Annotated in this window: 51 protein-coding genes; 22 read left to right on the forward strand and 29 right to left on the reverse strand. The window is 60.2% G+C overall.

From position 1 onward, the window contains the following. Positions 1 to 2,710, reverse strand: a 2,710-nt coding sequence (locus tag XH88_RS00010) for a DUF5801 repeats-in-toxin domain-containing protein (protein WP_271613381.1), incomplete at its 3' end; no start/stop codon positions are given. 171 nt (positions 2,711 to 2,881) lie between these two features. Here XH88_RS00010 and XH88_RS00015 point away from each other — a divergent pair. Further along, positions 2,882 to 3,319, forward strand: coding sequence for a hypothetical protein (locus XH88_RS00015; protein ID WP_271613382.1), 438 nt, complete (start codon positions 2,882 to 2,884; stop codon positions 3,317 to 3,319). A 131-nt stretch (positions 3,320 to 3,450) separates the two neighbouring features. On the opposite strand, the gene XH88_RS00020 is transcribed toward XH88_RS00015, so the two are convergent. The 3 genes from XH88_RS00020 to XH88_RS00030 form a co-directional block, all read right to left on the reverse strand. Then, positions 3,451 to 3,819, reverse strand: a complete 369-nt coding sequence (locus XH88_RS00020) for a hypothetical protein (protein WP_271613383.1) — start codon at positions 3,817 to 3,819, stop codon at positions 3,451 to 3,453. Between the two features lie 139 nt (positions 3,820 to 3,958). Further along, positions 3,959 to 4,504: a DUF3617 domain-containing protein gene (locus XH88_RS00025; RefSeq protein WP_271613384.1), complete on the reverse strand. Its 546-nt coding sequence runs from the start codon at positions 4,502 to 4,504 to the stop codon at positions 3,959 to 3,961. Between the two features lie 418 nt (positions 4,505 to 4,922). After that, entirely contained in the window at positions 4,923 to 9,680 is a 4,758-nt protein-coding gene (locus tag XH88_RS00030) for a beta strand repeat-containing protein (protein ID WP_271613385.1), read from the reverse strand. Between the two features lie 540 nt (positions 9,681 to 10,220). Here XH88_RS00030 and XH88_RS00035 point away from each other — a divergent pair. Then, a complete protein-coding gene (locus tag XH88_RS00035; RefSeq protein ID WP_271613386.1) occupies positions 10,221 to 11,390 on the forward strand; it encodes a PAS domain-containing protein in 1,170 nt (389 codons plus the stop codon). Positions 11,391 to 11,753: 363 nt separating this feature from the next. Continuing rightward, complete coding sequence (locus XH88_RS00040; protein WP_271613387.1) at positions 11,754 to 12,029, forward strand: hypothetical protein; 276 nt, start codon at positions 11,754 to 11,756, stop codon at positions 12,027 to 12,029. Positions 12,030 to 12,066: 37 nt separating this feature from the next. Here XH88_RS00040 and XH88_RS00045 read toward each other — a convergent pair whose 3' ends face one another. Continuing rightward, positions 12,067 to 12,330: a hypothetical protein gene (locus XH88_RS00045; RefSeq protein ID WP_271613388.1), complete on the reverse strand. Its 264-nt coding sequence runs from the start codon at positions 12,328 to 12,330 to the stop codon at positions 12,067 to 12,069. A gap of 123 nt (positions 12,331 to 12,453) precedes the next feature. On the opposite strand from XH88_RS00045, the gene XH88_RS00050 reads away from it, so the two are divergent. Beyond that, positions 12,454 to 12,873: a hypothetical protein gene (locus XH88_RS00050; RefSeq protein ID WP_271613389.1), complete on the forward strand. Its 420-nt coding sequence runs from the start codon at positions 12,454 to 12,456 to the stop codon at positions 12,871 to 12,873. A gap of 194 nt (positions 12,874 to 13,067) precedes the next feature. Here XH88_RS00050 and XH88_RS00055 read toward each other — a convergent pair whose 3' ends face one another. From XH88_RS00055 to XH88_RS00095, 9 genes are all read right to left on the reverse strand, one after another. After that, a complete protein-coding gene (locus XH88_RS00055) occupies positions 13,068 to 13,205 on the reverse strand; it encodes a hypothetical protein (RefSeq protein ID WP_271613390.1) in 138 nt (45 codons plus the stop codon). 529 nt (positions 13,206 to 13,734) lie between these two features. Continuing rightward, complete coding sequence (locus XH88_RS00060) at positions 13,735 to 15,843, reverse strand: EAL domain-containing protein (protein ID WP_271613391.1); 2,109 nt, start codon at positions 15,841 to 15,843, stop codon at positions 13,735 to 13,737. A gap of 26 nt (positions 15,844 to 15,869) precedes the next feature. Next, on the reverse strand, positions 15,870 to 17,207 hold the full coding sequence (locus tag XH88_RS00065) for a globin-coupled sensor protein (protein ID WP_271613392.1): 1,338 nt from the start codon (positions 17,205 to 17,207) through the stop codon (positions 15,870 to 15,872). Between the two features lie 411 nt (positions 17,208 to 17,618). After that, positions 17,619 to 18,614: a PAS domain-containing protein gene (locus tag XH88_RS00070; RefSeq protein ID WP_271613393.1), complete on the reverse strand. Its 996-nt coding sequence runs from the start codon at positions 18,612 to 18,614 to the stop codon at positions 17,619 to 17,621. Between the two features lie 553 nt (positions 18,615 to 19,167). Next, positions 19,168 to 19,587, reverse strand: coding sequence for a hypothetical protein (locus tag XH88_RS00075; RefSeq protein ID WP_271613394.1), 420 nt, complete (start codon positions 19,585 to 19,587; stop codon positions 19,168 to 19,170). A 13-nt stretch (positions 19,588 to 19,600) separates the two neighbouring features. Beyond that, positions 19,601 to 22,750 carry an efflux RND transporter permease subunit gene (locus XH88_RS00080; protein ID WP_271613395.1) on the reverse strand — a complete coding sequence of 1,050 codons (3,150 nt, stop codon included), beginning with the start codon at positions 22,748 to 22,750 and terminating at the stop codon, positions 19,601 to 19,603. Then, positions 22,747 to 23,823 carry an efflux RND transporter periplasmic adaptor subunit gene (locus XH88_RS00085; protein WP_271613396.1) on the reverse strand — a complete coding sequence of 359 codons (1,077 nt, stop codon included), beginning with the start codon at positions 23,821 to 23,823 and terminating at the stop codon, positions 22,747 to 22,749. Before XH88_RS00085 ends, XH88_RS00080 begins: the two co-directional genes overlap by 4 nt. Continuing rightward, positions 23,820 to 24,935, reverse strand: a complete 1,116-nt coding sequence (locus tag XH88_RS00090; protein WP_271613397.1) for an efflux RND transporter periplasmic adaptor subunit — start codon at positions 24,933 to 24,935, stop codon at positions 23,820 to 23,822. Before XH88_RS00090 ends, XH88_RS00085 begins: the two co-directional genes overlap by 4 nt. Then, a complete protein-coding gene (locus tag XH88_RS00095; protein ID WP_271613398.1) occupies positions 24,932 to 25,771 on the reverse strand; it encodes an ATP-binding protein in 840 nt (279 codons plus the stop codon). Before XH88_RS00095 ends, XH88_RS00090 begins: the two co-directional genes overlap by 4 nt. A 236-nt stretch (positions 25,772 to 26,007) precedes the next feature. On the opposite strand from XH88_RS00095, the gene XH88_RS00100 reads away from it, so the two are divergent. After that, positions 26,008 to 26,661: a TetR/AcrR family transcriptional regulator gene (locus XH88_RS00100; protein WP_271613399.1), complete on the forward strand. Its 654-nt coding sequence runs from the start codon at positions 26,008 to 26,010 to the stop codon at positions 26,659 to 26,661. Between the two features lie 46 nt (positions 26,662 to 26,707). Here the strand turns inward: XH88_RS00100 and XH88_RS00105 are convergent, their stop codons facing one another. Beyond that, a complete protein-coding gene (locus XH88_RS00105) occupies positions 26,708 to 27,358 on the reverse strand; it encodes a TetR/AcrR family transcriptional regulator (RefSeq protein ID WP_271613400.1) in 651 nt (216 codons plus the stop codon). A gap of 5 nt (positions 27,359 to 27,363) precedes the next feature. After that, on the reverse strand, positions 27,364 to 27,801 hold the full coding sequence (locus XH88_RS00110) for a hypothetical protein (RefSeq protein WP_271613401.1): 438 nt from the start codon (positions 27,799 to 27,801) through the stop codon (positions 27,364 to 27,366). Positions 27,802 to 28,285: 484 nt separating this feature from the next. On the opposite strand from XH88_RS00110, the gene XH88_RS00120 reads away from it, so the two are divergent. The 9 genes from XH88_RS00120 (at position 28,286) to XH88_RS00160 (ending at position 32,933) form a co-directional block, all read left to right on the forward strand. Then, positions 28,286 to 28,486, forward strand: a complete 201-nt coding sequence (locus XH88_RS00120; protein ID WP_271613403.1) for a hypothetical protein — start codon at positions 28,286 to 28,288, stop codon at positions 28,484 to 28,486. Beyond that, entirely contained in the window at positions 28,483 to 28,638 is a 156-nt protein-coding gene (locus tag XH88_RS00125; RefSeq protein WP_271613404.1) for a hypothetical protein, read from the forward strand. The genes XH88_RS00120 and XH88_RS00125 overlap by 4 nt, the downstream gene beginning before the upstream one ends. A gap of 21 nt (positions 28,639 to 28,659) precedes the next feature. Next, positions 28,660 to 28,878, forward strand: a complete 219-nt coding sequence (locus XH88_RS00130) for a hypothetical protein (RefSeq protein WP_271613405.1) — start codon at positions 28,660 to 28,662, stop codon at positions 28,876 to 28,878. A gap of 40 nt (positions 28,879 to 28,918) precedes the next feature. After that, positions 28,919 to 29,212, forward strand: a complete 294-nt coding sequence (locus tag XH88_RS00135) for a hypothetical protein (RefSeq protein ID WP_271613406.1) — start codon at positions 28,919 to 28,921, stop codon at positions 29,210 to 29,212. A 24-nt stretch (positions 29,213 to 29,236) separates the two neighbouring features. Next, on the forward strand, positions 29,237 to 29,836 hold the full coding sequence (locus tag XH88_RS00140; protein ID WP_271613407.1) for a PepSY domain-containing protein: 600 nt from the start codon (positions 29,237 to 29,239) through the stop codon (positions 29,834 to 29,836). Positions 29,837 to 29,875: 39 nt separating this feature from the next. Next, a complete protein-coding gene (locus tag XH88_RS00145; protein ID WP_271613408.1) occupies positions 29,876 to 31,048 on the forward strand; it encodes a DUF3734 domain-containing protein in 1,173 nt (390 codons plus the stop codon). A 30-nt stretch (positions 31,049 to 31,078) separates the two neighbouring features. Further along, complete coding sequence (locus XH88_RS00150; protein ID WP_271613409.1) at positions 31,079 to 31,870, forward strand: acetoacetate decarboxylase; 792 nt, start codon at positions 31,079 to 31,081, stop codon at positions 31,868 to 31,870. Between the two features lie 66 nt (positions 31,871 to 31,936). Beyond that, complete coding sequence (locus tag XH88_RS00155; RefSeq protein WP_271613410.1) at positions 31,937 to 32,227, forward strand: hypothetical protein; 291 nt, start codon at positions 31,937 to 31,939, stop codon at positions 32,225 to 32,227. Between the two features lie 97 nt (positions 32,228 to 32,324). Beyond that, a complete protein-coding gene (locus XH88_RS00160; protein ID WP_271613411.1) occupies positions 32,325 to 32,933 on the forward strand; it encodes a hypothetical protein in 609 nt (202 codons plus the stop codon). A 444-nt stretch (positions 32,934 to 33,377) separates the two neighbouring features. On the opposite strand, the gene XH88_RS00165 is transcribed toward XH88_RS00160, so the two are convergent. Further along, positions 33,378 to 33,776, reverse strand: coding sequence for a Rap1a/Tai family immunity protein (locus XH88_RS00165; protein ID WP_271613412.1), 399 nt, complete (start codon positions 33,774 to 33,776; stop codon positions 33,378 to 33,380). An 81-nt stretch (positions 33,777 to 33,857) separates the two neighbouring features. On the opposite strand from XH88_RS00165, the gene XH88_RS00170 reads away from it, so the two are divergent. The 3 genes from XH88_RS00170 to XH88_RS00180 all read left to right on the forward strand — a co-directional run bounded on the left by XH88_RS00170 (position 33,858) and on the right by XH88_RS00180 (position 35,487). After that, the gene (locus XH88_RS00170; protein WP_271613413.1) at positions 33,858 to 34,070 is read left to right on the forward strand and encodes a hypothetical protein; all 213 of its coding nucleotides are present in this window, start codon (positions 33,858 to 33,860) and stop codon (positions 34,068 to 34,070) included. Between the two features lie 377 nt (positions 34,071 to 34,447). Further along, positions 34,448 to 34,900 (forward strand): mobile mystery protein A, encoded by a 453-nt coding sequence (locus XH88_RS00175; protein WP_271613414.1) that lies wholly within the window; start codon positions 34,448 to 34,450, stop codon positions 34,898 to 34,900. Continuing rightward, on the forward strand, positions 34,897 to 35,487 hold the full coding sequence (locus XH88_RS00180; protein WP_271613415.1) for a mobile mystery protein B: 591 nt from the start codon (positions 34,897 to 34,899) through the stop codon (positions 35,485 to 35,487). Before XH88_RS00175 ends, XH88_RS00180 begins: the two co-directional genes overlap by 4 nt. Before the next feature lie 13 nt (positions 35,488 to 35,500). Here the strand turns inward: XH88_RS00180 and XH88_RS00185 are convergent, their stop codons facing one another. The 6 genes from XH88_RS00185 to XH88_RS00210 all read right to left on the reverse strand — a co-directional run bounded on the left by XH88_RS00185 (position 35,501) and on the right by XH88_RS00210 (position 39,738). Continuing rightward, positions 35,501 to 36,070 carry a hypothetical protein gene (locus XH88_RS00185; protein ID WP_271613416.1) on the reverse strand — a complete coding sequence of 190 codons (570 nt, stop codon included), beginning with the start codon at positions 36,068 to 36,070 and terminating at the stop codon, positions 35,501 to 35,503. A 37-nt stretch (positions 36,071 to 36,107) separates the two neighbouring features. Continuing rightward, the gene (locus XH88_RS00190; protein WP_271613417.1) at positions 36,108 to 36,782 is read right to left on the reverse strand and encodes a hypothetical protein; all 675 of its coding nucleotides are present in this window, start codon (positions 36,780 to 36,782) and stop codon (positions 36,108 to 36,110) included. A 441-nt stretch (positions 36,783 to 37,223) separates the two neighbouring features. Further along, on the reverse strand, positions 37,224 to 37,577 hold the full coding sequence (locus XH88_RS00195; protein WP_271613418.1) for a DUF6527 family protein: 354 nt from the start codon (positions 37,575 to 37,577) through the stop codon (positions 37,224 to 37,226). Next, positions 37,574 to 38,989 (reverse strand): HesA/MoeB/ThiF family protein, encoded by a 1,416-nt coding sequence (locus tag XH88_RS00200; protein ID WP_271613419.1) that lies wholly within the window; start codon positions 38,987 to 38,989, stop codon positions 37,574 to 37,576. Before XH88_RS00200 ends, XH88_RS00195 begins: the two co-directional genes overlap by 4 nt. Position 38,990: 1 nt before the next feature. Beyond that, positions 38,991 to 39,392 carry an E2/UBC family protein gene (locus XH88_RS00205; protein WP_271613420.1) on the reverse strand — a complete coding sequence of 134 codons (402 nt, stop codon included), beginning with the start codon at positions 39,390 to 39,392 and terminating at the stop codon, positions 38,991 to 38,993. A gap of 4 nt (positions 39,393 to 39,396) precedes the next feature. Beyond that, a complete protein-coding gene (locus XH88_RS00210) occupies positions 39,397 to 39,738 on the reverse strand; it encodes a multiubiquitin domain-containing protein (RefSeq protein ID WP_271613421.1) in 342 nt (113 codons plus the stop codon). An 80-nt stretch (positions 39,739 to 39,818) separates the two neighbouring features. Here XH88_RS00210 and XH88_RS00215 point away from each other — a divergent pair, with 80 nt between their 5' ends. Next, positions 39,819 to 40,889, forward strand: a complete 1,071-nt coding sequence (locus XH88_RS00215; protein WP_271613422.1) for a helix-turn-helix domain-containing protein — start codon at positions 39,819 to 39,821, stop codon at positions 40,887 to 40,889. Continuing rightward, positions 40,886 to 41,416, forward strand: a complete 531-nt coding sequence (locus XH88_RS00220; protein WP_271613423.1) for a hypothetical protein — start codon at positions 40,886 to 40,888, stop codon at positions 41,414 to 41,416. The genes XH88_RS00215 and XH88_RS00220 overlap by 4 nt, the downstream gene beginning before the upstream one ends. Here the strand turns inward: XH88_RS00220 and XH88_RS00225 are convergent. The 5 genes from XH88_RS00225 to XH88_RS00245 all read right to left on the reverse strand — a co-directional run bounded on the left by XH88_RS00225 (position 41,397) and on the right by XH88_RS00245 (position 46,233). Continuing rightward, on the reverse strand, positions 41,397 to 41,594 hold the full coding sequence (locus XH88_RS00225; protein ID WP_271613424.1) for a hypothetical protein: 198 nt from the start codon (positions 41,592 to 41,594) through the stop codon (positions 41,397 to 41,399). The two genes, XH88_RS00220 and XH88_RS00225, sit on opposite strands and share 20 nt — an antisense overlap. Positions 41,595 to 41,945: 351 nt before the next feature. Next, positions 41,946 to 43,100: an alpha/beta hydrolase gene (locus tag XH88_RS00230; protein WP_271613425.1), complete on the reverse strand. Its 1,155-nt coding sequence runs from the start codon at positions 43,098 to 43,100 to the stop codon at positions 41,946 to 41,948. Positions 43,101 to 43,299: 199 nt separating this feature from the next. Continuing rightward, positions 43,300 to 44,454: a S1 family peptidase gene (locus tag XH88_RS00235; RefSeq protein ID WP_271613426.1), complete on the reverse strand. Its 1,155-nt coding sequence runs from the start codon at positions 44,452 to 44,454 to the stop codon at positions 43,300 to 43,302. A 20-nt stretch (positions 44,455 to 44,474) separates the two neighbouring features. Continuing rightward, positions 44,475 to 45,116 carry a M12 family metallopeptidase gene (locus tag XH88_RS00240; RefSeq protein ID WP_271613427.1) on the reverse strand — a complete coding sequence of 214 codons (642 nt, stop codon included), beginning with the start codon at positions 45,114 to 45,116 and terminating at the stop codon, positions 44,475 to 44,477. A gap of 37 nt (positions 45,117 to 45,153) precedes the next feature. After that, positions 45,154 to 46,233 carry a hypothetical protein gene (locus tag XH88_RS00245; protein WP_271613428.1) on the reverse strand — a complete coding sequence of 360 codons (1,080 nt, stop codon included), beginning with the start codon at positions 46,231 to 46,233 and terminating at the stop codon, positions 45,154 to 45,156. Between the two features lie 303 nt (positions 46,234 to 46,536). On the opposite strand from XH88_RS00245, the gene XH88_RS00250 reads away from it, so the two are divergent. The 3 genes from XH88_RS00250 (at position 46,537) to XH88_RS00260 (ending at position 49,326) form a co-directional block, all read left to right on the forward strand. Continuing rightward, positions 46,537 to 47,856, forward strand: coding sequence for a hypothetical protein (locus XH88_RS00250; RefSeq protein WP_271613429.1), 1,320 nt, complete (start codon positions 46,537 to 46,539; stop codon positions 47,854 to 47,856). 68 nt (positions 47,857 to 47,924) lie between these two features. Then, complete coding sequence (locus XH88_RS00255; RefSeq protein WP_271613430.1) at positions 47,925 to 48,893, forward strand: helix-turn-helix domain-containing protein; 969 nt, start codon at positions 47,925 to 47,927, stop codon at positions 48,891 to 48,893. After that, a complete protein-coding gene (locus XH88_RS00260; protein ID WP_271613431.1) occupies positions 48,883 to 49,326 on the forward strand; it encodes a hypothetical protein in 444 nt (147 codons plus the stop codon). The genes XH88_RS00255 and XH88_RS00260 overlap by 11 nt, the downstream gene beginning before the upstream one ends. A gap of 161 nt (positions 49,327 to 49,487) precedes the next feature. On the opposite strand, the gene XH88_RS00265 is transcribed toward XH88_RS00260, so the two are convergent. Then, complete coding sequence (locus tag XH88_RS00265) at positions 49,488 to 50,396, reverse strand: tyrosine-type recombinase/integrase (RefSeq protein WP_271613432.1); 909 nt, start codon at positions 50,394 to 50,396, stop codon at positions 49,488 to 49,490. Positions 50,397 to 50,527: the final 131 nt, after the last annotated feature.

The raw sequence follows: 50,527 nt of genomic DNA on the forward strand, positions 1-50,527 counted from the left end.
GGTCCAGCGTCGCCGTCTCGGTGTCGCCGTCGACGTCGGTGATGGTCGCCGTCAGCTGCACCAGGTTGCTGACGTAATTGTCCAGCGTGATCGCCTCGTTGCTGTCCGCAACGCCCGGCGAGGTGCCGGTATCCCCGGTGTTCTCGTGGATCGCGCGCAGCTGCGTCAGCGTGACGTCGCCGGCATTGGCCCCCGAGGTCACCACCGACAGCGTGAACACGATGTCGCCGCTCGCCGCGCTGGTCGCATCCGTGCCCTGCCGGCCGACAATTTCGCCGTTCTGCAGGACCAGGAACACGTCGTGCCCCGTCGCCGAGTCGATCAGCTTGGAATCGACGCCGACGGTGTCCGTCGCACCTGACGCCGCCAGCGCGTAAGTGATGGTCGCGCCGTCAGCGCCGGCAACCGAGCTGAACGCGCCGGCAAAATGCTGCGTGTCGGTCGTCTGCGCCGGATGGGCAGAGTCCGAACCCGTTGGCAGGCCGCTCTCGTCGACGTTCAGCGATGCCGCCTTCCCGCTCAGCTTGATGCTCGGACCGTCGTCGTGGAAGCGCACGAGATTGGTCAGGTCGAACGTCGCCGAGTCGCTGTCGCCGTCCTTGTCCGTGATCGTCGCCGTCAGCTGCACCAGGTTGCCGACGTAGTTGTCCAGCGCGATCGATTCGTTGCTGTCCGCGATGCCCGGCGAGGTACCGGTGTCCGCGGTGTTCTCGTGGATCGCGCGCAGTTGCGTCAGCGTCACGTCGCCGGCATTGGCACCGGAGGCAACCACCGAGATCGTGAACACGATGTCGCCGCTCGCCGCGCTGGTCGCATCCGTGCCCTGCCGGCCGACGACTTCGCCGTTCTGCAGGAACAGGAACACATCGTGCCCCGTCGCCGAGTCGATCAGCTTGGAATCGACGCCGACGGTGTCCGTCGCGGTCGAAGCCGCTATCGCGTAGGTGATCGTCGCGCCATCGGCGCCAGAAACCGACGTAAACGCTCCGGCGAGATTGACCGTGTCGTGCGTCAGCGCTGGATTCGCAGAATCCGAGCCCGTCGGCAAGCCGCTTTCGTCGACCGACAGGAACGGGAATTCCCGTTCGCTCGTGACGCTGATGCTCGGGCCGTCATCATGGAACGTGACATGCGTACTGAGATCGATGCTCTGGGTCGCCGTGTCGCCGTCGTTGTCCGTGACCGCCACCGTCAGCGTCACAAGCCCGGATGTCAGACTGGTGCCCTCGCCGAGCTCGGTACCCTTCTCGCCGGTGCCTTCGTGCACTGCGCGGTCCTGGGTCAGCGTCACGTCGCCGGTCGACGGATTCACCGTTAGCGTAAAGACCAGAAATGCCGAATCGCCCTCGTGCCCGGTCACATAGCCGGACACGGTGTCGCCCGTATGGTCCAGCACAACAGCAAGGCCGGTGCCGCTGTCGATCAAATTGGTCGAGGTGCCATTCGCCGTGATGGCAAGCGCATAGGTCGTGCTGGCCGCGCCGTCTGCGCCCGCAACCAGAGTGAACGCGCCGGCGAAATTCTCGGTGTCCAGCGCATGTCCTTGCGTCGGAGTCGTATCGGGCGTCGTTCCGTCGACGCCATTGGTCACGGCGGAAAGATAGGCCTCGCTGACGTTGAGGGCTCCGACCGTGCCGGACAGGGTGATGCTCGGACCATCGTCGTGGATGGTGATGTTGTGGCCGAGATCAAGGCTGGCGGTCGCGGTGAGATTATTGTTGTCGGTGACCGTCGCGCTCAGCGACACCAGACCGCTGGGCAGAGTCGTCCCTTCGCTCACGTCACCCTTCTCACCGGTGCCTTCGTGAACACCACGCAATTCGGTGAAGGTGACGTGGCCGGTCGCATCGACCGTCAGCGTGAAGACCGTCGTCTGCACACCCTTGATCGTGACGATGCCGTCGACCTCGGCCGTGCCCTTCGACACCAAATTGACTGTCAGCCCGCTGATCGAATCGATCAGGGCAGTGACGGGGTTGTCGATCGTCAGCGCATAGGCGATCGACTTGACGCCGGCGGCCGCATCGATCGTGAAAGAAGTATCGAAGGCCTGGCTGGCGATATTGCTCGTCGGCGATCCCGCCACGGTGACGAACGAGCCCATGCCCGGAATGAAGCTTTCATCGACCTGGAGCGCGACGCCCGTCCCCGCCGTGATCGTCGGGCCAGCGACCGTCGAGGTCGTCGTAGGAACGAAGCCAGTCGGCGGCGCCGGAGGTTGCGAAGGGGGCAGCTCCTCCGGGGGCAGCAGATCCAGAGGATTCCCAACCGTCAGCGGATCGACCGTGGGATTGGAGAAATTCGCGCCACTGCCCTGAGCACTCGTTCCTTCCGGACCGGCGGCAGGCAAAATCGACTGATCGTTGACGATCGGGAAGGCGCTTGCAAATTCGCTGACCGAAAGATCGCGCCCGGGCGCAACCTCGATCGTCAGATTTCCGGATTGGTCATGCCTGGAATCGAAGAACGGCTCGATCGTCACCGTCGACTGGTTATCGAACAGAATGATCAGCTTTTCGCCGACGTGAACAAGCGTGATCTTCTCGTTTGCGATCGATGAAAAATCGACCTGGACCTTCTGGTCATAGCCCAGATTAATCACGACCGCCTGGTCGGTGTACGGCTTTGTCAGTTTGAAAATACGAGCCTGGGAGGCCTGGCTGGAATTCCCCGCACCGGCTGCTTCAGCAATCCGAAACTGCTGGTTCATCAAATCTCTCCACAAACCGACGAATTAAGATTTCAGCAAAATTAGCTGCAAATTTTCGCGGTAAGCTATTGTTAACCCCAAAGGGGGTCAAGGAAAGTATTTGGTTAATCAGTATTTTGTCGGCTTTTGTGGTAAAAGCCGCACGCTATGAAACGCCGAAGGAGCCGGAAAATGAGGGGGGTATTTTGGTTGGCCGTGGCCGCTCTCGTAGTCGCGGGCGATGTGAATGCCGGTGCACAAGATCAGGCCCCGGCCTCCCCCCAGGTGGTCGAACGCGCGGTCAAAGCCTTGCCAAACCGGGACACCCAGATCGGGCTTTACGTCAACGTCCGGCCCGACTGCACGTCAGGTCCGCTTCCGACCATCCGCCTTGCCAGCCCCCCGGGCTCCGGGACGGTGGTCGTCAAATCCGCGAAGGTGAAGGCGACGAACTACAAGGCGTGCCTGGCCCTGGAGATACCTGGCTATGTCGCCTTCTATAGGTCCAAACCCGAGTTCTTGGGCGAGGACGTCCTGACGATCGAGGTCAAATACCCGCAGGGCCGTACCGAAATCCAGAAGATCACCGTGAATGTCACGGGGGCGGGCCCGGCCCAGCAAAAGATCTGACCGCCAGATCGGGCCGGCTGTCCCGGGCGCCGCCAAAGGCCGAGCCCAACCGGCTGACGCTCAGGTGAACTGAAATGGCGAAAACAACCCCATGCACAGTAGCTGGCGCCCCCTGACGCATCGCGCGCGGGCTACTCCACGCGGGCCACTTCACAGGTCGAGCGGGCATCCCCAGTGGCCCGTCCGATATTGACGTTCGAAAACTCCTGGGAGCCATGCGCGCGAATGGCACCCTGCTTCGGCCAGATCAACACCGTGGTACCGTGCGCGCGATCGTCGTCGAGCCAGCACATCAGCTCGATCGAATTCACCGACTTGTCGGTGTCGTTCGAGATCGCAAAGCTGGCAATGCCATAGCCGTCCGAACGCTTGTGCGACTCGAACGCTTCGATCCGTACCCCGTCGCTTAAAGTCAGCTTCTGCCCGGTCGTCGCCGGGGTCTGGCCAAGGGCGGTCGTGCTCAAGCTGACGAGATAGCTTACGACAAGGATCAACCTCATGCGGCAGGTCTCGCCGGTTGCGGGCAAGAATGATTCCGCAAGCTTCGGGAGAGCGCAAGCGGAGCTTCTTTGCGCGCTGCACCCATCGGAGAAAGGGCAAAGGCGGCCGCCGGCCTAACAGCGAGGAGCCGCTTGTCGCCTAGTGCGAGAGCGGGGACGGAGTACGCGCCGCCGGCGCGGCATCCTGGCAATCACCGACCCGCTTGGCGACGACCAGCTCCACTCGCGGCATGGCCCCTATCTCGACTTCGTTCTGCTCGGTATACGACTCTTCGCTGTCGACGGTGATGACCGTGCTGACCGGGCCCATATAGTCGCAGCGGTTGGCGAAGACGTATTTGTTCTTGATCTTCTCGGGCCTTGCCGAAACGCAGCTTCCGACGGAGGGCGAGGCGAATGTCGCTCTCATGGCCTGCGTCGGATCAACGCACGCCGTCATTTCGCGCTCGAGAAGCGGCTGCTTTGTCCTTCGATGCGCGATCGTCCGCACAAAGTGCCACAACCCCTTTCGGAAGCTCGGACCCTTGAACTGATCATCCGCTCCCTGGCCGGTCTTCGCCGGCTCGACCCTGGTCTGCTCAGCCCTCGCCTGTGAAGCGGTGCCGCCGGCGATGGCCAGCGTGGTCGCGACGCACAGGCCGCAAACGAACACTGACGGGGCAAACGCGCGGTTTGCGATCTTCATTGTGCTTGTCCCAATTGCCCCGGGAGGTCCCGCTCCCGAATCACCCCAAGTAACCCCAGCGTATCCCGGCAATCTTGCCCAATGTAAGATGGCTCGCCCTAAGTCCGGGTTAAGCGCGGCCGTCACGTCCCAGGCGTGGCACGCTGCCGTCACACCCGGATCGTCCGGTGGCTCACCAATTGTTTCGAAGTGGGAAAGCTTGGCAATCGACAGAATACTGCCGTACCGCCTGATTGTTCGTCCAGACGATTTGATCCGTCTCCGACCCATCCGCAAAAACCACCGAGTTAGGGCGACAAGCGCTCTTTATCAGGCAGATCTACGGCGAGAGCGGCCATCACAGCGGGAAGGAGGAGGACCCGGCCGGGATTACCGGTCGGGTCAAAGTTGCAATCAGCTCACGCGTGCAGGATTCAGCTCACGCGTGCAGGATGAAGTCCGCCGAGGTAACCCCCGTCACGGCTGCAATCTTGATCTGCATGATATCGGCTCCCGTGCCGATCGTCTCGCTTGCATTGCCGGCATTCGCGTAAACGAACGTGTCGGACCCGATCGTGACGATGTCGATCGTGTGCGCTCCCAGCGAAGTCGGAGCCGATGTGCCGCTGGTGAAGGTCACAGTCTGAGCCTGGCTGTTGAGCCCGGAGATCGCCGAGAAATCGAACTGATCCTGGCTCGAGCCGGTCGGCGAGTAGTTGTAGACGGTATCGATGCCTGACGTCGCGTTGCTGTCGGAGACGGCTTTGTACAGGAACGTGTCCTTACCGGCGCCACCGACGAGCTGATCGGCCCCCGCCCCACCATAGAGCGTATCGGCGTTCGGCCCACCGAGCAGCGCATCGCTTCCCCCGGCCCCGTTCAAGGTATCGTTGCCGTTCTGGCCGAACTCGATGTCGATGCCGCTGGTGCCAGTCACCGTGTCGTTGCCGGCCCCCATGACCCACACGCTCACGCCGGTCGAAGTCGAGTTATTCGCCTGGTCGGTCGTCGTAATGGTGAATTCATAGGGCGTGGCCGACTGGCCGATATTGGCGCTGCCAACTGACAATTCGCCAGTGTTCGCGTCCACGGAGAACAAGCCGGCATTGGCGCCGCTGAGCGCATAGTGGAACGTATCGACTTGATCCGGATCTCCGGTCGCAACGAACGTTCCCATATCGAGACCGGCGTTGAGCTGACTTCCGTTGGAGGTGTTGTCCGCAGCGAGAACGCCAGCCGCGCTGAGCACGAAGTCGATTCCGGTCGGCCCTCCCAGATCGTTTTGCAGCGTATTGATCGAGAACGTCGATGCGGCTCCGGCCAGACCGTGGCTATCAACGGCATCGATCTGGAGCGAATAGGTGCCTGCGCTCAGGTCTGCGCTGTCGGACACAGTCACGATGCCGGTGTGGGCATCGACCGCGAACAAGCCCTGGCCGGTGCCGCCGGTTACCTGATAGGTGACCGAGTCTCCTGCATCGGGATCGGTGGAATGCGCCGTGATGCCAACAGCGGTGCCGTTGGCGGCGTGGGCGAACACGGAGTTGTCGGCGGCGTTGGTGTCGATAGGTGCCGTCGGCGCCTCGTTGACGTTGTTGACCGTGACCGTGATCGTCTCGTTGCTGGAGTTGGTCCCATCGCTCGCCGTCACCTGCACGATGTAGGTGTTGTTGTGGTCGGCATCGATCGGGTTCTCGAAGTCCTTGGCAGCCATGGTGAGGTTGCCACTGTTGTCGATGGTGAACAGCGCCTGGTCCGCACCGCCCGTGATCGTGAAGATCGCGGGATTGATCCCGACCGTGTCGACATCGGTCGAGGTCAGCGCCACGCTGAAGGGCTGGTTCTCGTTGACCGACTCCGCCGCCGCCGTGGTGATGACGGGTGCGTTGTCGTTCACGTCGGTGACCGCAATCGTGAAGGCCTGGCTGCTGTGGAGCGTGCCATCCGAGGCATCGACCGTGATGGTGTAGGAATGCGCGCTCTCGTAGTCGATGTGGGTGCCATCGGCCACCGTCACGACGCCCGTCGTGGCGTCGACCGTGAAGCCACCGTTCGATGTGTCGCCGATCAGGCTGTAGGTGACGGCCGGCCCGTTCACGTCGGTCGACGACGCGGTGATACCGACCGTGGTGCCAGTCGCCGCATTTTCGGCCACCGTGTTGGTCGCATTATTGCTGTCGACCGGTGTCGAGGGGGCAACGTCGGTCACTCCGATGGTGAAGGTCTGGCTGCTGGCGAGCGTGCCGTCGGAGGCCTGGACCGTGACATCGTAGGAGTGCGAAGCACCGCTGGTCTCGAAGTCTAGCTTGGTCGGATCGGCCACGGTGACCACACCGGTGGTGGCGTTGACCGTGAAGCCGCCGCCCGAGGTGTCACCCGTGATGCTGTAGGTCACGGCAGGTCCGTTGACGTCTGTCGACGAGGCGGTGACACCGACAGTGGTGCCGGCGGCCGCGCCTTCGGCCACGCTGTTATCGGCGGCGTTGCTGTCGACCGGCGTCGACGGCGCAACATCCGTCACTCCGATGGTGAAGGTCTGGCTGCTGGCGAGCGTGCCGTCGGAGGCCTGGACCGTAACATCGTAGGAGTGCGACGCACCGCTGGTCTCGAAGTCCAGCTTGCTCGGATCGGCCACGGTGACCACACCGGTGGTGGCGTTGACCGTGAAGCCGCCGCCCGAGGTGTCACCCGTGATGCTGTAGGTCACGGCAGGTCCGTTGACGTCTGTCGACGAGGCGGTGACACCGACAGTGGTGCCGGCGGCCGCGCCTTCGGCCACGCTGTTATCGGCGGCGTTGCTGTCGACCGGCGTCGACGGCGCAACATCCGTCACTCCGATGGTGAAGGTCTGGCTGCTGGCGAGCGTGCCGTCGGAGGCCTGAACCGTGACATCGTAGGAGTGCGACGCACCGCTGGTCTCGAAGTCCAGCTTGGTCGGATCGGCCACGGTGACCACACCGGTGGTGGCGTCGATCGTGAAGCCGCCGCCCGAGGTGTCGCCGGTCAGGCTGTAAGTGACGGCCGGCCCGTTGATGTCGGTCGAGGAAGCTGTGATGCCGACCTGGGTGCCGGCGGCCGCGCCTTCGGCCACGCTGTTGTCGGTCGCATCGCTATCGGTCGGCGTCGACGGCGCAACGTCGGTCACTCTGATGGTGAAGGTCTGGCTGCTGGCGAGCGTACCGTCGGAGGCCTGAACCGTAACATCGTAGGAGTGCGAAGCACCGCTGGTCTCGAAGTCCAGCTTGGTCGGATCGGCCACGGTAACCACACCGGTGGTGGCGTCGATCGTGAAGCCGCCGCCCGAGGTGTCACCTGTGATGCTGTAGGTCACGGCAGGTCCGTTGACGTCTGTCGACGAGGCGGTGACACCGACAGTGGTGCCGGCGGCCGCGCCTTCGGCCACGCTGTTGTCCGTCGCATCGCTATCGGTCGGCGTCGACGGCGCAACATCCGTCACTCCGATGGTGAAGGTCTGGCTGCTCGACAACGTACCATCGGAGGCCTGTGCGGTAACGGTGTAGCTATGCGTCGGACCGCTGCTCTCGTAGTCGATCAAGGTCGAATCCTTGACCGTGATCACGCCGGTGTTGGCGTCGATCGTGAAGCCGCCCCCCGACGTGTCGCCGATCAGGCTATAGGTGACGACACCACTACCGCTATTGACGTCTGTCGACGACGCAGTGACGCCAACTGTGGCGCCGGCGGCTGCGCCCTCGGCAACGGTGTTAGCCGCACTGTCACTGTCTGTCGGCGCCGTCGGCGCAACGTCGGTCACCCCAATCGTGAAGGTCTGTGCGTCGCTGGGCAATGTGCCATCAGATGCCACCACAGTGATGCTGTAAGCATGTCCGGGTGCGCTCTCGTAGTCGATCTTGGTGGCATCGGCTACGGTCACCACACCGGTGCTGGCATCGATCTGGAATCCGCCATTCGAGGTGTCGCCGGTCAGAGCGTAGGTCACCGTTCCGCCGTGAATATCACTCGACGACGCGGTGATTCCAACCAGAGTGCCGGTCGTCGCACCCTCGATCACAGTGTTGGTAGACGCGTCGCCGTCGGAGGGCGTGGTCGGCTTGACGTCGGTCACCGCGATGGCGAAGTCCTGGGTGCTCGATGCGCCGTCGGTATCCGTTGCCTTCACCGTGACGGTATAGGCATGTCCGGCAGCGCTCTCGTAGTCGATCTTGGTGGCATCAGCGATGGTGACCACACCGGTGGTGGCATCGATCTTGAAACCGCCATTGGAGGTGTCGCCCACCAGCGAGTAGGTCAATGTCTCGCCGTTCGGATCGGTCGCATGCGCCGTGAGGCCGGTCGAGGCATTGTCGGTCACGTCCTCGGAGACGGTGTTGGGCGCCGCATTCGTGTCCACCGCCTTCGTCGGCGGAAGAATCACACCCAGGACGTCGCTTGCGTTGACGTCGCTGACCTGGATCTTGAGGTCGGCCTTACCATCGCCGTTGGTATCCGCATAGAGGAAGCTGCCGGTCGTGTCGGTCCAGACACCGTGAGCGTGCGAGGTGCTGACTAGGCCGGACGATGCGTCGGACTCGACGCCGTCAGCACCGAGCCAAACGAGCTTGCTTGTACCCGGGCCGGTCAACTGCTGATCAAGCAGCCTGAGATCGATCGCGTCCTTGCTCGAGTTGAAGCCGACAATGACGTCCCAGGAGTTCGTCGCCGTCTTGGCCTCAGCCGCTACCGACGAGGTGTCCACGGTAATCCGACCGCCGAGGGTATAGTTGGATTCTACGGTGGCTCGATAAAGGAAGGTACTGTGCGCGCCTCCCTCGATCAGCACGTCGCCGCCATTGCCGCCAACGAACATCGTCGTGTGGGTATTGGCGGCATTGCCGACGAGGAGGTCGACGCCGTTGTTGCCGTCGAGATAATCATTCCCGGTGCCGGCTAACAGAATGTCCCTGCCGTTGCCCCCGAAAAACGAATCGTTGCCGGAACTCTTCGTGCCATCGATCGTATCGCCGGCATTGTTGGTGAAGACGACGTGATTGACGGCGGCCGCGTTGCCATCGGCAACGATGACGGTCTGACTCTGGTTTCCGTTCACAGTATATGATGAAATCGTTGGCCCACCCGTGATGGTCTCGCTGCCGTCGCTGTAGAGCGTGATGGTGGCGCCATCAGGGGTGGTGTAGGTCCAGAGAACCGACTTGTTCGACGTGTTGCCGCTCGGCATGGTTAAACTCCTCAAAAAAAGCATACAGAACGCAAAATTGTGCGAGCGTTCCGCTAGAAATCGACGGGATGTTGGGCCAGCCGACGTGCGCGGCCGCCAGGGTCAAGCGCTGCTAAAATTCCAACCTCAAAGAACGGCTCCAAAAACACAGATCGGCTCAGCCTTGAACGGCTGGCAGGAAATGACTGGGCTGGGTCGGGAGGTGATGTGAGTACGTTTCGATCCGCGCGTCATCTGGCTGCGACCGGAAGTCGCAATACCGCCGAGCGCCCAAATCGCGTCGGACCAAAGGAGGTCCTTCAACGCGCCCACTAAACTTCCCCCTGCCCGGAAAGCTTAACGAACTCTCAACGGAGAGCTTAAAGTGACAAATTCGTTAAAGGCAAGATATCCAAAAGGCGACAGCACGATATTGTTCGCTCGAAAACAGTGCGCATCACTCAAAATAGAACGCGACCTGCCGGAATCCGTATTTCACCGGGGTCGACATTGGCGGTGGGTTGCGAACTCCAATAGGATCATTGGATAAGAGATTTTTTCTTGCACGAGAGTTGTCCTCAGCTCTTCGGCATTTCATTCGGCGGACCGGTGGGCATTTCGGTTATCGATCACGTCAAGGAAATCGGCGCAACGCCGCGGGAATTGCTGGATGGCCTCGGGCTCGCGGTTGCGATTCTCGACGCGCGGTCCGGCCAAATTCTCCACGTCAACGGCGTGTTCTGTCAGACGTTGAAGCGCACGCTCGACGAGGTTCTGAAAGTCAGCAGTATTCTTCAATTCATCCATCCTGACGATCGCTTGATCCATCTCGTCTGCACGGATGAACTGACCAAGGGCATCGTGAATCGGACCCGTTTTAAGGTCCGCTTTCTCAGGCCTGACGGCCGCTGGGTGCGAATGCGCGCTGCGCAGTCGGCCGTCAGGGACCATTCAGGCAAGCTCATCTGGCTGACTCTCGTGCTCGACGATGTGACCGAACCTGAGAGCCGCAGCGACGAGCGCTTCCGCAGCCTGGCCAGCGACAACGTCACGATCTGGGCCTGGTATCCGGGATCTGGCGATGGGCGGAGTTCTGGAGCCTTCGAGATACTGCTTGGCAGGCCCGACGCGGTGCAGCCCCGGTCGCTCGAAGGCTTCAAGGAGCGCGTCCACCCTGACGATCTAAGAGCCGTTGAGGTGCTCCTCAAACGCTCCGAGCGAGGGCTATCGGGCACGCAGGACTATCGGCGTCTGGTTGACAGCAACCGGACACGCTGGGTGCGGGAGATGGTCACGCCGGTCAAGGACGGTGACGGGCGTTTGATCAAAGTGATCGGCATGTCCGTCGACATCACCGATGACCGGATTCAAAAGCCGAACAGGAAGTCCGAAGAGATCCTTTCCTTTATTCGGCATCTGCAGACACAATGGGACAAGCCGCTGGTCCTGTCCGCGGTTGCGCGACGATACAATGTGGGCCAGCGGAGTTTACAGAAGTATTTTTCCGCACTTGGGACAACCCCGCTCGAATTCCTGAAACGCATCAGGCTCGTTCATGCCTACGACATGCTTTCCGGCCCAGGCGTGAACACCACCGTGACGAAGGTCTGCGCCAGATGCGGCTTTGGAAATTTGGGCCATTTTGCTCGCGACTATCGAACGGAATTCGGCGAACTGCCTTCGGACACCCTGCTGCGGGCCAGGACATCGGATCGCGCGACGAAAGAATGATGACGGCTGGCGCATCCAACGGGGAAATCGCGCAGTCTCTTGGCGTTGCCGAGGGTAGGTCAAAGTCCATCTGCTTACGATGTTCGAGCGGCTTGGCGTCGCAAGTCGAACCGAACTGAGCCGGAAATCCTTGACGTCGACAACAAGGTCCCTCCCCCAATCATGCCTTTTGCGCCGCCCGCGTGGCGCCGATAACCTTGGTCAGTTTGACGTATCAGCGTTTTTTTGCTGTTGTAGCCGCCAAGATCAGATACGGGGGCGGCCATGCGGAATCCTTTCAGCAAGATTGTCTTGTCAGCGGCTTGCTTCGGTCTTGCGCTATTCGCCGCGGCTCGATCGGCGTCCGCCGCCGACCTGGGCCTCATGGCATCGCCCGCTGCGGCCTGTCCGGACATCGTTTTCACCTGCGAAAACGGGCACCATTACTCGCTCTGCCCGATTGCCGTGTCCGCTGCGGGGGAGATCGTGACCGCCTCCCTCTATTCAAGCTCACACGGCGCCACACACGTGCGGCTGGTGCCGATGGGCGTTGGCTATCGCTATGCGGGGCGTGGAATCTGGCTGGACGGCTTCCGCGAGAACGCGTTGATCAATTTCGGCAAGCACAGCCAGATCGCCTGCACGATCACGCGGCCTTAACCGCGCCGATGGGTGCCGCGGCAACAAGGCCGCGAGCCTAACCCTTCGTCCGCAGCACCACGTGCCTGGATCGCCCGTAGAACATGTAGGCTTTCGGCTGGACGTAGACGGGACAATGGTCTTCCCACTGATATTGTTGCCAATTCCATTTCCAGCAGCCCGAAATGATTTCCGGATCCGTCTCCCAGTCCAGCCGATAGGGCGGATCGCCGAACGGATAGGTCTCACTCCGAGCGGCGCCGGTGAACGAAGCTACAATTGAAAGTGCAGCCGCGACGGCCGCGAGCAACGATTTCGACATGGAAGCCCCCTAACCTCAGACTGCAGTCTGTCACTGGCCAGAGTGACAAATTATCGGATTGTCCTCAAGCGATTTGAGCCCGCCCGGCGCCGACGGACGTTGCGTCGCGTCAAAAGTCCAACTATGCTGCAAATCCGAATGCGGTACTGGGGGTATGAAGCTCGATCGACGCGTGTTGGCGTCGTTGCGAGCGCCCCCCGCAGACGCGCGGATCTCAATTTTTACGAAACGAATTTCCAGATGGCACGAGCAATTTCGCTGAACCTGACGCTGCGGTGGCCCGAAATCAAAAACGACTATCTCGTCCGCTTTCAAGATCACACGATCGGACATATACGCCTGACAGAAGCAGCCTGGGATTGGGCGATCACGATCCCAATGGCCTTGCCCGAATGGACCACGGGGCGCGCAGCAAGCCTTGAAGATTCCGTCAAGGCGCTAGCCGGCGGCTGGACCAGGCTATTGAACCAGACGAGTCCCGAGCGCCTGCAACGGGCCTGGGAGCTCGAGAAGGCCGCAGAGGCTCGCGGGACCGCTAAATAGCCTGCGGGCGTCGACCAGGCGGCCCGGTTCAGGGACGGGTTCGTCGCGTTCGCCGATATCGACAGTGATACAGAACCGTGGTCTATGAGGACGACGTCCGCGACGCCGTCCGTACACGGCCCGGTTCGATTGCGCGCTCGTCTGGGTTGCCCCCATTCACGCGGGGCGCAACCGCGCCGCTTCGAATGCGATCATTATTTCAGTGCGGCCATGCGCACGGGATGGTCCCAGAGCGCCGTTGTGTCGGCACCGAGCAGGTCGACGGTGAGCGAGCACCCGGCCATGTCGAGCACCAGCAGGGTCCTGATCGTCGCGCGCTGATCTGCCGACATCTGCCTCGCAGGTTTTCTCTTGAAGAACTGCTGAGGTGCCGCACGATGCCCCCCTATCGGGCGCCTCCAGCGGTCGGCAAAAGGCCGTTTAAAAAATCAGCAGCTAAAACAGTACTGTTGGCTAAGCCATTGATTTGGTGGGCGCACCAGGGCTCGAACCTGGGTCGGGCCCGCACGAGGCGAAGCGGTGGTCGGCGACAGAGATCGAGTCCGAGATGGCAGTTCGCCGCCATATGATGGTCGCGCCAGAAATCGTGCGCAACGCCGAGCTTGCCGTCATCTTCCTTGAGTCGCTCCCGGTCCTTCAGCACACGCGAACAGTTTGCGGGCTCGATCTTCCCTTGATCTGCCTGCTGATCGAAGTGAAGGCGCACCGCCCATGCGGTTTGTCAGCAAGAGGGGTATCTGTTGAGCGTGTGAGACCTCTCGCAGATCCGAGAGCACCCAGGAGGATCGCGTCAATTCGACCCGCTCTTCTGATACTTGAGCGAGCTTCAGGGAGAGCGGCACCTTGCTTAGATGGCCGCAATCAGAGTGCCCTCTCAACGAGACTGACGCTGATGCACTCGCTCAGGGCCGCCGGTGCCGGTCTGCCCAGCAAATAACCTTGGACGAGATCTACTCCCTGGCTTCGCAAGTATTCTAACTGATCCCGCGTCTCAATGCCCTCTGCAGTGACCTGAACGCCTAAGCCTCGGGCCAAGGTCATGATCGACGCCACAACCGTCCTGCTTGCCGGTTTATTGACCACGTCTCTCGTGAACGAACGATCGATCTTCACCTTGTCAAAAGGAAATGAGACGACCGAACCGATCGAAGCGTATCCCACACCGAAATCGTCGAGCGCTATTGATATCCCAATGTTCTTGAGCTGACGAAAGAGAAGAAGATTCTCCTCCTTCTCCTGCAGCAGCATGGATTCTGTGACTTCGAACTCAAGCCGATCAGGTGACATACCTGTTTCCAGCAGCGTTCTTAGTACAACGTCGAACAACGCCGGGCCGCGGAACTGTTCAGGAGACAAGTTGACGGCAACTTTGACCCCCTTACGCCAAGACGCGGCGTCTGCGCATGCCTGCCGAAGAATCCACCGGCCCAAGGGCTCTATAAGGCCGGTCTCTTCAGCGATTCCAATGAATCGGTCCGGGTAAAGCAGGCCTTGAGATGGGTGACGCCATCGCACCAAGGCCTCCATCACACTCGGCTGCAGCGTCTTCGCATCAAAGATGGGTTGATAGTGCAATTCGAAATCGCCCCGGGCCACGGACTCGCGAAGTTCGTTGACGAGCCGATTGCGGGATTGAGCGTTCCTGTGCATTTCTTCTTCGAAGAACCGATATCCGTTTCGTCCCTCGGCCTTAACGCGGTAAAGGGCCAGATCCGCCTTGTAGAGCAGTTCTGAAGCCGTAGAGCCGTGCAGCGGAGCGAACGCCAATCCGATACTCACCCCGACCGACACGTCCTGCGCCTCGAACGAGAACGGTATCGCCACGATTTCAAGGAGGGTGATCGCAAGTCTTTTCGCCTGCTCGCGCGCTTCTCCAGAGCTGAACTGTACGATCGCGAACTCGTCGCCTCCCAGCCGGGCAATTAGATCACCATCGGAGGCAACCGATTTCAGGCGCCTGCTCAGTTGCTTGAGCAGGGCGTCGCCGGCAGCATGCCCCAGCGTATCATTCACCCACTTGAAGCCGTCGAGATCCAGCAAGTAGACGATCAGCTCCTGTTCACTTGCCTTTGCGTGTGCGAGCCGGTTCAACAGATCTTCGAGCAAGGCAGCTCTGTTCAACAGGCCAGTTAACGCATCGTGACGGGCCGCATAGTACACTTGGGCTTCGGCCTTCTTTCGAGCAGTAATGTCGACCCGGATCGCCATGTACGCGACCGGCTTGCCGTTTGAACCAAGCTGGGGTGTGATCACGGTGTCGACCCAGTAGAGCTCCCCGCTTTTCGCCCTGTTGCAAAGCTCGCCCCGCCAGACGCCCCCTTTGGCGAGGCGACGGTACATCTGCCGAAAAATTTCTGGCGCATGAAGCCCTGATTTCAGGAGGCGGTGGTTGTTTCCGACCAACTCCTCCCGGTTGTATCCACTGATCTCGCAAAATCGATCGTTGGCGTAAGTGATCGTACCCCGGACGTCAGTGATCGCGACGATGACAGCCTGATCGATTGCATATTGCTTCTCGATCAGCTCCTGCCTTGCCGCCTCGGCCCGGAGCTCTGCGAGACGAAGCTCGGTGACATCTCGGTGCCTTTCGACGAAGCCACCGTCAGACATGGGATGCATATCAAGCTCGATGAACGACCCATTCTGCAATTCATACGTCGTCTGGAACTCTTCGCCCCGCTGAATCGCCGCCAGGTAGCCGGCTGACTGGACATTTTCCATGGCAGCGACAACGCGGGCATGACGGCCCTTCAGAAGATCCTCTACTGAGCGGCCCGGCGAAACCTCGGAAGATGTCAGCGAATAGAGGCAGCGGTGTTGTTCATTACCTATCACCAGCCTGGATCGGCCGTCGAAGACACACAGGCCGTGAGAGCTGCTTTCGATGGCGGTGTGGAGCAGTTGCTCCCAGTTCACCTCGCGCTTTGACACGCGCCCGGCGATCTCGAAATCGTTCGTTGCTTTACTCATTGTGTCGCCAGACTCTGGAATATTACCTAGGCTGCCCGAATTTCAGCAAAGAACGCTTCCACCTCCGACCGAAGCGCCGCGGCCTGGATCGACAACTGTTCGGACGCGCTCAGGAGGCTTCCCGCCGTCTGCCCGGTTGCCGTGGCGGCCTGGGTCACGCCGGAGATATTGATGGACACCTCCTGCGTGCCCTGGGCCGCCTGCTGGACGTTGCGCGCAATCTCGGCGGTCGCCACGCCCTGCTCTTCGACAGCCGCCGCTATGACGGTCGCGATCTCGCTAACGGAGCCGATGGTGCGGCCGATATCCTCGATCGCCGCCACCGACTCCTTCGTTGCGCCCTGAATCGAGAGGATCTGCTCACTGATTTCACTGGTAGCCTTCGCCGTCTGCTCCGCCAAGGCTTTGACCTCGGAAGCAACGACGGCGAAGCCGCGGCCGGCCTCGCCGGCCCGCGCGGCTTCGATCGTGGCATTGAGGGCGAGCAGATTGGTCTGCCCCGCGATGGTGCTGATCAGTTCCACCACGTCGCCGATCCGCTGCGCCGCTTTCGCAAGGCTCTGGACTGTGTCGCCGGATCGGGCGGACTGCTCGACCGCAATCCGGGCGATCCTGGTCGACTCGGATACCTGTCGGCCGATCTCCTGAATTGAGGAGGTCAGTTGCTCGGTCGATGCGGCCACCGCCTGCACATTCGTCGACGCTTCTTCCGAAGCGGCGGCTACCGCGCTGGACTGCTGGGTCGACTGAGAGGCGTTTGCCGCCAGACCATTGGCTGCGCTCTGAAGATTGCCCGCCGAACCATCGACCGTGTCCAATACCCTCTTCATCCGGGTATCGAAGCCGCGGATGGCAGCATGGATCTTCTCCTGACGCTTTTCCCGCTCGGCCAGCATTGCCTCCTGATAGACGGAGATCGCAATTTCCATGTCGAGCATCACTGCGCAATTCACCGCGCTCAAAACCTCGCAGAGACGCCTCTGCCTCCAGCGATAGCGCCGCGTGGCGAGCGACACGAGTTGGTTCAGGACAAAATTGTATCCACCAATGTACCAGCGCGGCTCCAGGCCGATCTTGTTGTGGACCATGCCGATGGCACGGACTCCTTTCAAATATTCGTCGTCGAACCGGCCGTTGAACAGCCGCGCCCAGTGCGTGCCCTGGGCCGTCTTCAGTCTGGGAATATCGCTCCCAATCAGTGCGGCAAGCTGAGGCTCGCTCGTGACGTGCCGGTAGAAGCCGTCCAGGATGCGCGGTACGGCCGGCTCGGCAATGGTCCAGAATTCACGCAACAGCTCCCCGGTACGGGGCGAAATTCCCATGAAGCGTAATCTGTCCTGGCGTTGCTGGTCTGAGTCCGCCATCATTTGGTCCTTTCAATTTGACTGTGAAAAAGAAGTACGGCAATCCGGCACCGAGCCGACCAAGTCGACGAGCCAATCGGAATGAGTAAGGGCCATGTCGGCGACCACGTATTTTTCGAGCGTGACGACAAGCCGCTCCGCTAGGAGCTGAGTGCACGCGCGGTTTCCGTGGCATCGAATGAGTTTCGTCATCATGTTCGCACGTCGCGCCAGAGATCTACGTGCAGAACAATAATGCCGACCCTGCTAACCTTCTGTTAGGCAAAATTGGCGCCTGCGGTTCGGCTTGCGCGGCCATTGCGATTGGCGTTGCGCGCTGCCGCGACCATTCAACGCCAGATTTGCGAGATGCAGCGTTCGCGATCGACGGCACGACCAATTTGGCGAGATCAGCGCAGGTGAGGCGCCAATTTAGCGGGGGCGCACGCCAGGTTTTCCTGCTTCTGGAAACAGGAGTTCGACGCCGGCTCTTGCGAGTGCCGCTTCGATCAGGGGAAGCGCTGGGTCGTTGTGCGGTGGCGCGCCGTCCAGTTCCTCCAGGCGGCGGATAGTCGCGCGCGTGGTGCCGGCAGCCTGCGCCAGATCCATCACCGACCATCGCACGAGCCCGCGCGCGGCCCTGATTTGCGCCCCGGTGATGCGGTGGGCGCCGGAATGCGTCGTCTTGCGATCGAGATCGACGCTGATCCCGAGCCACTCCTTGATATTCCCGGCGTCATCAAGCAGCGGCTGACCGGTGGAACGCTTCCAGTTGAAAGTACCGTCGGCCTGGAGAAAGCGGTGCACGACGTCATAGCCGCGTTTCTCCCGGCTTGCGGCCGCACAGACTCTGAGCATCTTCTCCTGGTCGTCCGGATGGACGAGCTGGAGCCAACCAGATTCGGACGCAACGATCTGGTTGGCATGATCGCAATTGACGAGTTCTTGGATTCGACCGTCCGATTTGGCGATCCATACCACGGCTCCCGCAGCCTTGATCAGGGCACGATACCGCTCGTCGGCAATCCGCAGGCGGTTGAGCTGATCCTCGCGAGCCGTGATATCCGTGCAGACGCCGATTGCCTTTTCTGCCGCCCCTTCCGAATCCACGAAGACGATGATCTGGCAGTAGATCCAGGCGATGTTGCCACCGGGGCGAATGACGCGGAACTTCCGTCTGATGGTGGAGGCCTTTTGGATGACCCGCTCCACCTCGGCCTGCGCGCTGCGATCGTCGGGATGGGTGACCTGGAGGATGGCCGCAAAAGATGGCGCTACCTTTCCCGGCTCGATGCCTAGAAGATCATAATACCCGCGCGACCAGTGCATCTCATTGGTACGCAGATTCCAGCTCCACAGGCCGCACCGCAGTTCACGCTCGATCAGGCCGAAGCTCTCTTCGGTGCCTCTCTTCAAGAGGTCCAACATTTCTTGCTCTTACTGATCCAAATGCTGCACAGTTAGCAAAGTCAGGAATGTTGTCCAGCAGTATGCCAATTGGTCCGCCTTACGTTGAATGACGACGACCCGGGTCGACATCGCCATCGGCCGAAACACCGCCGGCCACCAGATCAGTGGCGGTGACGCGCATGCAGCTGCGTAGCGTGGGCAAATAATGCGCTCGCCTCGCTGGCCGGGCTGCGAACGCAGCTTCCTCCGCGTCCGGCGATTGCCGACACGCACTGGTCGATCGTCTCGAATGCGCAACTCCGAATCCCGGAGTCATAGTCGAGCCGGCAGACCGCGTATTCCTTGGTCGCGACCGGCTCCGGCGGGGTCAGAATCGCCGTCGCTGTTGCCCCCACGACAACCACAGTGAACGCGAAAATTCTCTGCATACTTGCTTCCGTGATCGGGGCGATGCTGAGACCCACAAGGCCGTCAGCGAGAGTTCTCTTTCCATATGCGGCGTGCTCATGGGCTAATCGCAGACGAGATACCTGCGATGGCCGCTGTAAGCGTAACGGCACTCGCTACTCGACTAGTAGTTCGAGCGCGCCCCCTCATAGCCGTATCCGGCATAGGCCCCGGCTGCGTATGCCCCGGCATAAGCCGCGGCGCGCGCCCCATAGCCATGGCCGTGCTCGCCGCCATAGCGATAGCCGGCGCCACCGATGTTGACCGCCGTCGTCCGCGCGACGCCCACCACAGCCGGCCCACCGCCGGCACCTCGCGCGGCAAGATCAATGCGCGGCCCGGCCGCTGGACCGAGGAGAGGGCCGGGACCAGGGGCGGCGGGACCGGAAGCTGCGAGGGCTGGGGGCCCTGCCGGCGCCATCGGGGGAGGTCCGGCGGGCGCCATCGGCGGCGGCGGAAATTGCGCGAATGCAACAGACGAGGCGAGCGAACTTGCCGCGACCGTCACGGCGACAGCAAGGGTTGATAGCGATTTCGAGAGCATCATCGACTCCATTCTAGATTTGGAGCTCGAGGACGGGCTGCGGGGAGCGGTGAGCAGGCCTGTCTTCGGCCGGCGCCTCGTGGGCAACGGCTTCGAGCTCGTGTGAAGGTGATTCATCCGCATAATCCGGATGGATCCGGAACCAGGCCACATAGAGCGCCGGCAGGAACAGCAGCGTCAGCAGCGTGCCGACGATGATGCCGCCCATCATGGCGTAGGCCATCGGGCCCCAGAAAATCTCCCGTGCGATTGGAATGAGCGCGAGACTTGCGGCAGCGGCCGTGAGCAGGATCGGTCGCATGCGGTGCTCGGTTGCTTCCACGACAGCATCCCAGGCGGGCCTGCCCTCCTTCTTGAGATCCTCGATCTGTACGATCAGGATCACGGAGTTGCGGACCAGGATGCCGATGAGCGCAAGCACGCCGAGGATGGCCACAAAGCCCAGCGGTGCGCCGCTCGGCAGCATGGCCATGACGACACCGATCAGCGCGAGCGGCGCCACCGCGAACACCAGGAACAGGCGCGAAAAACTCTGCAGCTGCACCATCAGCACGGTGGCCATGACGAACAGCATCAGCGGTACGACCGCGACGATCGGTCCCTGGCTTTTGGCACTCTCCTCCACTGAGCCGCCGATCCTCACGGAATATCCGGCCGGCAGCTGCTTGGTAAACTCCGCAACCTTCGGCGCGAGCTGATCGACGACCGTCTTTGGCTGAACGTCACTGACGACGGCGGCCTTCAGCGTGATGGTCGGAATCCGCGACCGCCGCCAGATCGTGGGCTGCTCGAGTTCATAGCGCAGATTGGCGACGGCACCGAGCGGCACCGGCTGGCCGCCGAGCCCGGTTAGTTGCAGGTCGCGCAGCGTGTCGATCGAGGCGCGCTCCTGTGCGGTCGCACGTCCCGTGACACTAACGAGATAGATGCTGTCGCGCACCTGCGTGATCGGCGTGCCCTGGAGCACCGAGTTGAGCGTGGTGGCGATGTCCTCCGAGGTCACGCCGAGCTGGCGCGCCTTGTCCTGGAGCACGTCGACCTTGACGACACGGGCCGGCTCCATCCAGTCGAACACCGCATTGCCGAGATCAGGACTGCTGCGAATGACGCCGGCAAGCTTCTGCGAGAGATCGCGGACCTTGGCGACGTCGGGCCCGCTCAGGCGGTATTGCACCGGACGGCCAACGGGCGGGCCGACTTCGAGCAGCTTCACGTAGGTGTCGGTGCCCGGGAACGTCTTCCTCAGATAGTCCTCGAACTGCGACTTGAGCTTGTCGCGCGCGGCGATCCCGCCCTTGGTCAAGATCACCTGCTGACCGAACCAGGTGTTCGGGGTCTGCACGTCGAACGACAGCACGAAGCGTGGCGCGCCGGTACCGACGTAGGTGGACCAGTGCTCCACCGAATCGTTGCCCTGCAGCTGCTCGCGCTCGAAGCGTGCCATCTGAGTGTTGGTATCCGTGATCGAGGCGTTCTGCGGCAGGCTCCAGTCGATCACGAGCTCGGCGCGGTCCGACGAGGGGAAGAACTGCTGCTGCACGAACTGCAAGCCGAACAGGGCGAGCAGGAACACGCCAGCCGTCACCGCGACGGTGCTCCGGCGATGGTGCATGCAGAACAACAGCAGGCGCGCGAACATCTGTCCGAGGCGGCCCTTCTGCTCGTGATGTCCCTTGATCTTCGCCGGCAGGATGGTGACGCCGAGCAGGGGGGTGAACAAGACGGCGACGATCCAGGAGACGATCAACGACACCGCGATCACGACGAACAAGGTGAAGGTGAACTCGCCGGCGTTGCTGCTGTTCAGCCCGATCGGGATGAAGCCGGCTACGGTGACCAGCGTGCCCGTCAGCATCGGGAACGCAGTCGACGTATAGACATGGGTTGCCGCCTTTTCGAGGGGATCGCCGATCTCGAGCCGCGCCACCATCATCTCGACGGCGATCATGGCATCGTCGACCAAGAGACCAAGCGCGATAATCAAGGCTCCCAGCGAAATGCGTTGCAATGAGATACCGCAATAGGCCATCACGACGAAGGTGATCGCGAGCACGAGTGGAATGGCGATGGCCACCACGAGTCCGGCACGCGAACCGAGGCTCAGGAAACTGATGCCGAGCACGATGATCACGGCTTCGAACAGCGCTTCGGTGAAGCCCGAGACGGCATGCTCGACCACCACGGGCTGGTCGGCAACGAGGTGCACGCCGACGCCGATCGGCAAGTCGGCAATGATCTTCGTCATCCCTTGCTTCAGCGCCTCACCGAACTGGAGCAGGTTGGCACCGGATTTCATGCCGATCGCGAGGGCAATGGCGGACTTGCCGTTGTATCGGAACAGAGTGGACGGGGGATCGACGTATCCGCGCGTGATGGTCGCAACATCGGTCAGCGGAAAGAAGCGATCGTTGATGCGGAGATTGACCGCCTTCAGGCTAGCTTCCGACGTGAACTGACCGTTCACGCGGACGCTGATCCGCTCCGGCCCTTCCTGGAACACGCCTGATGGCGCCACCGCGTTCTGGCCCTGGAGCGAATTCATGATGGCGTGAACATCGAGGCCGAGGGCTGCGATCTTGCGGGTGGAGAATTCGAGGTAGATCACCTCGTCCTGCGCACCGAGAATGTCGACCTTGCCCACATCGGGCACGGTGAGCACCTTGGCCCTGATATCCTCGACCTGATCGCGGAGCTGGCGCTGGCTCAGTCCGTCGCTGGTGAAGGCATAGATGTTGCCGAAGACGTCGCCGAAGCGATCATTGAAGCCGGGTCCGATCACGCCTTGCGGGAAATCGCCCTTGATGTCGGCGATCATGTTGCGGACGCGTACCCAGGTCGGCTTTACATCGGCCGCCTTGGTCGAATCGCGCAAGTAGACGAAGACGGTGGTCTGACCCGCGACCGTCACGCTCTTGGTGTAGTCGAGCGATTCCAGCTCCTCGAGCTTCTTCTCGATCCGGTCAGTGACCTGACGGGTCATCTCCTCAGGCGAGGCCCCCGGCCACTGCGCCTGGATCACCATGGTCTTGATGGTGAAGTCGGGGTCCTCCTGCCGTCCCAGTTGGAGATAGGCAAACAGGCCGGCCGCCATGAAGGCGATCATGAAATACCAGACGAGGGAGCGATGGCCGAGCGCCCAGTCGGAGAGGTTGAACGACTTCATGGCTCTTGATCCTGTTCGAAGCGGACGTGCTGTCCCGGCTTGAGGCTGTGAATTCCGGCGGTAACCACGCGGGCGCCCGCGGCTAGCCCTCCAGTGACGCGGATGCCCGACTGTTCGGAGACACCCTCGATCTTCTGCAAGGAGACGGTGCTGGTGGATTGATCGACCACCCAGACGAAATCGGCGCCGTCCTTGGCGAGCACCGCTGAAACGGGCAGGCGCAGCACCTTGCCCTGGTCCTTGCCGAGCTTTGCCGTGGCGGTGGCGCCGAGACGGAAGCTTTCCGGGGGATTGGCGAGCGCGATCCGGACGCGCCGCAGCCGCGTGACGGGATCTGCTTGCGGCGCGATCTCGCGAATCCTGCCCTCGACCTGAACGGCGGGAAGAAGCTGGAGACTGACCGTAAACGGAAGACCGACGTCGAGCGGCACAGGGAGGTCTTCCCCAATGTCGACGACCGCCTCACGAATGTCCGGCCGCGCGACCGTCACCACGGTCTGACCGGGCGAAACCACCTGGCCGACTTCCGCGCCGACGGCGGTGACGACGCCGCCGAAATCGGCCTTGATCTGGGCGTAGCCGAGTTGCTCGATCGCCTTGGTCAGGCTCGCCTGCTCCTGGGCGACGCTGGCTTCGGCGCCGGCGCGCGCCTGCTCGGCATTGTCGAGCGTCTGCTTGGTGGTCGCATCGCTGGTGATGAGCGTGCGTTGCCGCTCCTCCGTGGCCTTGGCGGTCGCAAGCTGCGCCTCGGCCTTCGCAAGCTGCGCTTTGGCGGCGCGAACGGCGAGATCGAGCGCGGTCGGATCGATCGTACCGATGATCTGTCCTTCCTTGACGATGTCGCCAACGTAGACCGGACGCGAGGTCAGCCGTCCGAGCACGCGAAACCCGATGTTGGTCTTGTAGCGCGGCTCGACGACGCCAACGGCAACCGTGCCGTCGTCGCTGTTCGGCTTGGCCAACGTCGAGAGCACAGGGCGCACCGGCTCCGGCGCGCTCGTCTTCTGCTGGCAGCCGGCGAGCAATGACGCGGTTGCGAGCGTGCCGACGATCATGATGATGGGCCGCTTCATGACCTGTCTCCCACTTCAGTGACGGACTGGCCGACACTCAGCAGCTTGCCGCCGTCAATAACGATGCGCTCGCCGGGTTCGAGCCCTGCCTTGATCAGCACCTGTCCGGCCTCGTATGCGCCGACCGTGACCGGCTTGAGCGACGCTGTTTGGGTTTTCGGATCGACCGTCCAGACGGCAGGCTTCCTGCCCGCAGCCATCAGCGCGCTCCAGGGCACTGCGATCTCGTTCTGAGGCTTCGCCTTGACCGTTCCGACGATGGCGCCGCCCAGCGTCATCGCGGCTGGCGGATTGTCGATCGACACCTTGACGCGGATCGTGGAGCTCTTCGCGTCGATCACAGGTGAAATCTCCCTCACCTCGCCGGTTGCGGTCACGCTCGGATCGGACACCAGCGCCAGCGTCACGCGGCGACTGTCGGTCTGGCCGAGGAAGAGGGATTCATAGACTTCGAACACGGCATCCCGCTCCCCGTCCTGCGCAAGCGAGAAAACGGGTTGGGCAGCAGGAACGACCTGGCCGACCTCGAGATTTCGCGCGGTAATGACGCCGTTCGATTCAGCGCGCAGGACGGTATATCCGAGCGCATCGCGCGAGGTGCCCAGCTGCGCCTTGGCGGCCTCCAGTACACCCTCTGCGGTGCGCAGACCTTCCCGGGCCTGGTCGTAGACGGTGCGAGTGGTGAAGCCGCTTGCAATCAGCGCGTTCTGCCGCTCGAACGTAGCCTTTGCCACGCGCAATTGGGCTTCGGCAGAGGCCACTGCCGCCGTCGCAGCATCGACATCCGCCTGTTGCTCGGCCGGATCGAGGCGGGCGAGGACGTCGCCCTTGCTGACGTGAGCACCGATGTCAACAACGCGAGCAACCACACGCCCGTTGACGCGGAACGAAAGATCGGCACGGAAGCGCGCTTGAACCTCTCCGGTCAACGTGATGGCGGCTTGCCGCTTGCGCGGCTGCACGGTCGTGGTTCGGACCAGCGTTGTCCGTGGAGCCGTCTGCGCCGCGTGATCGTTGCAACCGGTCAGCGCAATGCTGACAAGGAGGGTCGCTGCGGCGAGAACCCTGCCCTTATGTGGCGTTCGAACGGGATTCGGGAACTGGCTGGTCATGGCGCGTCCGTATGATGGAAAGCTGACAACAGCCCACCAAGCGCATCGGCGGATCGGCGAGCGACGGCCCTTTCACCGCCTTGCTGGCGCAGTCGTCCCGCAATGGGATCGGTCGCAGCGGCCGGTCCGCGTTGATCGGCCGTTGCGCTTGCCGCGAGCACCGCTTCATTTGAAGCGGTAACTCTCGTGCGGCGCGGAGCCCTCATCTGGCGCGCTGCGATCGACCAGTTTGCACCCCGTTCGCGCTCGGTCAGCGGGAACGCGAGAACGATCGAGGTGAATTCGGCGCCGAAACCCTGCTCGATCCGGCCGCCGAGCGCCCGCGCGATATCCCTGGCAATGCGCAATTCGCGATCAGAAGCTTCCCGGGCAGGACGCGAGCCGTTGTCCAGGATCACGCAACTCACCAGCGCGCCGGTCCGCGTCAGCTTGATCCTGATCTGCCCGGCCCGGGCATCAAGACAAGCGTGCCTTGCCGCGTGCATCACGAGCTCATGGACGATCAGCCCGAGGTGCCAGCAGCGCTCCGGCTCAAGCGCGAGGGACTGGGTCGCAAAAGCCAGTTGAATGTTCGTCCGGTCGAGCAGCGCGCGGCGCATGCCGCAGCCGAGCTTGCGAAGGTAGGTCGCGGCGTGGATCAGCGTTTCACCCGTGGGCATGGCCAACGCACGGTGCATGTCGGCATAGCCATGCAGCAGCTCGACGACATCGCCGAGCGCGCGCTTCGCTTCCGCCCCTTCGACCCGGATGGCGGCGGCGGAGACCAAGTCGATGGCGAAGGCAACCCCGTTGGTAACCCGGTGATGCAGTTCGCGCAGCAGCACGCCTTCCTGCAAGCCGGGCGATTTCGGGTTCAAAGCAGTCACGACATTCTCCTCATTCGGCTCGAACGATCGGGGCCCGAACGCCCCACCTTTGCGTCCCCGATCCTCCGGGAGCACTCGCTAGGTCTGCCAAACATCGCGGTCCAATAATAAACTATACCGTATATTTTCTTTTTCTTGCCTTTCATGGCTGGCCGTGTCAAGTGGGAAAGCGACGCGCACAGACTCGTGAATTCGGAGGTCCAAGAATGAAGAAGACGAAGCGAGGCAGACCGCCAAAGGATCTTGCCGGTGATGCGCAGGCGCGCATTCTCGATGCAGCTCAGCAGCTGTTTCTGGAGAAGGGCTATCGCAGCGCCAGCATCGACGACATTTCCGAGCTCGCGCCGGCGAGCAAGCCGACGATCTACGCCCATTTCCCCGGCAAGGAAGCGCTGTTCGCGGCGGTGGTCGCTCGCACGGTTGAGGGATTGACTGATTTCGAGGGCTTTTCGCCGGAAGGCCGCACCATTGAGGAAAAATTGACGAACCTCGGTTCGGCAATCGTGGAAAGATTCTTGGAGGAGTCGGTGGACTTGGTCCGCGCCACCATCGCCGAATCGCAGCGCTTTCCCGAACTGAGCCGGAATGTTCATGACACCGCGCGCGATCGCTCCCAGGCCGCGGTGTCGCAGCTGCTGGACGACGCCACACAGAAGCTCGCGCGTACACCAAAGGGTCCGTTCAGCGCCAAACGAAGCCGTGCCACCGCGCAGATCTTTCTCGACCTGATCCTGCTGCCGATGCTGTTTCGCTCGCTCGTCGGCGAGACGCCGAAGGACCTGAAGAAGGAGCTTCCCGGCTTCGTACGCGAACGGGTCGGGTTTTTCCTCGCAGCCTGCGAAGCGGACTGGTCGCACTAGGTGCGGCTGGCGTTTTCGAGACGGCTCGAGTCTGGAGGCAACCGCGTCAGCCGGCTGCCTTGAACTGCACGTGCGATAGCATCTCAACCGACTGCATCAATGGCGCGCGACTCAGGGCGGCCGCGCAAAATCTCAGCATCGCATCGAAGCTTGGCCGCAACGTCGCAGCTCCGACCCGCGATGGGTTGAGATGAACGTCCATGGCTTCCAGCAGGCAGCAGGTCAGCGCCATCGGACTGCCGTCGTGCAGTTCACCCCGTGCTTGCCCGGTGCCAATAATCGGTCGCACCAAGCCGCGGATCTTGTCCTGATAGGCCAGGACGACGGTCCAGTTCTGACGAACGGCCGGGGTCACCAGATCCTGCAATTTCTGATGCTGCACCGGTCGAGCTTCATTGCAGTCAGCGATAGCTTTCAGGATCGTCGCCAGGCGTCGCAGCGCCGGCCCATGGGTACGGGCCGCCTCAGCTGCAGCCCTGACAGTCTCGTCCAGTAACTCTCCTACTACGGCCTCCTCAATCGCCCGCTTTGAGGGAAAGAAGCGGTAGATGTTGGCCGCGGACATCGACAAGCGCCGCGCGATATCGGCGACCGTGGTCTTGTTGTGACCGATCTCGCAATAGAGCTGGAGAGCCGCCTGCACGATCCTGCGGCGGACGTTCACGTTCCCTGCCCGACCATCAATCTGCTCGCTCATGTGTCTCACCGCACCGGAAGGTTCATGAGCTCGCTGCGGCAGGCTTCGCCGAAATCCCGCAAAGGGTCCATCTCCTCGATGAAGTCGGGCAAGTCGACGAAGGTCCGGTTTGGCGACAAGTAGGTCTCGATGATGAGGCGACCAGTTCGTTCAGCGGCATGCACGACTTCACCGCTCGAAAGTATCCGCATGCGGCCGACCAGCGTGTACAGACTGACGAGTTGCGGGATCTCGGCCCTGTCGCTGACGAGCGCGTCGGCGTAGAGCCGCGACGCCTCCTCAATGAAGCTGCGGTACAGCCGCTCGCGCCTCGAGAACGAGCGGGCATGATGACGCTCGCGAAGCCTCCGGCGCCGGCTGAACCATCCACTGACGATGGTCGAAACGGCGCCGAACGCGGAGCCGCCGAAGGCGGCCAAAGCCGGGATGTACACGATACTCATGGGATCGCTCCTGTCTCTGCCACAGTGCGGAGGCTAAGGCTGACCCCGGTCACGTCAGCCGTAATCTTGCACTTATCTGGCCCTCGCCGATCCGGTGGTTGCGTGGTCGAACACCGCTCTACAGGCTTCGCTCAATTCCGACTTCCTCTGCCGCAGACAGGCTTCGACGCCCGACGGATCTGGAATGTAGGAACCGCATAGACGAAAGGCGTCGGGCGTGCAGGCCGCCCTTTGCTCCGGCGTGCCCTGATTCTCCTGAGCAGATGCTGCCGCGCCGCCAAGCGCGACTAGGACCGCTGCAAACAAAGCTTTCGTCAATCTCGTCATCTCAGATCCTTTCTCTGTCTGAGGCATCTTGTCGGCGAGCGCGGAAGCTCGCCGTCTCGATCCTGCACACGCGCTTGTGAGGCCCTCGTCGTGTTGACACCAATGGCAGCGCGGATTTATATGAACTATACGGTGTATTTTATTAAGGAGGCCGTGAATGTCAACCCTGCTGTTCGCGTTGATGCGCGAAAATCCGTTGCCCGGGCTCGCCGCCGCGTCACTCAACGTCATTGTCGCCATGTGCCTCGTCGCCCTGAGCCTGCTCCTGGGCATCACGATCGCGATGATCGCGTGGGCCCATTCGCTCGCCACTCGCGAGCCCGACACCGCCCGGCTGGAGCGGAGGATAGTCGCATGATTCCGGCCCTGCTGATCGCTCGTGACTGCATCATCTACTGGGTCAATTTTTGGATCACACCGGTGGAATGCGTGTTCGACGTGATCGAGTCCGAGATCGCGCGCAGAGGCGTTGCGCCTGAGGAATTCGAGCGGCTGTCGGAGGTGGCGTGAGATGACGACCGGTGTCCCGACATGCTGAACTTCGTCGAAGTCTTCGACGTGATGGACGTGGATCCAACGAGTGGAGAGGCCATTTGGACCGGCCTCACCGGAACGCGAACGGCACTCCAGCGCGACGGATTCATGATCCACCCGAAAGTCGGCGCCTATTGTCCGACGGACTGGCTTGACGAGCGCGGCTATCTCGATGCCGAGCTCGCACGCCGGCATCCGCGCCCTTGGAGCATCTGATGAAGAGACGATCTGATTTGCTCGTCGGGAGCGACCTACCGTGAGCCGACGATCCACCATGTTCATGCGCGCGAGCCTTTCGACCGACTCCGCCCTGCCTTTGCGCGGCTATTTCCTGTCGGTGGGTGGAGCGCTGGTCTGCCTGCTTCTGCTGGCGAACTGGGTGCTGCCCGCGCAACTGCCGCCTCGCGAGCCGGATCCTGCGCGGCCCACAATCCGCATCCACTCCGACGTGAAGGCACCGGAGCGCGTCGTGATCGATATCAATCAGTCACTGCCGACGTCCTCCGACAACGAGATCGTCGTTGCGCACTCGCCTGCCGCGAGCGACTGACCAACCAGATTCGAGATTGATCCGATGTCGAAACAGCATTTGTTTGCCCTGATCGTGTCGACCGCCACGCTCGCCGCCACTTGCGCCGTCGCGGACATCAGGAATTCTCCAGGGGTCGACAGTCAAACTGCGACTGCGCAAAGCGATACCGAAGAGGCTGCCATCCGCCGCGTCCTCTTGGAATTCCGTACCATACGCGTCCCGCTCAGCCGGGCGATGGCGATTGCAGAGCGCCTGCATGACGGCTCGAAGACGGCCGACATCAGCTTCGAGATCGACGGCCCGCCCATCTACCGCGTCCGCACCATCAAAAATGAACACGTGTGGGAGAACGCGATTGATGCCAATACCGGCAGCATCACCGGCAAGGAGTTGACGTCGTCGCTGAAGGAGCTCGATCGCGACGATCTCGCCAACATTCTCGCCTTGAGGTGGATCAAGCAGGAATTGTCGGATGCCGTAGAGGTCGCCGAGAGAGCGGCGGCCGGCAGCGCGCTGGCCGGTGGCGTGATCCGACAGGACGGCAAGCTCAACTTCGTGATCGTCGTCGCCACCGGCGACCATTTGAAGGAAGTGATGCTCGAGCCGCCCAAGGTCGGAAGGCGGAACGCCGGTCATCATTAACGCGCGCCTTCCAATCACCGATCACAGAGCACACTGCCTATGAACTTCCAGCCTCGATCACAACTCTCGTCCGCACAACGACAACTGCCCTTCGATTGCATCGCCCTGCTGCTGCAAGGCGGCGGCGCGCTCGGCGCCTATCAGGCCGGCGTCTATGAGGCGCTGGCCGAAGCCAGCATTCATCCCGACTGGGTCGCCGGCATTTCGATCGGGGCCATCAACGCCGCCATCATCGCCGGCAACCCGCCCGAATCCCGTGTCGATCGCCTCCGCGATTTCTGGACTCAGGTCACCTCGACGGCGCCATGGGATTGGTCCGGCACCCCCTTCCTCGAATGGACGCAGAGCGACAACACGCGCAACCTCATCAACCAGATCAGCGCCGGCTTGGCCGCGACGTGCGGTGCAGCCGGATTCTTCGCCGCCCGCCCCGTCCTGCCCTGGTTGCAGCCCGGCGGCGCCAGCGATGCGACCAGCATCTACGACACGCGCGCGCTCAAGACCACGCTGGAGCGCCTGGTCGACTTCGATCGCCTCAACGCCGGGCTGACGCGCTTCAGCGCCGGCGCCGTCAATGTCCGAACCGGGAATTTCGTTTATTTCGACAACACGACCCACGCCATCCAGCCGGAGCACATCATGGCCAGCGGCGCGCTGCCGCCGGGCTTTCCAGCCGTTGAGATCGAGGGCGAGCATTATTGGGACGGCGGCCTCGTCTCCAACACGCCGCTGCAATGGGTAATCGAATCGGACGCGCCGCAGGACATGCTCGCGTTCCAGGTCGACCTCTGGAGTGCGCGCGGTCAACTGCCTCGCAACATGGCTGAAGTGGTCACGCGGCACAAGGAGATCCAGTATTCCAGCCGCACCCGCGCCAGCACCGACCAGTTCAAGCGGGTGCAGCGGCTGCGACGCGCGCTCACGGATCTGCTCGGCAGGCTGCCCGACGATCTCAGCGAGCACGAGGACGTAAAGCTGCTCAGCACGGCGGTCTCGCGGAACGTCTACAATCTCGTCCACCTGATCTATCGCGCGCGCAATCACGAGGGCCACTCCAAGGACTACGAGTTCTCGCGGCTATCGATGCAGGATCATTGGCGCGCCGGCTATCACGATGCGCTGCGCACCCTGCGTCATCCCGAGGTGCTCGCCCGACCCTCCAGTCCCGACGGGGTCTTCACCTTCGATCTCGAACACGATGGCCGCGAGTAGCCGCAACTTCATCATCTGGAGAGAACGCAAATGCGCGAGACTGACGTGAAACGACGCGCTTTCGCCATGCCACTGACCAACCCGGCGTATCCGCCCGGGCCGTACCGCTTCGTCGACCGCGAATATCTGATCATCACCTATCGCACCGATCCGGCCAGGCTGCGCGCCGTGGTGCCGGAGCCGCTGGAGGTCGACGAGCGGGAGGCGCTGGTCAAATACGAGTTCATCCGCATGCCGGACTCCAACGGCTTTGGCGACTATACGGAAAGCGGACAGGTCATTCCCGTGTCGTTCCGCGGCCGCAAAGGCGGCTACACCCACTGCATGTTCCTCAACGACGAAGGGCCAATTGCGGGCGGACGCGAGCTCTGGGGCTTTCCGAAGAAGCTCGCGCAGCCGACGCTGCGAACCGAGATCGATACGCTGATCGGCACGCTGGACTATGGCCCGCTTCGGGTCGCCACAGGGACGATGGGCTACAAGCACCGCGAGGCCGACCTGGCGAAGGTCAAGGCTGCTCTCAACGAGCCGAACTTCCTCCTCAAGATCATCCCGCACGTCGACAGCAGCCCACGGATCTGCGAGCTCGTGCAATACCGGCTCGAGGACATCGTGCTGAAAGGCGCCTGGAACGGGCCGGCGGCGCTTGCCCTGACGCGACACGCCCTGGCACCGGTCGCCGAACTGCCGGTGCTGGAGATCGTCTCCGCCGTTCACATCCGCGCCGACCTCACGCTCGGGCTGGGCACGGTAGTGCATGACTATCTGCAGCAGCCGGCGCGCGGCTCGATTCAAGCGCGTGACAGAGCTCTGGTCTTCTAACTTCAATTGCGCGTCGCATCCGATGCGAAGCGCAGATCCAATTCGCGTGTTACGAGGAAGTCTTCGATGGGAATTCTGAACGGCAAGACCGCTGTCGTCACCGGCTCGACCAGCGGCACTGGCCTCGCCTGTGCAAGGGCACCAAGCAACCGTTTCCAGCTCGACCTCGCGGAAGACAACGGCTTGGCCAATGCCCTGCGCATTCGCGATGAGCTCTTCAGCTCGGATGTGCTGCCGGCCGATGCCAAGTTGATGGCTCCGAGCGATTTCTATGCGGCGACGGCTTTGAGACCATCGCGCACTCGGCCAACCGCCGGGGCTGAAAGGGCAAGGCGTTTTCCCTATCTCGCGGCCTGAGGGACGCGTCAGCCGACGACGGGGCAGTTGACTCAAGTCAACACGAGCAAAGCCGAGCCAGGAGATCATCCAATTCGAACAGTCAATGGAGACGGTCATGTCAGAGCAGAGCAGCGTGCATTTTTACCTGAATTGGGCCAAGGAGCGCATCGACGAGATGGATGCCGCGCTCGCCTCGTTCGAAGTCAAGGCCGACGAGGCTAAGGCCGAATCCAAGGTCAAGGCCGAGCAGATCATCACCGATCTGAAGAAGCGGCGCGACGAATTCCAGGTGCAGCTCAAGGCACAAGCCGAAGCCGGCGAAGCGGCTTGGGCACGGGGCAAAACAGAGCTCGAGAAGCAGTGGAACGCCTTCGAGGCGCAGATGAAGGTCTATTTCGAAGGCGCCGGCAAGCAGCTCGAGCAGCAGCAGGCCACCTTCAAGGACATTGCCGCAGCGCAGGCAAAGGCTTGCCGCGAGGCCGCCGACAAGTTCCGTGAGGCGGCCGGCAAGGTGGCGGCAGCACATTCCGGAGACTTCGACGCCGCGCTCAGACAAATGAAGTCTGATGCGTCAGAGGCGGAAGCGCGTCTGCATAAGCTGAAGCAGACTGGCAGCGAGTCCTGGTCTGTGCTGAGCGCAGCGCTCGCGGAATCCCGCAAGGCGTTCGATCAGGCCAACCAGGCAGCCTGGAATGCGCTGAAGGGCTCCGGCTCGAACAGTTGAAGGCCGCTCAGCATGTGCCTGTGCGATTTCGAGACGGAAAGGGTCGCACGAGACGCGACTTGTTGTGCCGCCCGAAATGAAAAAGCCCTTGCGGGCCAATCTCTTAAGGATGGTGGGCGCACCAGGGCTCGAACCTGGGACCCGCTGATTAAGAGACAGCTGCTAGCTCAGAACAATCAATCACTTAGTGATCGCACCACCGCGCTTATCCGACCAAAAATGGGCATTCGTCGCATGATCATAGTGTTTGCACAACTAAGCCCTAGTGGTCGGAGCGATAAAAGACGGCTCATATGATTGGCAGGGGTTTTCAGATGAAGAAGCTACTGGGCTAAGCAAGAAGGGACAACGCAAGCGCGATGGCTAGGATCCCGGAAGTGATGGTGTGGGCGGTTTGGGCCCGCACATCCGCGCGCGGCGCTTGACGGAATCAACCATAGATCCTCACCATCCGGGACAGGGCCACGCCTTCTTGAGGGCGTCGGGGAACATGATCGCCGGCAGGCCGTCCCGTTTGGACGGATTCTCCTTAAGGTAGGTGCAGAACACGTCCGTCACCTGCTCGAGCGTGGCGCGGTCGGGCTTGCAGTAGCCGACCACCCGGTTGAGTGCGAAGTCGATCTCGACGTCGTTGTTTGTCGAGTCCTTGCCGAAGTGCCGTCCGGAATCGATCACCGCCGCGGCGTGGGCGGCTGAGTCGTACAGGCCGGCCACGTAGCTAAAGGCTGCGCGCCGGTCGTTCCGGCACCAGTCGTAGATGTCGTTGCCGGAAAAGAATGCCGTCGGAGGCACCTCGGCCGCGCCAGCCGCGGTCCCGCCCAAGCCGAGCACCAACGCGATCAAGCTCGCTCGGATCCCGCCCATTACTCTCCCCAAAGTTGCGGCTATAATGGTCGGAACCGGGGTCGGAATCGAGGGGGCCGAGTGAGGAAAACCGTGTTTTTGGCGGCTGCCGCCCTGGCTTGCGCGGATTCTGCGCTGGCCAACGCCTTCGACGACTGCGTGCTCGACAAGATGGCCGGCGTCACCTCCGACGCGGCCGCAAAGGCGATCGAGGAAGCCTGCCTCCGCAAGAGCTCGGTGGTAATCGACGAGGGCGATCTGAGCGGTCTCCGCATCGTCGGCGGTGGCGGCTAGGCAGCGAGGCGAAAACCTCGGTTACTTCGAAATGCGTGTAAAACCCAAGAAGGCCGGGCTCGATGCACCGGGCTATTTCATTTTTGGCGATGTCGGGATTCCAACTGCGCGGGAGCATGGGCGGATGTCAGGTGTGAGCCGATGACCGGCAGCGATGAAGCAAGCCAAATTAGAACAATAAGGGAACGATCTCAACCGTTGGGTGCAGCTTCTAGCTCAGCAAGCCTCAATCTACGCCGACCAACACTGAATAGTTCCAATAAGATATTCCTTATCGTACCGATCTCATTCTATAAGGAATAACCTATTATCATCCATAATTCTAATAAGATATATCTTATATCTTTAGCAACTAACTATATGCTGTATCTTATCGCATGAAAGACGCCATCCGCCATCTCGACAGCCGCTTTGCCACGCTCCGAGCGCTCTCGCACGCCCAGCGCCCTCCCAAGGGCTGGATTCGCGCGATCCGCGACGCACTCGGCATGACCACCGCCCAATATGCCAAGAGACTGGGAGTATCGCAGCCCCGCATCGTGGAACTTGAAAAATCCGAGCAAGGCGGCAGTGTAACCCTCAATACGCTTCAACGCGCGGCTGAGGCCCTCGGCTGCCGGTTGGTCTATGTGCTTGTACCCGAGCGCCCCCTCGCAGAGGTTGTAACCAAACGAGCTGCCGAGATTGCTGAGCGGCAATCACGAGCTATCGAGCAGACGATGCGGCTTGAGGACCAAGCCGTGGATGACAATCAGGCTGCCCGCGCGCTTCGAGAGCAAGCGATCGAGGATTTATTGAAGCGCCCCGCGCGTCTCTGGGATGACGAATGACTGATACTGATCTGCGCGCCGCCGACGATCACGCGACACCGCTGACGCCCCAGGAGCGCGAAGATCTTATCCCAACGCACATTACCTTGCGCAGCGAGTTGAACGAACTCGAGCAGCAGAACATCGCGACGGCAAACCGTTGGGCATTCGGCCGTCGGAAAGTTGCGACGCGAGAAAGTTTTCTCAAGAGCCTTCACCGGCGCATGTTCGAACGTGTCTGGCGCTGGGCTGGAAAATTCCGAACGACGGAGCGCAATCTCAGCGTCGCGCCGCATCTGATCGAAGTTTCACTGCATCAGGTACTCGACGACGCAAGGTATTGGGTCGAGAACAACACCTATCCACCGGACGAACTTGCCGTTCGCTTCCATCACCGCCTCGTATCCGTACACCCGTTTCCAAACGGAAACGGCCGCTGGTCACGATTGGCTGCTGATGTATTAGTCGTGCAGCTTGGCGGCCGGCGCTTTACATGGGGCGGCGCAGACTTGCAGACAGCCGGCACTGCGCGCACGGCCTACATTGCAGCGCTTCAGGCTGCCGACAACCATGATCTCGGGCCACTCATCGCCTTCGCACGATCATGAACCGGTCAAATCATCACTCTGGTAAAGCCTCGGCAAAGTCCCGCATCGCAACAAACAGCTCATAGCCGGATTTGTGCCAGAACGATTCGAACGTGATGGTTTTCCGATCAAGGTCCGGAGTCAGAGAGATGCCGCGCCACGTGATGGGGAATTTCTCTGGTTTGTATCGCGAGAAATCGAACCGGAAATTGTGCGATACCGTGTTTCGGATGACTCGCGCATATTCATACCAATCCGCGTCGCGAAGCTTTTTGACCATCGCACTTCCAGAGCCCGCGCGATCAAAATCCTCGCAGTAGTCGCTTAACAGCTCGAACGGGACGCGAATGAGGGCGTGAAGCTGGTTAAGCACAAAGTCGGTAGTGATCGAAAACCGCGACGAGTCTCGCTCAAGTAGCATTGCAAGATCGGAGTAAGACACCCACGTGTCGAGCACCTTCATCTGTAGTCCGCGCGCTTCTTCGACAGCGCTCGGCTTGTATTGCGCGCCGCCTTGGAGCCAATGGCTCGAGATGATGGCCAGCCGATAAGATCGGTCTTGCCGTGCAAACTCGTCAAGAATTTCCGATTTCGTAAAGCGCATCACGACCACCGACAATCGATAGAAGAACAGGCGGGACCTAAGGCTGCCGGTCGAGCTCTTCCAGGAGCGTCAATCTGTATTCGTCTATAGTGACATAGTCATTCAGCAATTGACTATGAAACTCCACCTGCGGCGATTGCTCGAATATCGAGTGCATCATTCCTGGCACGAACTGACATAGCGCCAATTGTTCTGCCTGCACTTTCTCGTATTCGTCAGGATCGCTTCGTGCCGGTTCCTCCCACTTGGCTTTTTCGAGTTCGTTGTATTTCTCGATATTCGGCTTCGGCACAACGTAGGGCGGAATATAGAGAGGGATACGGTGGGCCAAAGAGTCACGAAGTTCGATCAGATTTCCAAACCATTTCTGCTTCTCGTCGAGGAATGCTTGGAATTCCTTGGTCAAGCCTTTCCGGACTTTTTTCTTTCCAAGACCAACGTCCTTCTTTTCCAGGTCGCTACCATCGGAATTCTTGATTTCTTTCTCGTAAACCCAGATCCACGCGATGTTGTCGAGGCAACCGAAGGCATTCATCGTGAAGGCCTGGATAGCGATTGCCGCATCAACCACGACGCCGCGCTCGGGAATCTTCTCCTGATCGGGAGGTAGCAGCTCAAAGACCCGATCGATTGACCGGGCGTTTCTAAGCGGCGGCAGAATCCCTGCTGCGCATACTCGGCGCCCCGCTCGGTCTTGTAGGTGCGCAGGCACATCTTTTCGCGAAGCTCGTTGAAATGACGATTCACCTCAGCTTGGCCGGCAAGAAGCTCAGTGACACGCTCCGCGGAAAAATAGCTCGGCATCATTCTGATCCTAAATTCAGCCCTCGTGCTGCAATCGCCAGCTAGGCTTGGCCGCGAACTTAGCGTCCTAGGTTCGCAACTCCACGTCAATCGTGCTGCGTCCGGCTGCGTGGAGCCCCGCGAATGGTCCTTGAAATTAAAGAGGAATCTTTAACAACCGGTCTGGTCGAAATCCGCAGCAAGAATTTGTAGATTTCGCTTATAGCCGTTCCGCAGGCCAACGTGCGACCTGCGACGAACCAAGAAAATCGTAAAAGAGCGTGAAGCGCTCAATCAAAGGCAAGTCGCTGTTGCTCATGCTATTGAACTAGCAAGTTCAGTCGGAATATTTCGTTCAGGCGATATACTCTCAATACCAACGTACGAAGCCATTCGTTAAGCGAAAATGACATTCGCAATCCTTCTTACGCCAAATCGATGGTTCAATTGTTACACAGCCGCCGTGCTCGGCCACGCGCCATAGCGGACGCGTGTCGGGTACGAGATTCATCTCGAGCACGATCCCGCAGCCGCCTGGGCACTTGAGCGCAGCGGACCACAAGTGATCGTTTTCACCTACGAGATAGACCTTCCCCGGCTCAAGCACGTCCGGCAAATCATCGACGCGGACGGCTGAGTAGGGAGCGCGCTGCCGGTAGAGTATCGGAAACCGGACACGCAGCTTCTGAAGCCGCTTGAAGAAGATTTGCTTGATTATATTCACGACGCACGCCCCTCTGAAAGCTCAACCTCATCGAGCAATGGAACGACGTCTCCGCGGCCAGCAAATTTGCTGAGAATGCGGCACGCCTGCCCTTCCGGCTCGGCGTATAAGGCGCCTTGTGTGAGGCTAACCGTCTGCACCGCATATTCATTATTTGGCTCGTCTCGATAGCCGTGAATACGGGCCAGGAGTTCGTTGACGCCGAGCGATGCGAGAAGCATGTTGACGCTGATGACTGCCGGGCGGCCAACGGGCATCGCAGCACCCGATATGTATTTTTCTTCCACCAGCTTCTTGTAAGCGTCCGGATTCCTCCGCCGCGTACCTTCAGCGCGCACGCCTTCCATTGTCAACAAATGTCGGCTGAGAAGACTGGCGCCGTCGGGCTGCACATAGTGAACGCTTCCGCAAATCTGATCGACGCCGCCGCGTGAGTCAGCTTCAATACGCACTCCAAGATCGAAATATGGCAGGAGATAATACACCGCCAGCTTGTTCAGCACATATCGCCCTTCAACAGAGTCCACACAGCCGAAGACGATGTCACAATCGGCAACCGCCCGTACGCATGCCGGGGAAATGAGATTTTGCGACAGGGCCTCAACCTGCGTCCCAAGGCCCATTTCGGCAATGGCGTGTGCAAGCACCTCGACCTTGGGTCTGGCAGAGGCAGCGTCCTTTGCCGTCGAGTGCAAGATGCGATTGAGGTTCTTTGCTTCAACAACATCGGGATCGACGAGCACGAGGCGTCCAACACCAAGACGTGCCAGTTGCTCAATGACGGGGCTGCCGGTGCCTGAGCAACCGATCACGGCAACGCTCAAGCGCCGCATCATTGAAATGGTGCCTTCGCCAAAGGCTTGAGCGTGCCTCAGCACAAACTCTGGCAAGCTGGAGGATTTCGCAGCACCGCCAAAATCCTCGGGAAAATGAACCTTAATCTCGTCGCCGACCACAGTGATTCGCTCGAGCGGAACAAAATCGCCCTTCGGCGTGACGACGCGGCCGAACATGCGGCCGTCATCGAGCATAACGACGCTGGCATGCGGCACATCGGCGTCAATCCAGCCATCGACCGAAGGAAATAGAGTCCGATCGGCAAAATCATCGGTTTCTGAAAATCGCGTATAGCCCCAATGCCCATGAAGCTTCACGACGCTGTAACTTAATCTGTTCGCCTCTTCGAGCAACGGCACCAAGACATCTGTCGGCCAGCTGACATGGTCCGCAGCACGCTCGGTACAGGCATCGTAGGGAATGAGGTGAATTTTTCGAACAAGCAGGCGGTGCCGTGCCCCTGACCGGCGGCTGCACAACGCAATAGCCACAGCCTCTTTTCCATCAGCCGGGAGAAGATGCGATTTGAGCGTGCTGTGCTGGCGGCCCGTCAAGGAAAGCGAAACATTTTGCATGTCAGCGCCTCTCGAACTCGCGCGCAAGCCAGTCGTGCACAAGAATCAGATGGGTCTCAAGCGAATCCTCGCCGGGCAACCACGGGTTAGCTGCGGTCCGGTGCCGTGACCAGCGCTGCCATTGCTTACCATCGATGTGAACCATGGCGTCGGCACATGGGATCGGTTTTCCATCTGTGCGCTGCAGGATCGGATTAAAGTAGGCCATATCGAGCTGGGCGTTCGGATATCCCGGCTCGATCTTTATGGCTATTGAAGCTTCAGGGACGTTATAGCCAGTCGGAAGTTTGGCCTTGTGAATGAGCAACCAAAACTCGCCGCCATTTTTGACGGCCTCCCATTGCGATCCGGCTGCGTCAAGGTGCTCTCGATCCAACGCCGGAAGATCGAATTCACGGCGCATCGATTCAGCCCTCGGTCTGATCGCGCGGCAGCGTCTTGAATTTCTCGACCTTGTGCCGATGCAGGTCAACGACCTGATCGAGCGCCACGATCTCAGAGCGGCCTCCGCTGAAGATTTCGCGCAGAATGTAGTGTTCAGGAGGCTCCTTCTTCGCGAGCACGAGAATCTCCCGGCCCGTAAGCTCATGCTTATGCACCGTGATCTTCTGTTTATCGACGCGGATCACATATCCTTTGGCGTGAGGTAGGTGTCGCCCCTCTTTCACAAAGATTTCGACTTCGACGATGTCATCTACCACCTCGACTTCGATCGCCTCGACAATCGGCTCGTTGCTTGGCTCTTCCATAGCGAACTCCTTTGGCTTTGGTTGACAAATGTCTCATTTTGCACTACTTTTGTCAACCACAAACTCAACTGGAGCTATAAATGATCGGAGAACGTCTTGTAATTGCTAGAAAAAGTGCCGGGTTGTCACTTCGCGATTTAGAACAAGAAATTGGCAAAGCCGTCACGTTTCAGGCTATCCAAAAATACGAGGCGAACGAGGCCATGCCAAGCTCGTCCGTACTGCGAGGGTTGGCACGCGCTTTAGGTGTGACCGAACGGTATCTCTTGAATCCCCGCCAGATCGATATCACGGGCGTTCAATTCCGGCCCGGCATCGACGGCAGCGCTAAGCAACTTGGCTCCCTCAAAGCTCAACTGCTTAGTGCAATCGAGAAATATATCGATGTCGAAGAACTTGTACCCGGTGCCGATATTAACTGGGTTCAGCCATCGGGATTTCCCTATCCCATCGTCAGGATGGAAGACGTCGAGCTCGCCGCCGCACGGCTGCGTGCGGCCTGGAATTTAGGAAGCCAGCCAATTTCCGATCTGCCTGAATTGCTGGAAGAGCGTGGAATCAAAGTGATTTCGCTTAAGCTTGATCCAAAAGTATCGGCAATACTTTGCACCGTTCAACGTGGGAATCATCCTCCCATGCCGCTTATCGCCGTCAATGTGGATGCACAGGGGGAATACCAAAGGTTTGGTCTAGTTTGCGAGCTTGCCCATCTAGTCCTTGATTTTGAATCGATTCGGGAGGCGGAATCGGTATGTGAACGATTCGCAAGGGCATTCTTGATGCTGCACGATGTTTTCATCTCGGCAATTGGAAAAGCGCGTAAATTGCTGCCGATGGGCGAGCTCTTTCGCTTGAAAGCGATGTTTGGCGTCGCCGTCGTTCAAATTGTTCACAGGTGTGCGGACTTGGGCATTATCAACACCGAGGAGAAGCGCCGATTGTTCACGATTTTCGCTGATAAGGGCTGGACGAAATCGCCTTATCGTGAGCCATTTTCCAACCGTTGTCAGCGTCCTTCGCGCTTTGAAAGGCTTTGCCTGCGTGCCTTCGCGGAGGATCTGGTTTCGGAATCTCGTGTGGCTGAGCTATTGGGCGTATCGACGCGCGAGCTTGGCCGTTACTATGATGAAATGTTGGGGGGGCCTGCGTGACCCCTATCGCCGTTCTTGACACATCGGTTGCGATCGATCTTCACCGGGGCGATCTTTTCGATGCGTTTTTCAAGCTTCCCACCAAATACATGGTGCCTGACATCATGTACGAGGACGAATTGGCAGCTTGGTTCGGTGAAACACTCTTGTCTCGCGGTTTGATCGTGCAGGAGCTTCAAGAGAGTGAAATCGACCAAGCTCGAGAGTTTATGCGACGTTGCCCGAGCCTTTCGGTTCACGATGCCTATGCGCTGGCGCTTGCTGCCGACGGCGGTCACACCATGCTTGCGGGAGCGCGCGATATGCGGGAGCTTGGAATCGAGGTCGGTATCGAGGTTCGTGGTGTGCTGCATGTCTTCGATATGATCGAAGAAGCTCAACTTCTCTCACCCGCTAGTTTGCACACCTGCCTGACAATGGTTTGCCGGTCGCGGCGCGTGCGCCTCCCCCAAGAGGAGATCGATGCCCGTTACGCGAGATACTCGTCGGTAGCGTGGCCAAACCAGGTTAATAGTGCGACAGGGTGAAACGACGACTTTCAGCAAATGTTGAAATAGCCATATCGAGTGAAATCGTCGCCCTCTGACACCCGGAGAATGCCTCCTGGTTTCCGCCCGTGGTCTGTGGCTGTCCGACGATCATGACGACGGCCACAATCATCAGCAGCAGCAGTGAATAACCGATGATCCTTTCGAGAACTTTCACCAGTTTCGTCCCCTACCAACCCCACCAAACCGTCCCGGCATATTTCGTCGCGACGTATTGCGAGCGCCTTGCGAACACGCAATCGATTTATTCGCACGCTTGAAGAGACGCAACATTCGTCGATCCGCAGCACGACGACCCTTTCTTACTAAAACTCTGGCAGCGTCGTTTCGCCCTTTCGACCAATAAACGCAGCCATTCGGCGCAAAAACGACTCGATCCGCGGCAATGCAGCCGGGATGTGCCAGCAAGCTTCACACAACGTGATTCGCCTACATGGCCTAGGCCGCGCTCAACGTTGGGCGCTAAGCGCTCGCGCCTGCCAGCCCTGCAAATAGGCACGCGCCCTCCCTAGTAGGGATACATCCAATAAGTCGTATTTGAATCGTCGGGCATTGATCGCAACGTCGGGGTCCGCTGCGGGGGTTTGAGATGCGTCGAAGAAGAAATGATCCGGCCTATGTCATCGAGAACCGCGCGGCTGGTTGAATATGTACTGTGATTTAGAGCAAACATTTCGCCCCCCACGGCAGATACATCGATCGTTTCGATCCCAGGGACCAGCGTCGGTCCGCTGTTGGTCACGAACCCCATTCGTGATTTGGACTGCGCTTTCTTCATGGAAACCAGCAATGCCAAATCAGTCGAGGAGGCATATAGAGTGACCGCCCCCGCGGCCGCCTTGATTTGGTTCGCACGTTGCAGATAAAGATCGCGATCCACGTCGGGGGCAGCAAAAATCAGCTCGGTGATGCCGAGCGTCGTCTGGCTCAGGGCAGCTTGTTGCAAGGCGCCCAGGACAACTTGGCTTCCGAGGCTATGCGCAACCACGATGATCCTTGAGACGTTTCCCTCCTTTTTGATCAGCTGGAGAAGGTCGAACAGGCCATCCGGCGCGAACAAAGCACTCTCGCGATCGTAGTCATAGTCCTTCCATCCCCCTTTGGAGGGCCAGGAATACATCATGACGCGACCTTTGTAGTTCGCATCGAAAGCGATTTGCGCCGCCTTGAAAGCAGCATCCTGAAAGGCAACGTTATAGCCATGCACAAAGAGCATCAGGCTGTCGGCCGGATTAGCTATCGCGGCGGCAAACTCTTCCCGTGAAAGCCGGTTCAGCTTCTGAATTCGAAAGTGTTTTCCGTCCTGCTCCGCCTCTTTTGTTCCCCACCAGCTCGTTCCGGGGATCTCCACTTCGCCCATCTTGTGGACGATGGGAATGCTGACCGTCACATAGCCAAAAGTGTTGGAAGAGGCCCGAGCATAGGAGATCTGGCTTAATTCCAGACCAGGTCCGCCGGCCACCTCTCGGTTCGTAGCAAAGTAGACCGGCACCACGCCTTTGATCGCGGGCTTGTTGACCACTACCTCAGCTCCGGTGGTGCTCTTGTTGGGAGGCGCCTCCTCGCTCGCCTCACCGGTCGTCGGTCGCCAGGGCCGTGCGGCATGGTAGTGCCGGACATGGTGGTAATATCCAGGTCCGTAGCGGTAGCCGTATCTTTTCAAGAGGCCCCCATGTTTCTGGGGAGTTTTGTGGACGTGCGGCTTGAGTGGCTGTGAGAGCGGAGCCTGGTGGGCGCAACCGGTCGCGAGCCCGCAGAACAGGACAGTGAAGACTGTCCGGAGCCGTCGGAAAAGCTGCCCGATCGGTTGCAGCCTGTTTAGCGCCTGAATCTGCGATGCAAGCCTGATCATCTATAGAAACCTACTTCGCAAGCATCTGGGACACATTGACCGTAGCCCCCAGCCATCCGCGGTACCTATCTACAGCGGGCCCGCTGGTGAGCCTAAAGGTGAAGCGCGCCTGCGCTCCGCTGTCGTTAATCGCGCAAGCGATATTGCTTGCGCCATTTGCCGTCTCGACATGCCATTTGCATCCTGTGATGCGGTAGCCAGGCTCAGCAGGGAAATTTTCGGTATAGTCCGCCGAGTGCTCGGCAAACACGACCGGGTGATCGTCCTTGGTCTTGTCGACCGTATACGAGCGCTCGATCTGCTTCGGTTCGACAAGCTGCGTTACCGGCACGTTCACGATAAGGCGGCGGTCTTCGGGCAGTATCGTGTGGATCGCCCCAGCCAGAATCTCGGGGATCTTCACGCCAGCGTTGGCTTGGGTCTGCACATGCGTGGAGTTCAGCTTGCTCCAGTTCTCAAACGAGATCGTCGTGTCAACCCATTTCGTCCAGCATACGGACGGCTGGGGAATGGCGGCTATCATGTTGTAGAGTGGGCTTGCAGTAATCACGGTAGCGGGGATGATGAAGTTGACACCGGAAACCTGCGCCTCATTCCACTTGACGATGCCGCCAACGGCGATCCCGAGCAGAGCGCCGAACTCGTTGAATGCAGGTCCGCCGCTGTTACCGACATTCATAACCGTATCGGTTTGCCATCGGCCGCTCGGGCTCGTCTGGTTGCTGATCAGACCGCTCGAAATGCTCAGATCCAGATCGAGAGGATAGCCGAGCAGATAGAGCTGTGTCCCCATCGGAGCCTGCTGGTTGTCGTTGATCACGGGCATCGGGCAACGAGAGGCGCCGCCGCTATTGCCGGCGGGCTGCGCCAGCTCGAGAAGGGCCAGGTCTCTGGCATCGTCGCGATGAACCGCAGTGACCTTGATCGGATTCGCATTGCGCGACCCGAGTCGGGCATTGACGTCAAAACTCTTGTAGTTCTCCTCGCGTCCAATCACATGGCTGTTGGTCAGCACGAGGCTGTCGCCGATGAGCAGCCCGGAGCCGCCGCCGACTTCCTGCTTGTCGTTGTACATCACCCCAACATACTGGACGTGAACCGTCCTGACGTTGTAGCGCGCAGCAATCTGCACCGCCGCGCGATCGGCCTGCGCGGGCGCGCTCATGGATAGGAAGAGACCGAGTGTCAGGAGGGATAGAACGTCCTGACGGCGGCGATATCGAGTGGGCTGAGTTGTCCGTTTCCGTTCCATGCTGGATTACAATAGTTCATTATTGAATGGGGATCGTATTTGGTGACCTTATAATCTCCGACCGAGCCGGAAGCTTTTTCGTTGCGGCACTGCTCCGGCGCATCGTCGCGATTCTGTTCATGGGTGAAACCGAGCGCATGACCGAATTCGTGGACGGCGACAGCGCGAATGCAGAATTCGCGCCGATCTCGGCAGCCTTTGCTCCAATGATTGAAGCTGAAATTGAGAGTCATGCCTGACGGCTTGCGGTCGAGATACTTGCCGACGACGTCGGTGTGAGCCCCCTCATCGGCGATCCGCACATGCACACCGGGTGCGCCGTCCGTGCAGGCTGGCCAGGTTTTCGAAAACCATACGCCACCTTGCGCCGCGGTCTCCCAGGTCTCTGCAACCGCTTTTCGGACCAGTTCGGCATATTTTTGATCCTTCGCCTGCAGGTTTTCCCAGCAGACCGGAATCTCTTTGATTTCCCATTTCGAACCACGAATGACCGTGCCGTAAAGCTCCATCTCGGACACGCCCGACGGAAGCGCAGGCTGAGCATTTGCGCCCCAGCAGAACACAAGCGCGACCATCAGAACGAGTCTGGGCGACCAGAAGCGAAACATATCTCTACTGTGTCGGGGTTGGGCTCGGCGGGAACACGGGCACCGGCGCCACTATGAAACCATTCGTCCGAGGTCCGCCTCCCGTGCGGCGGCCGCCCGCTCCTGCCCCTCCCGGAAACTCCTGCGACTTCTCTCCTCCCGGCGAAGGCGCCGTGAAAATCGGATTGTCCTTTGATCCAAGCGGCGGCGTCTTCGGCGCATAACCGGCAGAGCCGGATTTGGCCCCATTAGCAAGGACCGCGTTCGGACCGTTGATGTAGATCCCGAGGTTACTGAACTGCTGGCCCGAGGCGGACGCATGGACCGCAGCAGGCGTCCAGCGCGACGAAGTGAGTGAGTATTTTGCCTCGACCCCGCCGGTAACCTGAACTGAAAATGTATAGGTCATCTGCGCCGGCTCGGCGCTCTCCGATGGCATGGCCGGCGTGAGATTGTTGGCCGCGATCAGGATCGCATTGTCCCGCAACCAGGCCGCCAGCGGCTTGGATGCATCGACAATGATGCGCTTATAGGCGGCCCGGTCCGGGTACTTGTTCTCGGCAAGTGCTTCGAGCTCGATTAGGTCCGCAGGCGTTCCTCGATAGCAGCCACGCTCATACGGTGCAGGACCCGGCGCTGCCGTTGTGTCGGAAGCCAGCTGGGCGTTCTGCTTCATCAGGAATGACCAGATCAGGTCATAAGTATCCTGGGCTGAGGCCGTTGGACCCACATGCGTGAGCTCGGTACTGGTCGCGCTCAGAACCCGTTTGTAGTCAAATGCGGTGCCGGATCCGAGCCCGCCAGTGTCGGTGACCTTCAACTCGAGGAAGAAGGTGCCGTACAGAAACGGATCGATGTCGAAATGAGCGTACCTGTCGAACGCCTCTTCCGGCCTTGTTTTGTAGATCTTCAGGTATTCCTTCCGCCTTTCCCGTTCTATCTGATAGAAGGTCACGACCTCGCACCGGATCGACTTGAGAAAGTAAGGCAACTCACCGGCCGTGATCACGCCCGTCTGCGGATCATGAATATGATAAAGGCTGGTGCACCCGCCCATAGCAAGGCAAACGCCAATTGAAGCCGCGGCGCGGCCGAATGTCCACATATGAACGCCCCCCTCCGCGTTCGTTATGCACGCGCGGATCTCCCGCCCAGATTGAAAAACACCCCACCCGGTTTAGTCAATAGCATCGTGAGGACAATGCAGTTTTTCGTTGTCCACGCCATGTTTCGCGCAGATTTTCCTTACCGCGCTTTGCACTCCTCCCCGTCAGCGCGCTGGTCTCGGCCGCCCCTACGTCCCAAGACATGTGAGCAACAAACCGGAGCCGATTGCAAATTTCCCGGCACACGCCTATCGATAGAACATATTGCTGGTGTGATTTGGACGAAGATTTTGCCGGGGCCCGTGAACAGCCGAGCCGAAACGTCAGCGTTTGAAGCCTGGAAGAAGGAGGCGCGCGAGCTTGCTGGCCGCCAGGAGCTGATCACGCATGCCAGCCGCAATGAGCTCAGGAAAGCTCTGATCGAGCTCGACGCCTTGTTTCGGAGTGCGCCGGGAATCGTGCACAAGGCCTATCGAAATCTGACAGAAAGACGAATTGAGGGGGCGCGAGACAATTTCACCTCGTCGATAGGCGACGGCCATCTGTTGTGGTCACTGTCCGATGAGACGCCTGAACTGGCCGCTTTGAAGATCGGCGGTCTCATACGGGAGATCGATCGCGCGCTTGCTGACCGTCGGTCTCAGTGGCCGATCAGTTCTGGTGAGTGGCACATTGAGCAGCTTGGATGCTGGTTCATTCCGCGGCAGGGCGCAAGCGCATTACGTCCGGCGCGAAGGCCGCAAGCCTACTCGAAGCGGGGCCTGCTCTTTCACCGGATCCTGCCCACTGTGATACAGGGCTATCCTGTCCACGTGGTGGATACTCGCACGTTGCATAGTACCGCATCGGACGCGAGCAAATGGAGGATGGGGGCTTGCCTGTTCAAGGTACTCAAGCTCAAGCCGGAGTTTGCTTGCCTAGCCGGAGATAAGCGGTTCGTGATCGCCGGCATCGAGGCGCCGTCGGCAGAGGACGCCATTTCGGAGCAGATTGCTCAGGCGCTCAAGGAGAACTGCATCGCAATCGTGTGGCCGGAGCTAACCGTCTCGCCGGGGTTGCGCGAGAGCATCGTCAAACTCCTGCGAGACCGCGACGTTGCGGACGAGCTCGAAGCTCCTGAAATTCTGATTCCAGGAACCTGGCACGAGAGAAGCGAGAATGGGGTCGTGAACCGGGCGCGGATCTACGACGGCTACGGAGAGGAGCGCCTGACATACGACAAGATCGCCCCTTATGCCGATGACGATTGGGGTACGGAAGCCATTACCGCAGGCGACCGGATATGCGTTCTTGCCACTGAAGGCGCATTGATCGGGGTCGCGATTTGCCTGGATTTCTGTGACGTGTGCGAGACCCCCTTCACCGAGCTCGATGTCGACGTCATGCTGGTCCCGTCCATGGGCAACGACCGCACGATGCAGGGCCATCAGATCACGGCCGCACAGGTCGAGGTGCGGTTCGGCACCCGGAGCTTCGTCGTGCAACACCCCACCCACACCGCCTTCAAGGACGACCGATTAGGTACCATTTTACCTCTTCTGAAGGCGCCGAACGCGGTTTCAGCCAAGGAACTCGCCCAAAAAACTGTTTGGGCTGCCTACAAATGGGGCCTTGACACCTAGATTCCGGCACTAAAATCAGAGTAAAGCGTTGTAAAATGTTCTTAACGGTTGTGATGTAGGACTGGCCCATGCCGGACGTAGCGTTGGAAAAGATAGAGACGGGCGAGGCGACGGCCAGCGAGGCCCGGCGTGTCATTTCGGAGCTCCTCAAAGACGGAACCGAAAGGAGCCTCGAGCGCCTTTATGCAACATTGGGAGCGTTTGTTTGGAACGCGCTTGAAAGTCGCCGGCGTGATCCCGAGATGCGGGAGTGGTTCGACATCCTGCGCCGGGTGAGTGCGACGCTCGGGCCAAAGAATGCTGCCTACGCAGAGCGTTTCAGGGCCTTCTTTGATCTTCTGCAGATGTCGATAAACACCTCCAAGCTCGCACGTCCGAGCGAGGTCATGCATCGTCAGCACGTGGTGGCAATCCTTTGCTTGCTGCGCGACGCACCGTCGCATCAGATGGAGAAGACAGCGATCGCCAAGAAGTTAGAACTCAAGGACGCCAATCTGAGCCGGATTCTCCGGTTGATGACGAATGCGCGATTTGTGGAGCGAACGACACAAGGAAGATTTGCTCACTTCGCTTTGACGCGCGACGGTTTGCTTGAGCTGGAAAACAGCGAAAAGCGTGAAGGCAAGAAGCGCAGCCAATTGCCCGCACAGCTGCAAGACAAATACCTGCTGGCTGGAGCCGCTCACCCTCACTATCTAGTAGAGGATACAGATGCGGTTCTTCGCTCTTATGATCTCGCGCTACAGAGCTCTGCGCACGCCCCAAATACGGCTGGGCTGCTCAATGCGGGCGCTCTGGGCGTCCGTCGCGCTATGGAAGACTATCTGCTTCATTTTCACGGGCCAGCACCTGCAGCGCCAGGATACATGAAGGTGAGGACAAAGAATTCATACCAAAGTTTTTCCGTCACCGTCGTCCAGACAAAAAAGGCCGAAGCCCACGGCTCCTACACCATCGAGGCAGCAAGCAGTCCCAAGGCTGTCTCCCTCCCTGTAGTGGCGCTGCAGCTGCACGAAGAGGATGAACATGCCGAATGAAGATCTCGATGCTTTGAAGCCGGATGAGGCGCAAAGCGATCCCGGTTCTGTCGTGCTGTATGGAAGCGCCCTGGTCGATCGACTGACATATATCTCGACAACCTACAGCTCGCTAGTCATGAGTATGGGCAAGGCTGCTCGTGACGATCGCGATGTCTTGGTCCCGCTGGTGGAGATGAAGTTCAAAGGACCGGCTGGCCAAGACGACACTGTCTCCAAGACCTTCTTTTCGGAGCTGGTGCCCCTCGAAAATGTAGCATTCGTTCTCGAGGATATGTCCAACGATCTCACGACCATTTGCCGTCACCTAAATGCGGTGAGTGCCGGACCGGTGAAGCCCGACTCTAAGCGGTTGGGAGAAACGAAAAGGCTTCTCAACGAAGCAAAGGGCAATATCGAAAAATGCCTCGCAGATTTGGAAGGAATTGGCTGAGGGCCTAAAAACGTCAGGCTTTTTTTGAAGGTTCCTCGGCTTGCAAAAAGGTGGACGAAGTTTTCGCTTCCGGCGCGCTACCATCTCCGGCCTTGTGATGCCGCCTGTGATCCATCCCTTCCGGTTCAGCCTTCATCTCTGCGACAGCCAGCCTCGCTAAGCTATGCCGCTAGGTTAGCCAGCACGTCAGCTTTCTCCAGGCTGACTCTGAGCGCCTCGTCGGAGACGTGCGTGTATATTTCGGTGGTTGAGATGCTGGAATGTCCAAGCAATTTTTGAACGAAACGGATATCGACGCCGCGCTCGATCAATAGAGTAGCGGCCGTGTGTCGCAACATGTGCGGCGTAATCCGACGTCGGCCACTCGAAAATTCAGAATAGCGACGAAGAGCGAGGCGAACCGACTGGGGCCGCATCGGACGCTGAAGTCGATTCACGAAAATATGTGTACCTTTGCCCGACTGCTTCGTACGCGTGTCCAATAGCTGCAAAAGTTCCGAACGAAGCCCCGGATCAGAAATGTACACCTCTCGATCCCTTGCTCCCTTACCGCGAATCCTGATGCGCGTTCCCTCCGGAGCCACATCAGCAACAACTATCTGGCAGAGCTCACCTACTCTTATTCCAGTTGCGACCATCAGGCGCACTGCGACTGAAACCGACCGTGAGGATGAAGGCATCATTCCTCCGGCGCTCGCTAAGCCAGACAATACACTGCGAACCTCAGAACGCGAGAGACAGCGCGGCAAGCGCTTTCGCCGTGGAAGCTCTAGTCGCCAGCCACGGAAGGGGTCCGCAGCAGGCTCCAAGGCCGCCGTTCGACGAAAGAATGCGCGCAGGCAAGCGAAGCGCCGACGCGCAGTTGAAATCGAAAGTTTCCGCCGCTCCAACAGATCGAAAAGATAAGCTCCGAGATCCGCGCCAATTACCGAACCGACTGAACGATCAACACCCAAAAATCCGTGAAAATCGTTCAGATCCACGGCATAAGCCTGCAGGCTGTGCGGCGAAAGTTGTCGCTCAATCGCACAATACCGCAAGTACTCCGCAACAGCTGAGCTGATCAGCATGACAGCTACACTCCGATTCACAAAAGCAGCTCGTCTCTATCGCAGTAGAAGCATGTTGGGGATGGGCTCAGCTTCATTAATGGTAAACACCATCACAATGTGCTGCCGGAGGGCACATAACTCGGAATTAT

This window comes from Bradyrhizobium sp. CCBAU 51627 (assembly GCF_028128765.1).
Classification (GTDB): domain Bacteria; phylum Pseudomonadota; class Alphaproteobacteria; order Rhizobiales; family Xanthobacteraceae; genus Bradyrhizobium.

Excerpts from the sequence above, each read along its gene's own strand:
- XH88_RS00245 (WP_271613428.1), bottom strand. The coding sequence starts at position 46,233 with ATGTGGACATTCGGCCGCGCCGCGGCTTCAATTGGCGTTTGCCTTGCT.
- XH88_RS00110 (WP_271613401.1), bottom strand. The coding sequence starts at position 27,801 with ATGAGTATCGTGTACATCCCGGCTTTGGCCGCCTTCGGCGGCTCCGCG.
- XH88_RS00205 (WP_271613420.1), bottom strand. The coding sequence starts at position 39,392 with ATGCGCCGTGAATTCGATCTTCCGGCGTTGGATCGAGAGCACCTTGAC.
- XH88_RS00240 (WP_271613427.1), bottom strand. The coding sequence starts at position 45,116 with ATGGTCGCGCTTGTGTTCTGCTGGGGCGCAAATGCTCAGCCTGCGCTT.
- XH88_RS00145 (WP_271613408.1), top strand. The coding sequence starts at position 29,876 with ATGAACTTCCAGCCTCGATCACAACTCTCGTCCGCACAACGACAACTG.
- XH88_RS00260 (WP_271613431.1), top strand. The coding sequence starts at position 48,883 with ATGCCGAATGAAGATCTCGATGCTTTGAAGCCGGATGAGGCGCAAAGC.
- XH88_RS00040 (WP_271613387.1), top strand. The coding sequence starts at position 11,754 with ATGGCATCGCCCGCTGCGGCCTGTCCGGACATCGTTTTCACCTGCGAA.
- XH88_RS00160 (WP_271613411.1), top strand. The coding sequence starts at position 32,325 with ATGTCAGAGCAGAGCAGCGTGCATTTTTACCTGAATTGGGCCAAGGAG.
- XH88_RS00150 (WP_271613409.1), top strand. The coding sequence starts at position 31,079 with ATGCGCGAGACTGACGTGAAACGACGCGCTTTCGCCATGCCACTGACC.
- XH88_RS00125 (WP_271613404.1), top strand. The coding sequence starts at position 28,483 with ATGATTCCGGCCCTGCTGATCGCTCGTGACTGCATCATCTACTGGGTC.
- XH88_RS00180 (WP_271613415.1), top strand. The coding sequence starts at position 34,897 with ATGACTGATACTGATCTGCGCGCCGCCGACGATCACGCGACACCGCTG.
- XH88_RS00140 (WP_271613407.1), top strand. The coding sequence starts at position 29,237 with ATGTCGAAACAGCATTTGTTTGCCCTGATCGTGTCGACCGCCACGCTC.
- XH88_RS00175 (WP_271613414.1), top strand. The coding sequence starts at position 34,448 with ATGAAAGACGCCATCCGCCATCTCGACAGCCGCTTTGCCACGCTCCGA.
- XH88_RS00070 (WP_271613393.1), bottom strand. The coding sequence starts at position 18,614 with ATGTTGGACCTCTTGAAGAGAGGCACCGAAGAGAGCTTCGGCCTGATC.
- XH88_RS00200 (WP_271613419.1), bottom strand. The coding sequence starts at position 38,989 with ATGCAAAATGTTTCGCTTTCCTTGACGGGCCGCCAGCACAGCACGCTC.
- XH88_RS00100 (WP_271613399.1), top strand. The coding sequence starts at position 26,008 with ATGAAGAAGACGAAGCGAGGCAGACCGCCAAAGGATCTTGCCGGTGAT.
- XH88_RS00265 (WP_271613432.1), bottom strand. The coding sequence starts at position 50,396 with ATGCTGATCAGCTCAGCTGTTGCGGAGTACTTGCGGTATTGTGCGATT.
- XH88_RS00055 (WP_271613390.1), bottom strand. The coding sequence starts at position 13,205 with ATGTCGGCAGATCAGCGCGCGACGATCAGGACCCTGCTGGTGCTCGAC.
- XH88_RS00155 (WP_271613410.1), top strand. The coding sequence starts at position 31,937 with ATGGGAATTCTGAACGGCAAGACCGCTGTCGTCACCGGCTCGACCAGC.
- XH88_RS00120 (WP_271613403.1), top strand. The coding sequence starts at position 28,286 with ATGTCAACCCTGCTGTTCGCGTTGATGCGCGAAAATCCGTTGCCCGGG.
- XH88_RS00050 (WP_271613389.1), top strand. The coding sequence starts at position 12,454 with ATGCTGCAAATCCGAATGCGGTACTGGGGGTATGAAGCTCGATCGACG.
- XH88_RS00130 (WP_271613405.1), top strand. The coding sequence starts at position 28,660 with ATGCTGAACTTCGTCGAAGTCTTCGACGTGATGGACGTGGATCCAACG.
- XH88_RS00045 (WP_271613388.1), bottom strand. The coding sequence starts at position 12,330 with ATGTCGAAATCGTTGCTCGCGGCCGTCGCGGCTGCACTTTCAATTGTA.
- XH88_RS00075 (WP_271613394.1), bottom strand. The coding sequence starts at position 19,587 with ATGCTCTCGAAATCGCTATCAACCCTTGCTGTCGCCGTGACGGTCGCG.
- XH88_RS00020 (WP_271613383.1), bottom strand. The coding sequence starts at position 3,819 with ATGAGGTTGATCCTTGTCGTAAGCTATCTCGTCAGCTTGAGCACGACC.
- XH88_RS00060 (WP_271613391.1), bottom strand. The coding sequence starts at position 15,843 with ATGAGTAAAGCAACGAACGATTTCGAGATCGCCGGGCGCGTGTCAAAG.
- XH88_RS00065 (WP_271613392.1), bottom strand. The coding sequence starts at position 17,207 with ATGGCGGACTCAGACCAGCAACGCCAGGACAGATTACGCTTCATGGGA.
- XH88_RS00015 (WP_271613382.1), top strand. The coding sequence starts at position 2,882 with ATGAGGGGGGTATTTTGGTTGGCCGTGGCCGCTCTCGTAGTCGCGGGC.
- XH88_RS00235 (WP_271613426.1), bottom strand. The coding sequence starts at position 44,454 with ATGAGCGCGCCCGCGCAGGCCGATCGCGCGGCGGTGCAGATTGCTGCG.
- XH88_RS00090 (WP_271613397.1), bottom strand. The coding sequence starts at position 24,935 with ATGACCAGCCAGTTCCCGAATCCCGTTCGAACGCCACATAAGGGCAGG.
- XH88_RS00210 (WP_271613421.1), bottom strand. The coding sequence starts at position 39,738 with ATGGAAGAGCCAAGCAACGAGCCGATTGTCGAGGCGATCGAAGTCGAG.
- XH88_RS00215 (WP_271613422.1), top strand. The coding sequence starts at position 39,819 with ATGATCGGAGAACGTCTTGTAATTGCTAGAAAAAGTGCCGGGTTGTCA.
- XH88_RS00025 (WP_271613384.1), bottom strand. The coding sequence starts at position 4,504 with ATGAAGATCGCAAACCGCGCGTTTGCCCCGTCAGTGTTCGTTTGCGGC.
- XH88_RS00255 (WP_271613430.1), top strand. The coding sequence starts at position 47,925 with ATGCCGGACGTAGCGTTGGAAAAGATAGAGACGGGCGAGGCGACGGCC.
- XH88_RS00085 (WP_271613396.1), bottom strand. The coding sequence starts at position 23,823 with ATGAAGCGGCCCATCATCATGATCGTCGGCACGCTCGCAACCGCGTCA.
- XH88_RS00080 (WP_271613395.1), bottom strand. The coding sequence starts at position 22,750 with ATGAAGTCGTTCAACCTCTCCGACTGGGCGCTCGGCCATCGCTCCCTC.
- XH88_RS00030 (WP_271613385.1), bottom strand. The coding sequence starts at position 9,680 with ATGCCGAGCGGCAACACGTCGAACAAGTCGGTTCTCTGGACCTACACC.
- XH88_RS00105 (WP_271613400.1), bottom strand. The coding sequence starts at position 27,358 with ATGAGCGAGCAGATTGATGGTCGGGCAGGGAACGTGAACGTCCGCCGC.
- XH88_RS00185 (WP_271613416.1), bottom strand. The coding sequence starts at position 36,070 with ATGCGCTTTACGAAATCGGAAATTCTTGACGAGTTTGCACGGCAAGAC.